The 50480-nt window shown below is 31.8% G+C and carries 46 protein-coding genes (1 of these 46 cut by a window edge); 28 read left to right on the top strand and 18 right to left on the bottom strand.

The features are described 5' to 3' along the window. Window positions 1–49: 49 nt before the first annotated feature. Entirely contained in the window at window positions 50–568 is a 519-nt protein-coding gene (locus ITB9_RS05030; protein WP_028291172.1) for a hypothetical protein, read from the bottom strand. Between the two features lie 232 nt (window positions 569–800). Between ITB9_RS05030 and ITB9_RS05025 the strand changes: the two genes are divergently transcribed. From ITB9_RS05025 to ITB9_RS04985, 9 genes are all read left to right on the top strand, one after another. After that, window positions 801–1601, top strand: a complete 801-nt coding sequence (locus ITB9_RS05025; protein WP_054851389.1) for a prolipoprotein diacylglyceryl transferase — start codon at window positions 801–803, stop codon at window positions 1599–1601. Window positions 1602–1605: 4 nt separating this feature from the next. Continuing rightward, the gene (locus ITB9_RS05020) at window positions 1606–2061 is read left to right on the top strand and encodes a hypothetical protein (RefSeq protein WP_036600411.1); all 456 of its coding nucleotides are present in this window, start codon (window positions 1606–1608) and stop codon (window positions 2059–2061) included. A gap of 10 nt (window positions 2062–2071) precedes the next feature. Further along, window positions 2072–2725 (top strand): hypothetical protein, encoded by a 654-nt coding sequence (locus ITB9_RS05015; protein WP_028606415.1) that lies wholly within the window; start codon window positions 2072–2074, stop codon window positions 2723–2725. A 5-nt stretch (window positions 2726–2730) separates the two neighbouring features. After that, window positions 2731–3180, top strand: a complete 450-nt coding sequence (locus ITB9_RS05010; protein ID WP_028291169.1) for a hypothetical protein — start codon at window positions 2731–2733, stop codon at window positions 3178–3180. A 52-nt stretch (window positions 3181–3232) separates the two neighbouring features. Next, the gene (locus tag ITB9_RS05005; RefSeq protein WP_054851388.1) at window positions 3233–3490 is read left to right on the top strand and encodes a hypothetical protein; all 258 of its coding nucleotides are present in this window, start codon (window positions 3233–3235) and stop codon (window positions 3488–3490) included. Beyond that, window positions 3491–4048 (top strand): hypothetical protein, encoded by a 558-nt coding sequence (locus ITB9_RS05000; RefSeq protein ID WP_028606413.1) that lies wholly within the window; start codon window positions 3491–3493, stop codon window positions 4046–4048. A gap of 43 nt (window positions 4049–4091) precedes the next feature. Beyond that, window positions 4092–6944: a histidine kinase gene (locus tag ITB9_RS04995; protein ID WP_148638372.1), complete on the top strand. Its 2853-nt coding sequence runs from the start codon at window positions 4092–4094 to the stop codon at window positions 6942–6944. After that, window positions 6944–7684 carry a LytTR family DNA-binding domain-containing protein gene (locus ITB9_RS04990; protein WP_028606412.1) on the top strand — a complete coding sequence of 247 codons (741 nt, stop codon included), beginning with the start codon at window positions 6944–6946 and terminating at the stop codon, window positions 7682–7684. Before ITB9_RS04995 ends, ITB9_RS04990 begins: the two co-directional genes overlap by 1 nt. A gap of 84 nt (window positions 7685–7768) precedes the next feature. Beyond that, the gene (locus ITB9_RS04985; RefSeq protein ID WP_054851386.1) at window positions 7769–9526 is read left to right on the top strand and encodes a carboxypeptidase regulatory-like domain-containing protein; all 1758 of its coding nucleotides are present in this window, start codon (window positions 7769–7771) and stop codon (window positions 9524–9526) included. Between the two features lie 65 nt (window positions 9527–9591). On the opposite strand, the gene ITB9_RS04980 is transcribed toward ITB9_RS04985, so the two are convergent. Continuing rightward, on the bottom strand, window positions 9592–11145 hold the full coding sequence (locus tag ITB9_RS04980; protein ID WP_054851385.1) for an FMN-binding glutamate synthase family protein: 1554 nt from the start codon (window positions 11143–11145) through the stop codon (window positions 9592–9594). A gap of 179 nt (window positions 11146–11324) precedes the next feature. Between ITB9_RS04980 and ITB9_RS04975 the strand changes: the two genes are divergently transcribed. The 3 genes from ITB9_RS04975 (at window position 11325) to ITB9_RS04965 (ending at window position 15953) form a co-directional block, all read left to right on the top strand. After that, window positions 11325–12896 (top strand): hypothetical protein, encoded by a 1572-nt coding sequence (locus ITB9_RS04975; protein ID WP_054851384.1) that lies wholly within the window; start codon window positions 11325–11327, stop codon window positions 12894–12896. Between the two features lie 79 nt (window positions 12897–12975). Next, window positions 12976–15315: an ATP-dependent helicase gene (locus ITB9_RS04970; protein WP_028606408.1), complete on the top strand. Its 2340-nt coding sequence runs from the start codon at window positions 12976–12978 to the stop codon at window positions 15313–15315. Between the two features lie 17 nt (window positions 15316–15332). Further along, complete coding sequence (locus tag ITB9_RS04965) at window positions 15333–15953, top strand: L-threonylcarbamoyladenylate synthase (RefSeq protein WP_054851383.1); 621 nt, start codon at window positions 15333–15335, stop codon at window positions 15951–15953. A gap of 75 nt (window positions 15954–16028) precedes the next feature. On the opposite strand, the gene ITB9_RS04960 is transcribed toward ITB9_RS04965, so the two are convergent. From ITB9_RS04960 to ITB9_RS04950, 3 genes are all read right to left on the bottom strand, one after another. Then, complete coding sequence (locus ITB9_RS04960; protein ID WP_028291160.1) at window positions 16029–16886, bottom strand: OmpA family protein; 858 nt, start codon at window positions 16884–16886, stop codon at window positions 16029–16031. A 93-nt stretch (window positions 16887–16979) separates the two neighbouring features. After that, complete coding sequence (locus tag ITB9_RS04955; RefSeq protein ID WP_054851382.1) at window positions 16980–17966, bottom strand: glycosyltransferase family 2 protein; 987 nt, start codon at window positions 17964–17966, stop codon at window positions 16980–16982. Beyond that, a complete protein-coding gene (locus ITB9_RS04950) occupies window positions 17963–18409 on the bottom strand; it encodes a type I restriction enzyme HsdR N-terminal domain-containing protein (protein ID WP_028291158.1) in 447 nt (148 codons plus the stop codon). Before ITB9_RS04950 ends, ITB9_RS04955 begins: the two co-directional genes overlap by 4 nt. Before the next feature lie 26 nt (window positions 18410–18435). On the opposite strand from ITB9_RS04950, the gene holA reads away from it, so the two are divergent. The 3 genes from holA (at window position 18436) to ITB9_RS04935 (ending at window position 20568) form a co-directional block, all read left to right on the top strand. Beyond that, on the top strand, window positions 18436–19440 hold the full coding sequence (gene holA / locus ITB9_RS04945; RefSeq protein ID WP_054851381.1) for a DNA polymerase III subunit delta: 1005 nt from the start codon (window positions 18436–18438) through the stop codon (window positions 19438–19440). Between the two features lie 36 nt (window positions 19441–19476). Further along, window positions 19477–19842, top strand: a complete 366-nt coding sequence (locus tag ITB9_RS04940) for a hypothetical protein (protein WP_054851380.1) — start codon at window positions 19477–19479, stop codon at window positions 19840–19842. Window positions 19843–20007: 165 nt separating this feature from the next. Continuing rightward, window positions 20008–20568: a type 1 glutamine amidotransferase domain-containing protein gene (locus tag ITB9_RS04935; RefSeq protein ID WP_054851379.1), complete on the top strand. Its 561-nt coding sequence runs from the start codon at window positions 20008–20010 to the stop codon at window positions 20566–20568. 54 nt (window positions 20569–20622) lie between these two features. Here the strand turns inward: ITB9_RS04935 and ITB9_RS04930 are convergent, their stop codons facing one another. The 8 genes from ITB9_RS04930 to uvrA form a co-directional block, all read right to left on the bottom strand. Then, on the bottom strand, window positions 20623–21093 hold the full coding sequence (locus ITB9_RS04930) for a hypothetical protein (protein ID WP_054851378.1): 471 nt from the start codon (window positions 21091–21093) through the stop codon (window positions 20623–20625). Between the two features lie 42 nt (window positions 21094–21135). Then, window positions 21136–21399 carry a DUF202 domain-containing protein gene (locus ITB9_RS04925; protein ID WP_028291153.1) on the bottom strand — a complete coding sequence of 88 codons (264 nt, stop codon included), beginning with the start codon at window positions 21397–21399 and terminating at the stop codon, window positions 21136–21138. A gap of 6 nt (window positions 21400–21405) precedes the next feature. After that, entirely contained in the window at window positions 21406–24159 is a 2754-nt protein-coding gene (locus ITB9_RS04920; RefSeq protein WP_054851377.1) for a T9SS type B sorting domain-containing protein, read from the bottom strand. A gap of 88 nt (window positions 24160–24247) precedes the next feature. Continuing rightward, a complete protein-coding gene (locus ITB9_RS04915; RefSeq protein WP_054851376.1) occupies window positions 24248–26659 on the bottom strand; it encodes a thiamine pyrophosphate-dependent enzyme in 2412 nt (803 codons plus the stop codon). A 155-nt stretch (window positions 26660–26814) separates the two neighbouring features. Continuing rightward, on the bottom strand, window positions 26815–29577 hold the full coding sequence (locus tag ITB9_RS04910; RefSeq protein ID WP_261975557.1) for a metalloprotease: 2763 nt from the start codon (window positions 29575–29577) through the stop codon (window positions 26815–26817). 65 nt (window positions 29578–29642) lie between these two features. Continuing rightward, entirely contained in the window at window positions 29643–30908 is a 1266-nt protein-coding gene (locus tag ITB9_RS04905; protein ID WP_148638370.1) for an endonuclease/exonuclease/phosphatase family protein, read from the bottom strand. A 12-nt stretch (window positions 30909–30920) separates the two neighbouring features. Then, window positions 30921–31610: a TIGR00730 family Rossman fold protein gene (locus ITB9_RS04900; RefSeq protein ID WP_028291148.1), complete on the bottom strand. Its 690-nt coding sequence runs from the start codon at window positions 31608–31610 to the stop codon at window positions 30921–30923. A gap of 12 nt (window positions 31611–31622) precedes the next feature. Then, window positions 31623–34454 carry an excinuclease ABC subunit UvrA gene (gene uvrA, locus ITB9_RS04895; protein ID WP_054851373.1) on the bottom strand — a complete coding sequence of 944 codons (2832 nt, stop codon included), beginning with the start codon at window positions 34452–34454 and terminating at the stop codon, window positions 31623–31625. A 130-nt stretch (window positions 34455–34584) separates the two neighbouring features. Between uvrA and ITB9_RS04890 the strand changes: the two genes are divergently transcribed. Continuing rightward, the gene (locus tag ITB9_RS04890) at window positions 34585–35109 is read left to right on the top strand and encodes a hypothetical protein (RefSeq protein WP_054851372.1); all 525 of its coding nucleotides are present in this window, start codon (window positions 34585–34587) and stop codon (window positions 35107–35109) included. A 38-nt stretch (window positions 35110–35147) separates the two neighbouring features. Here the strand turns inward: ITB9_RS04890 and ITB9_RS04885 are convergent, their stop codons facing one another. The 3 genes from ITB9_RS04885 to ITB9_RS04875 are packed head-to-tail and all read right to left on the bottom strand — an operon-like array spanning window position 35148 to window position 38182. Continuing rightward, complete coding sequence (locus tag ITB9_RS04885) at window positions 35148–35861, bottom strand: hypothetical protein (protein ID WP_028291145.1); 714 nt, start codon at window positions 35859–35861, stop codon at window positions 35148–35150. Between the two features lie 45 nt (window positions 35862–35906). Then, window positions 35907–37586: a gamma-glutamyltransferase gene (ggt, locus tag ITB9_RS04880; RefSeq protein ID WP_054851371.1), complete on the bottom strand. Its 1680-nt coding sequence runs from the start codon at window positions 37584–37586 to the stop codon at window positions 35907–35909. A 5-nt stretch (window positions 37587–37591) separates the two neighbouring features. Then, window positions 37592–38182 carry an ACP phosphodiesterase gene (locus ITB9_RS04875; RefSeq protein WP_054851370.1) on the bottom strand — a complete coding sequence of 197 codons (591 nt, stop codon included), beginning with the start codon at window positions 38180–38182 and terminating at the stop codon, window positions 37592–37594. Between the two features lie 41 nt (window positions 38183–38223). On the opposite strand from ITB9_RS04875, the gene ITB9_RS04870 reads away from it, so the two are divergent. From ITB9_RS04870 to ITB9_RS04860, 3 genes are read left to right on the top strand one after another with little or no spacing between them, the layout of a single operon-like run. After that, window positions 38224–39291 carry an acyltransferase gene (locus tag ITB9_RS04870; RefSeq protein WP_082396060.1) on the top strand — a complete coding sequence of 356 codons (1068 nt, stop codon included), beginning with the start codon at window positions 38224–38226 and terminating at the stop codon, window positions 39289–39291. Then, a complete protein-coding gene (glmM, locus tag ITB9_RS04865; protein ID WP_054851368.1) occupies window positions 39291–40679 on the top strand; it encodes a phosphoglucosamine mutase in 1389 nt (462 codons plus the stop codon). The genes ITB9_RS04870 and glmM overlap by 1 nt, the downstream gene beginning before the upstream one ends. Before the next feature lie 25 nt (window positions 40680–40704). Beyond that, window positions 40705–42204 carry an aminotransferase class V-fold PLP-dependent enzyme gene (locus ITB9_RS04860; protein ID WP_054851367.1) on the top strand — a complete coding sequence of 500 codons (1500 nt, stop codon included), beginning with the start codon at window positions 40705–40707 and terminating at the stop codon, window positions 42202–42204. Between the two features lie 70 nt (window positions 42205–42274). Here ITB9_RS04860 and ITB9_RS04855 read toward each other — a convergent pair whose 3' ends face one another. Then, entirely contained in the window at window positions 42275–43165 is an 891-nt protein-coding gene (locus ITB9_RS04855) for a lysophospholipid acyltransferase family protein (RefSeq protein WP_054851366.1), read from the bottom strand. Between the two features lie 63 nt (window positions 43166–43228). Between ITB9_RS04855 and ITB9_RS04850 the strand changes: the two genes are divergently transcribed. After that, the gene (locus ITB9_RS04850) at window positions 43229–43864 is read left to right on the top strand and encodes a rhomboid family intramembrane serine protease (RefSeq protein ID WP_028291138.1); all 636 of its coding nucleotides are present in this window, start codon (window positions 43229–43231) and stop codon (window positions 43862–43864) included. Here the strand turns inward: ITB9_RS04850 and ITB9_RS04845 are convergent. Further along, window positions 43861–44373, bottom strand: a complete 513-nt coding sequence (locus ITB9_RS04845; RefSeq protein ID WP_028606392.1) for a peroxiredoxin — start codon at window positions 44371–44373, stop codon at window positions 43861–43863. The genes ITB9_RS04850 and ITB9_RS04845 overlap by 4 nt on opposite strands. 65 nt (window positions 44374–44438) lie before the next feature. On the opposite strand from ITB9_RS04845, the gene mnmE reads away from it, so the two are divergent. The 8 genes from mnmE to ITB9_RS04805 form a co-directional block, all read left to right on the top strand. Further along, the gene (gene mnmE, locus ITB9_RS04840; protein WP_054851365.1) at window positions 44439–45830 is read left to right on the top strand and encodes a tRNA uridine-5-carboxymethylaminomethyl(34) synthesis GTPase MnmE; all 1392 of its coding nucleotides are present in this window, start codon (window positions 44439–44441) and stop codon (window positions 45828–45830) included. Window positions 45831–45957: 127 nt separating this feature from the next. Continuing rightward, window positions 45958–46413, top strand: a complete 456-nt coding sequence (locus tag ITB9_RS04835; RefSeq protein ID WP_261975556.1) for a helix-turn-helix domain-containing protein — start codon at window positions 45958–45960, stop codon at window positions 46411–46413. 7 nt (window positions 46414–46420) lie between these two features. Then, window positions 46421–47515: a site-specific integrase gene (locus ITB9_RS04830; protein ID WP_013622768.1), complete on the top strand. Its 1095-nt coding sequence runs from the start codon at window positions 46421–46423 to the stop codon at window positions 47513–47515. After that, complete coding sequence (locus ITB9_RS04825) at window positions 47515–48462, top strand: DUF6617 family protein (RefSeq protein ID WP_013622769.1); 948 nt, start codon at window positions 47515–47517, stop codon at window positions 48460–48462. The genes ITB9_RS04830 and ITB9_RS04825 overlap by 1 nt, the downstream gene beginning before the upstream one ends. Before the next feature lie 156 nt (window positions 48463–48618). Then, a complete protein-coding gene (locus ITB9_RS04820; protein ID WP_013622770.1) occupies window positions 48619–48921 on the top strand; it encodes a helix-turn-helix domain-containing protein in 303 nt (100 codons plus the stop codon). Beyond that, window positions 48918–49214, top strand: a complete 297-nt coding sequence (locus ITB9_RS04815; protein ID WP_013622771.1) for a helix-turn-helix domain-containing protein — start codon at window positions 48918–48920, stop codon at window positions 49212–49214. Before ITB9_RS04820 ends, ITB9_RS04815 begins: the two co-directional genes overlap by 4 nt. Beyond that, the gene (locus ITB9_RS15320) at window positions 49201–50109 is read left to right on the top strand and encodes a BT4734/BF3469 family protein (RefSeq protein WP_082396057.1); all 909 of its coding nucleotides are present in this window, start codon (window positions 49201–49203) and stop codon (window positions 50107–50109) included. Before ITB9_RS04815 ends, ITB9_RS15320 begins: the two co-directional genes overlap by 14 nt. Further along, window positions 50106–50480, top strand: partial view of a DUF3987 domain-containing protein gene (locus ITB9_RS04805; RefSeq protein ID WP_054851364.1) — the start only. Its footprint extends 1377 nt past the window's final position; 375 of the gene's 1752 nt are visible here — the first part of the coding sequence; the start codon lies at window positions 50106–50108; its stop codon lies beyond the right edge, outside the window. The genes ITB9_RS15320 and ITB9_RS04805 overlap by 4 nt, the downstream gene beginning before the upstream one ends.

Below are 50480 nucleotides of genomic sequence, written 5' to 3'. Positions count from 1 at the left end.
GAATAAGAATAACTACAATAACATATACATAAGTTTTTTTATAATATTATTACCAGATTTCTCCGACTTCTTTTTTTATGTAATGTAAACCAGCATTACTTGGTGCAGGTTTGTCAAGCATTTCGTTTAAAATAGCTTCTCTTAATTTTGAAGCAGAATCTATTTTATCACTCATTCCAGCTTTTCTTATTAATTGTATTGTTGCACTTTTAGAGGCATTTACAATAGTCCAGCAGTCGTTGCTTAAATATATTTGTTGTGATAGGTTGTGTTCAAATTCTTGCTCGATATTTTTAATAAGTAAATCTTCGTAACCTTGCTTGTCTGATGATATTGGAGCAACACGTAATAATAACTTGTTTGGAGAAATACGCTCTAAAAATAAAGCTATTCTTTCATAGGCTTGTAAGCGTATTGGTAATGACTCTTTACTTAATTCTTTAGTAATAGCGTATTTACGACGTTGTTCTTCGTTTTGCATGTGTTCTCTAAAAAAAAGATATGCAATTGCTCCTGTTACTAAAGCAGGTAATGTATACATTAAGAGGTTTAATAATTGTTCTTCCATGGTGTGATTAGTTTATATAACAAACTTAATGTGTTTTAAATTATTGTACAAGAAAACAGATAATTGAATCAACCTAGTTTTTAATAGATTGAAATCAACAGATTAAGTAATGTGAGTATTTTCTGTTGTTTTTGTAAGTTACTTTTGGATTGCTATTAATCTATAATTAAAACCGACAATAATGTTATAGTAAAATAAATTATTGTCGGTTTTTTTTACAACCTCAAACATTATGTTTCCAGAGTTATTTAAATTTTCAATCCCAGATTTTTTATCCAGCTTTATAGGTGCTAAGCAAATAACCATTTATAGTTACGCTACTTTAATTGCCTTAGGGACTTTGATTGCTGCTTTGTATACAAAATGGAGTGCTAAAAGGGAGTTAGGTATAACTAATTTACCAAATACGTTTTTCTATTTAATATTTATTGCTGGATTTGTTGGAGGTAAGCTGTTTTTTTACCTACAAGATCCAATGTTGTACATAAATAAACCTGATTTAATTTTAAGTAGTTTTAATGGTGGATATGTTTTTTATGGTTCTTTTATTATGATAATTCCGGTTATAATCTGGTACCTTAAAAAGTATAAAATTCCAGTATTGCCAATGTTAGATATATTGGCAGTTACAACGGTAATTGTACATGCAATAGGTAGGTTGGGTTGTTTTGCTGCTGGTTGTTGTTTTGGTGCTCCAACTGATAGTCATCTAGGAATGGTTTTTCCTACTACACATAATACAGCTGTGCATCCAACACAATTATATGAAGTATTGGTTTTGATGTCCATACTTTTAATTCTTCTTTATGTAAAAAACAGACAACAATTTAAAGGTCAAATATTTTTAATCTACTTAATGCTGTATGGTTTTGGTAGAGGTATATTAGAGTTGTTTAGAGGTGATGAAAGAGGCTATGTTATTGATGGAGTCTTATCTCACTCGCAATGTATAGGACTGTTTTTTATAGGTTTAGCAGGTTATTTTTATTTCAAATTTCATAAAAAAAGTAATACTAATTTAATTAAAGTTTAATACAATGAAAAAGAAAATTTTTAACACAATATCTCCAATAACATTATTGGTAGTCGCTTTGTTTTTAATAGGATCTGGTTGCCCTGCAGATGATGGTGTTCAAGATGAACCAGAAACATCAGCATGTGATTATGAAGGTTATGACGGTTTAGATACCACAAACAATACTACGACCTTAATACCTGAAGCAGAATTAACTACAGATTTTTTCAATACTTCTTCAAATGGTCCAGAAGTAGAAATTTATGAAACCAGTGATCCTGGTAACTTTTGGTTTGTAACCACAGTTGTAACGCTTAATGCTACTGGGACAGGTCAATTAAGTATTAATGGTAATATTCAAACTGTAAATGTAACGTGTTTAGCAACAGGTAATGCTGTTGGACAAGGCATGCAATTTATAGTAACAGCTTCTGGTCTTGATGCCGAGTTTTGTGTAGTAATAGACGAATTTCATTAATAAACCTCAAATGAAAACAATTTTTAAAACAGCATTCTTAATCGTATTAATCACTACTTTTTTTAGTTGTGATAATAATGACGATGCTCAAACCGATACAATAAATCCAACAGATGGATTTACACACAATAACATGTTTTTTGAAACTGCAAACGCCTATTTTGAAATTGATGAAGAAGACGATAATGCAGATGGTATGCCTGATAACTACAGCTTCTTTTTTACCAATGGACGTATGTTTGATAACGATGCTAACGTAAACGGATCTTCAGGAGACTTTTTATTGTCTTTAAATACCACTAATTGGGTGTTTTTAAATGTAGAGGTGTCAGACAATCCAAGTTTAGCTAATAATTCACCTTTACCTGGTAATACTTACATTGTTTCAAGTATTAATGATTCTGTAATTATAGAAAACGGTCAAATAGATCCATTAACACCAGCTTATATTCAAAACAACATTCAATTTGGAGAAGGTAATGAAAATGTCGGTATATTTAATTGGCCAGGTACACAAGGACCAACAATTACTATTAATGCTATTAATATTGATAATACTAATCCTACAGATAGTACAATTAATGCAGATTATACTTTTATGAATCAAAATGGTGATATCATTACAGGACATTATGAAGGAACCTTTGGAGTAATTTTAGACTAAAACAAATGAAAAATATATTTAAAATGTTAATGTTGTTTTGTGTGTGTATTGCATGTAATAATGATGACGATGTTAATAACGATGCAACCAACCAGACTCAATGTAATTATCAAGGATTTTCATATTTAGATGCCTCAAATAACGATCAGACTTTAATTGCAGAAGCCGAATTAAATACTCAGTTTTTTCCAAATGCAAGCAATGGACCTTATGGAGCTCCAGGAATAGAAATAGTGTCTAACACAAGTACACCATCCTTATTTTTTGTAACCAATGTTATTGCCTTAAACCAAACCGGAACAGGGTATTTAACTTTAGATAATGGTCAAGAACAAACAGTAACAGTGACTTGTCAACGTGCAGGAACAGCAGTTGGAGATGAAATAAGGTTAGATGTGGTTTATGGGAATATTGAAGTTGAATTTTGTGTCATTATTGATGAAGTCGTTTTATAAATTTGAAAATGAAAATATACCCTAATTATATAGTTTTTGCCTTGGTTTATTATTGTTTAATTGCAAAGACAATACAGTAAAAACTGAAACGACAGCCCAAACAACACAGTTAACAGAAGCTGAAAAAACAGAAATAGTAACCTACTATTTAATTAATGACAGAAAATTATCTGAAAACGATTTTCATGAGATTATTTTTTTGAATGATTTTGTAGATGGAGTCAAAGTGATTTTTTATGAAGGAAAAGATGCTTTTTTTGGATTTAAATTTTCAGAAGCATTAGAATATTATAACTCAAATAATAAATAAATGAAAACAATTATAAAAGTAATACTGCTATTAACAATCAGTATTACAGTTTTTAACTGTAGTGACGATGATGATGGATCTACAACGACAGGAAATACTAACGAGTATTTTAAATATACTATAGATGGCGTAGAGCGTATTTTTGATTATCAGGTTGAAGGACATCTAGAAACTGATACGTCTACTATAATTGATAGATTTGAAATTAATGCATCTGGACAACAGCCTAGTGGAGATTTAAGACGCGTAGGTATTAATTTTTCGTTTGATAGCTCTGGCGCATTCATGCCAAACACGGTTTATAATTGGGGAGTTGCATTAGATAACACACCAACCGAAAAGTTTTATTTTGGTGAAACCACTTCGACAAATTTGTTTTTATTGTCTTCAGATTTTAATGCACACCCAATTATAGCAACCGTGACATCAGTAATTCCAAATGCGGTAGGTGATTATTTAGAGTTTACTTTTGTTGGTAGTTATACAGACGATAATAATGTTTCGCACAGTATTTCAGGAGAATGCAGAGTTCAAAGAGATGCAAATCAAGATTTTTAAATTTTAATTCTATTACATTTGTATAGCAACTAAAATCATACTATTGAATTACAAAAAACTCCATATCACAATATATTTCGTTTTGATATGGAGTTTTTCGTTTGCACAACAGTTTCTTAATTATAGTACTAAAGACGGTTTGCCAAGTAATCATGTATATACTATAGTGCAAGATGCTAAAGGTTTTATGTGGTTTTTAACAGATAAAGGTATGGCAAGGTATAATGGTAAAACATTTAAAACCTTTACTACAAAAAATGGGTTGCCTATTAATGATGTTTGGGATGCCTTGCCAACACCAGATGGAAAAGTTTGGTATTTATCAAAAACACCTAAATTAGGATATATTCAAAATGATACAGTCATTTCATTTTCTAATCAAGCTAAAAATCAAATAATAAACCCTATTTACTCTTCTCAAGTAGGAGATTCTGTTTACCCAACAGAGCCTCATAAAATATTTTCATTACAAAATAATAAATGGGTCGCTTTATTAAATTCAACATATAAAACTCAGTCTAACGAGAGGATTACTATAAAACATGGCTTGGTTTCAAGTATAGTACTTAACAGGTCTGGACAATTAAAGCTGTACAATAAACAAGAGCAGAAGATAAATACAATTACAACAACAGGTATTTATGGTACAACAGGAACAAGGGGACAACTAAATGATAGTTTGTTTTTTTGGACAAACCAAAAAAGTTATTTCATTTTAAATTTAAACACCCATCATTTAAAACATGTGGATTTAAAACAAGCTATAGGTTTAAATACAGTAGATAATCTTAGGGTTAATGTTGTGGATAATCAAGTTCAGGTTTCTGGTAGTGGATTTGTCGCAAAATTAAATCAAGATTTAGAGATTGTTGATCCATATTTTTTTCCTAAAAATATAGACGCTCATTTTGGTTTTATAGACAAGCTAAATACAATATGGTTAGCTACATTTAATAACGGTATTTATAAATTACCTTACGTAAAACAAAAGGCTAAATACCATTTACTTAACCATAAAATTCAAAGTTTTAATTGTATTGATTCAAGCTTAATAGTAGGTGTCTATCAAAAAGGATTTTATAAGTTTAAGGATGGTATATTTCAGGAATTAATAAGTGATAACGACTATGTTTATGGAGCAAGTCATTTAAAATTAAATAATATTAATTTTTATGCCTTTAGAAATACTTTAATTAAAGAAAAAAAGGGTAAGAAAACAATTGTAAAAGTTGATGACTTACAATCCAATGATTTATTAGCAAATGAAGTAGGACGTAAATTTGTTTGTCATAATCATAAAATTTATAGTAATTTTTCTTTTGGTATTAACAGGATAAATGCAAGTTCTTTAAAAATAGAAAAAGAGTTTAAACAACGTGGAGTAAACGATTTGATTAGCTTTAAAAACCGCTTGCTAATAGCTACAAATAATGGCTTAAAGGAAGTCGTTAATGATACTTTAAAACCTGTAATATTCAGTAATATTGTATTTGATAAGCCTATTTTAAACATCAAATTAGTAGATAATAATAAGTTGCTGATTAATACAGATGGGTTTGGTGCCTATCTATCGGATTTAAAAATCATACAACCTTTAGCGTTAACCGATTATTTAATTGTTGAAGACGCTTTTATAGCGGATAATATAATATGGTTAGCAACAAATACAGGCGTCTTAAAGTTTAAAAAAGTAAAGGATAATTACCAATTTGAAAAACGATTTACAGTTAGTGATGGCTTACCTACAAACCATATTAAAAGGTTATATGTTGATCAAAATAATTTAATTTTGGGAACTAATAACGGAATAGCAATTTTACCAAAAAATCAAAAAAATGTTCCGCAATTATTGGATGTTTATATCGCTAATGCGACTTATAATTCTAAGGCGATTAATCAAAAAAAATCAGCATTTAAATACTCGAAAAATAATAGTATTAATATAACAGTTGATAACATAGATTTTTCTGACAATAATACAAACTTAACCTATCAATTTAAGTTGCAACCATCCCAAAAACAATGGGTGTCCTCTAATACAAATGTATTTAATTTTAATAATTTACAACCAGATGACTATGTGTTTTATGTAAAATCTGGGAGCATTAAAAAGCAACTAAAATTTACAATATTACCATTGTGGTGGCAACTACTTTGGGTTAAAATATTGCTTACTCTTTTGTCAATAGCTATAATAATTTTATCTGTTTGGAAGCTTAGTAAAAAGTCTCAAGAGAAAAAAAATAATAAGTTAATACAAGATAAAAAGTTATCAGAAATACAATTAAAGGCTTTACGCTCTCAAATGAATCCTCATTTTGTGTTTAACTCTTTATCAGCCATACAATATTATATCAATAACAATCAGATTGAAGCATCAGAAGCTTATTTGGTAAAGTTTTCAAAGTTAATTCGTCAGTTTTTTGAATTGTCAAAAGAAACAGATATTAGTCTGAAGGAAGAAGTCGGATTAATTACTAATTATCTAGATATTGAGAAATTGAGATTCAAAGATAAGTTTGATTATCAAATCAATATATCTGAAACTATTAAAGTAAATCAAGTTAATTTGCCAACAATGTTACTTCAGCCAATAGTTGAAAACGCAATAAATCATGGTATATTTAATAAGGTTGAAAAAGGGAAAGTGATCATTAATATTAACGAAGCTAAAAATCATGCTATTAAAATTGAAATTATAGACGATGGTGTAGGCTTTGTTAATACTATAAAAAAGACAAATCGTAAAATAAAATCTTCAAATGTATTACATGATAGATTACGATTTTTAAATAAAAGTGGTCAATGGAATGTAACTTATTCGGTTAAAGCATTACATCCAAATCATGAAGACAAAGGTAACGTGTCTACTTTTTTAATATCAAAAAACAACTAATGGATACAGTAAACGCTATTTTAATTGATGACGAAATCTCAAACCTTAAAGGGTTAGAGCAAAAACTAGGTAAATTATTTCCAGAAGTTGTTATTCAAAATACATTTCAACAACCAGAAGAAGCGATTACAGCGTTAAAAAATAACCAACCTGATTTAGTGTTTTTAGATATAGAAATGCCAAGATTAAACGGATTTGAAGTGTTATCTCAATTAAAAGACATTAATTTTCAGGTCATATTTGTAACTGCTTACAGTGAGTACGCAATTGAAGCTTTTAAGCAAAACGCTATTGACTACGTATTAAAGCCAATAGATAATGATGATCTTAAAATAGCGGTTAATAAAGCTTTAGATGTTATAAAAACCAAATCTGATCTAGCTAATAAGCATAAATTAGTTAATCTATTAACTCAAACTATTTCTAATAGCAATAAAATTATTGTTCCAACTGCAAAAGGCATGTCTTTTATACCTCAGGCAGAGGTAATGCATTTAGAAGGTTATGATGGGTATACTAAAATTCATTTATCAACAAAAAAAACAATTATAAGTAGTTACAATTTAGGGCGTTTTGAAAAACTGTTATGTAATAAGTTTTTCAAATGTCATAAATCTCACATAATTAATCTTGAAAAAGTTAGACATTTTGAAAATGAAGGTTATTTAATTCTTGAGGATAACCAACGGATTCCTATATCTAGAGCTAATAAAAAGGCTTTTTTAGAATTATTTAAATAATTTTTAAAAAATAGGGTAACAAAATTTAGTCATAGTGTATATAAGGTTGAATTAATAATAAATCAATAATTAAAACAATACATTATGAAAACTTTAAACCAACATTTTAAATTTATGCTTAGTACAATACTTGTGCTAAGTCTATTATTTACGTCTTGTAATCCAAACGAGTCTGTTGATATGCCAGAGACTCCAGAAAACAACCCAACCTCAAGTCAATTAGATTTAGGCTCTAATATCCAAAGAGATTTTATGGGACGCATAGTGGATCAATCCTCAATACCATTAGATAATGTTTCTATTACAATAGGAAATAAAACAGCAACAACTGATAATAACGGAATGTTTAAAATATCTGATGTTCAAGTCAAGCAACGACAAGCCTTTATTTTAGCTGAAAAACCAGGTTTTTTAAACGGAATGCGATCTGTAGTGCCTACACAAGGTACAAACATGATTAACATTATGATGATTACTGAAAACTTAGCAGGTACAGTAACTTCAGGTGTAACTAGTGAAGTTAGTTTACCAAACGGAACAAAAGTAGGTTTTGACGGAAGTTTTAAAGATCAAAACGGAAATGCTTATTCTGGAAATGTAGATGTGTATATGTATCACTTAGATCCAGCAAATCCAGATAATAATATATTAATGCCAGGAAGTTTACAAGCAGTAAATCAAGATGGTGATGAGCGTGTGTTAGAATCTTACGGTATGTTAAATGTTGAATTAAAAGGGGATTCTGGTCAAAAATTAAATATTGCAGATGGACATATAGCAACTATTGAAATGCCAATGGATCCAGCTCAATCTGGTGTTGCGCCTTCAGTAATTCCATTATGGCATTTTGATGAGGTAAATGGATATTGGGTTGAAGATGGAGAAGCAACTTTAGTTTCAGGTAAGTATATTGGGGAAGTTTCACATTTTTCTTGGTGGAATTGTGATGCGCAATTTCCAACAGTTGATTTATGTATGACAGTTGTTGATGCTTCTAACATACCATTATCCAATGTTAAAGTAGAATTATGGAGAAGTGGTCAAACGTATCCTAGAATTGGTTTTTCTAACGGAAATGGAGAAATATGTGGGCTTATTCCAGCAAATGAAACGTTGACTCTAAAAGCAATTGATCAATGTGGAATTGAAGTGTATAATACAACCATTGGACCATTTAATTCAGATACTAATTATGGAGATGTTGTAATGTCTTCTGTTAACTATTCTGCTGTAACAGGAAACTTAGTAGATTGTTCAAGTCAACCTGTAACAAATGGATATGTAACAGTACATTATGGTCAAGAATACGCTTCAGTAGAAGTTGTAAATGGTAGTTTTACTTTAAATATGATAGAATGTGCTTCAATTACAGAATTTACTTTAGAAGGTGTTAATTATGATACATTTCAAACGACTACACCTTTACCATTTAATTTTACTACTCCAAATGTCGGAAATATAATAGCTTGTGATACAGTTACAGAATATATATCAGTACAAATTGATAATGATCCAGTAGATTATTACTTGTTAAATTTAACAGCGCAAGAAGGCGATAATGGGACGTCTATGTATATAAGTACGCAAAACTCAACAGGTAGTTTTGTTGTATATGGTAACACGACAACACTAGGTACATATACTAGTTCTGGGTCACAAGCATTTTATGTTGAAACTGGAATAAATATGGATTTTGGACAGCCCAATACATTACAGTTTACATTAAGTAATTATGGAGCAGTTAATGATTATATTGATATGAATATATCAGGTACATTTACAGATAATGATGGTGTTTTAAGAAACCTTTCAGCATCAATACATGTATTAAGAGATATGTAATATTAGTATTTAATTTTATAAAAAAAAGAGGTTTCAAATATTTGGAACCTCTTTTTTTTATAACTCTATTTCACACCACCTAAATGGTTACAATCTTTTAAACTTTGTATGCCTTCAAAAGGGACATGTGTTTTATGGTATTGGTAAGTGTTACTTAATTCTTTAGATAAGTTGTGGTCATCAACATTAACTTCAATATCATTCATTGTAAATTGACAAGGATGTTCATAACCAGCAGCATGAGTGATTTCTAAAAATTCCTTTTTAAAAGACTTAAAATATTGTGCTAATCGTTCAGATTTTAATGGGACATCAATACCACGTTGTAACCATTTACTTTGTGTAGCAACACCACTTGGGCAAGTGTTGTTATGACAGACTTGTGCCTGGATACAACCAATACTCATCATAGCTTCTCTAGCAACATTTATACAATCTGCTCCCATTGCAAAAGCCATAGCTGCTTTAGCAGGAAAGCCTAATTTACCACTTCCTATAAAAACAATACGCTCGCTTAATCCTTTACTCTGAAACAATTTGTATAAATCACCAAAACCATATACCCAAGGTAAAGAGACATGGTCAGCAAAACTTGGAGGAGCAGCACCTGTACCACCTTCACCACCATCAACAGTGATAAAATCTGGACCTTTACCAGTCGCTTTCATAATGTCTGCAAGTTCTTCCCATTGTTCTAATTTACCAATAGCAGCTTTAATCCCAACAGGTAAGCCAGTAGCATTTGCAATACGTTCAATAAAATCTACTAGTTCTGGCACATTGCTAAACGCTTTGTGGTTAGGAGGAGATAGGACGTCTTTACCAACTTCAACACCTCTTATTTTTGCTATTTGAGGTGTTATTTTTGCACCTGGTAACACACCACCTTTTCCTGGTTTTGCACCTTGAGATAATTTTACTTCAATAGCTCTTACAAAAGGATTGTCTTCCACTAATTTTATCATTTTTTCCATAGAAAATCCTCCATCCTCAGCACGTACTCCAAAGTAACCTGTACCAAAATGAAATACAACATCTCCACCATTACTGTGATAAGGAGACAATCCACCTTCACCAGTGTTGTGGTAAGCATCTGCTATTTTTACTCCTTTGTTTAAAGATTCTACTGCTTTCGCAGAAAGCGAGCCAAAACTCATGGCAGACACATTAATAACAGAAGCAGGTCTGTAGGGTTTACGACGTTTATTATATTCACCCATAACTTTAGCACAAGGTAAAAAGCTTTTGTCTTTAGCATGTGGATGATGGTCTTCAACCTTGTAAGGCATCATGGCATTATTAATAAAAATGTGTTGATGCGCAAAAATATCTCTATCAGTTCCAAAACCTTCGTAATTGTTTTCTTTTTTAGCAGAAGCATAAATCCAACCACGTTCAATTCTATTAAACGGTAATTCTTCTCTGTTGTTTGCAACTAAATATTGTCTTAATTCAGGACCAATTTTTTCTAGCATATATCTAAAATGTCCAACAACAGGAAAGTTATGACTTATAGTATGTTTTTTCTGTAAAATGTCTCTAATAGCAATTATTACTAAAGCAATCACAATCCAAAGCCACCAAGATATTGATGACAAAACGTTTAAAATAGTCTCCATATATTTATGTAAAGGTTTTTCTCAAAAATAAGCAATCTGTGTAATAACAGTAACTATTTAATTTATTAATAACGGTTTTAAATAAAAAAGGGAAGTGGTCTAAATTCTGCTTTTAGCTATTAATGTTAAGATATTTTTAAAAAGTTGTCCTTGACAATCTAAGGGTTATCTTTATAAGTATGGAACAGAAAAAGAAAAAACGCATCGTTATCATATCAATAATTTTAACATTGATTGTGTTATTGTTTTTTATTACTAAAGCAATCATTAAAAATAAATTAGAACAATACCTTTCCAATTTACCAGAACAAATAGAGTTAAAATATGAAGACCTTTCAATTGGATTATTATCAGGAGATGTTGTTTTAGATGGGTTTAAAGTTAATCTAAAAGGGCAAACGACTGGTCAATCTAATGGATTTGTACAGTCCAAAAAAATGTCTTTAAAGGGATTTAGTTATTGGGATTACATGGTAAATAAAACGATAAATGTTTCAAGTATTATTGCTAATCAACCTGAAGTAACATACTATTATAATCCGTTAGCTAGTACATCTAAAGGTAGCCAAGCTATGTTTGATGATATTAAACAAAAGGTTACTGTAGATGATTTTAAAATAAAAAACGCAAAAATTGAGGTCTTCGATTTAGAAAAAGATTCAGTATTACTAAAAACTAAAAACCTTAATTTTAGTCTATCAGATTTTATATTTAATGGAAAGCAGACAAGTAATACCAAAACCCCTTTTCAATTTAAAAATGTAGCATTAAAAATTAATGATTTAGAGTATCAGGTTAACAATTTTGAAACACTTTCTTTTAATGAATTAATATTTGACACTAACACAACAGCGATTTCAGATTTAAAACTGAAAACAAAACTCTCAAAAGAAAATTTATCCAATCAACTGCAAACCGAACGTGATCATTTTGATTTACATATACCTAAGATAAAAATAGAAAATCAAGATTTTGATTTTAAAGGCGCAAAGTTGCTAGCATTTTCTAGTAAAAACATGACAGTATCAGACTTAAACCTAACCATTTTTAGAGATAAATTAGTAGCAGATGACTTAACTAACAAAGCTATGTACAGTAAAATGTTAAGGGATTTGGATATTCAGTTGGACTTAAAAGCAATTCAAATTATTAATGGATCTATAACCTACCAAGAAAAAGTTAAAAAAGACACACAAGCAGGTACTTTAGATTTTAAAAATTTTAATGCAAAATTGACAAATGTTAGCAATACTTATCATGATAGTCAAACAACAATAAATATAGATTGCATTTTCATGGAAAACACTCCGTTGCAAGTCAACTGGTCCTTTAATGTTAATAATTTACAAGACCATTTTACATTTAAAGCAGATATAGGTAATCTTAAAGCGGAAGCTTTGAACCAATTTATGACACCTAACTTAAATTTAAAATTAGAAGGAGATCTAAAACAAACATTGTTTACAATTGATGGTAATGCAGTTACATCAAATGTAGATTTAAAAACAAAATATAATCAATTTGATATTATAATTTTAAAAGAGAATGGAAACGAAAAAAATAAACTCTTATCTGGTATTATAAACCTTTTTGTGTCTAAAGACAGTAAGGGTCAGAGTGATAACTTCAGGAAGAGTGACACTAAGCAAGTTACAAGAGATAACACAAAATCCGTTTTTAACTTTATTTGGAAAAATACACAATCAGGCTTAATCTCTGCTATGGCAGGAGATGGTACAAAAGAAAACTAATTGTTTATAATTATTAATAAATACAAGGTGTTAAAACGGTTACATTACTTATTTTTGTAACCTTTAAAAAACAAGCCATTTGGAAAAGTATCTAAGTCAGTTAAACGAAGCACAATACGCGCCTACAGTTCAAAAAGATGGACCTATGATTATTATCGCAGGTGCAGGTTCTGGTAAAACACGTGTGCTTACCTATAGGATTGCCTATTTAATGAATCAGGGTGTGGATTCTTTTAATATTTTAGCATTAACCTTTACCAATAAGGCAGCTAAAGAAATGAAAGGAAGGATTGCCGAAATAGTTGGTGCTAGCGAAGCTAAAAACCTTTGGATGGGAACCTTTCACTCCGTTTTTGCTAAAATCCTTCGTTTTGAAGGACACCATTTAGGTTACCCAAGTAATTTCACTATTTATGATACCCAAGATTCTCAAAAATTAATGGGATCTATTATAAGAGAAATGGGCTTGGATAAAGACTTGTATAAAACAAAACAAGTATACAGCAGGATTTCATCTTACAAAAACAGCTTGATAACCGTTAAGGCATATTTTAGTAATCCAGAGCTTATGGAAGCAGACGTTATGGCTAGACGTCCAAAAATGGGTGAAATTTATAAAACTTATGTGGATCGCTGTTTTAAAGCAGGAGCAATGGATTTTGACGATTTACTGTTACGTACTAATGAGCTGTTAACACGTTTTCCTCAAGTTTTAGCACAATATCAAGATAAGTTTAGATACATTTTGGTGGATGAGTACCAAGATACCAACCACAGTCAATATTTAATTGTACGTGCTTTAGCAGACCGTTTTCAAAACATATGTGTAGTAGGTGATGATGCGCAAAGTATTTATGCCTTTAGAGGTGCAAATATTAGTAACATCCTTAATTTTCAGAAGGATTATGACGATGTAAAAATGTATCGTTTAGAGCAAAATTACCGTTCAACAAAAAATATAGTTGGTGCAGCCAACTCAGTAATAGAGCATAACCAAACTAAACTTGAAAAAGTAGTTTGGACAGCCAATGACGAGGGACCAAAAGTGCAAGTACATCGTAGTTTAACAGATGGTGATGAAGGACGTTTTGTAGCCAGTACCATTTGGGAAACTAAAATGAATGATCACGTACCTAATAGTGACTTTGCTATTTTGTATCGTACCAATTCACAATCTCGTGCAATGGAGGACGCGTTAAGAAAACGTGATATTCCGTATCGTATTTATGGAGGTACATCGTTTTACCAACGTAAAGAAATTAAAGACGTTATCGCTTACTTGCGTTTAATACTTAATTCTTCTGATGAAGAAGCTTTAAAACGTGTTATAAATTATCCAGCTCGTGGTATTGGACAAACTACAATAGATAGATTGATTGTAGCAGCTAATAGCTCTGGTAAAACCATTTATAGCCTTTTAAAAGATATTGATAGCGTAGATATTAATATTAATAACGGAACCAAAAACAAATTAAAAGATTTTGTAACGCTTATTGAGAGTTACCAAGTAATGAATCAAACCGCTAATGCTTTTGATTTAGCAGAGCACGTTACCAAAACTAGTGGTTTAATTAAAGAATTTAATAAAGACGGAACACCAGAAGGTATTTTAAGACTTGAAAACGTTGAAGAACTTTTAAATGGTATTAAAGATTTTGTTGAAGGACAGCTAGAAATAGCAGACTCTAACGACAATTTAGCCGAATTCCTAGAAGATGTAGCATTAGCAACAGATTTAGATGGAGATAAAGGAGATCCTGACCACGTCGCATTAATGACCATTCACTCTTCTAAAGGATTAGAGTTTAGTCATGTATTTGTTGTTGGTTTAGAGGAAGATTTATTTCCTAGTGCTATGAGTATGAATACACGTAGTGAACTAGAAGAAGAACGTCGTTTATTTTATGTAGCACTAACAAGAGCAGAGAAAAAAGCATATTTAACCTATGCATTATCAAGATACCGTTGGGGAAAATTAGTAGATTCTGAACCTAGTCGTTTTATTGAAGAAATTGACGATCAGTTTTTAGATATTATTACTCCAATTGAAGAAAGGCGTATTAATCCAATGTTATCGGCAGATATTTTTGGAGATACACCACCAAACAAAATTAGATTTAAAAAAGCAGTACAACCTAAATTACAAAAGAAAGTGGCCAAAAAGAAAGAACCAGTAAACTTCGAAATCAGTGCACCAAAAAAATTAAAAAAAGCATCAGAGGTGATTCCTCATGAAGATGCTAACTCATTTGGAGGAGAGCTTACTGTAGGGAACAGAGTAAAACACCTAAAGTTTGGGAGAGGTGAAGTATTAAAAATTGAAGGAAAAGGAGGAGATGTAAAAGCCGAAATTGATTTTGAATTTGGAGGTAAAAAGAAACTATTATTACGTTTTGCAAAATTACAGCTTATAGGATAGATTTATACACACATGTTATGGCAGACTTTATCAGAATTTACGAAGAAAACCCAAATCCAAAGGAAATTAAAAAAGTAGTAGACACCTTAAAAAAAGGAGGTCTTATTATTTATCCTACAGATACGGTTTATGGTTTAGGTTGTGATATTACTAATACTAAAGCATTAGAACGTATTGCAAGAATTAAAGGGGTTAAATTAGAGAAGGCTAATTTTTCGTTTATATGTCATGACTTAAGCAACCTTTCAGATTATGTTAAACAAATTGATAGTAGCACTTTTAAAATTTTAAAACGTGCTTTACCTGGACCTTACACATTTATTTTACCAGGTTCTAAAACATTACCAGCAGCTTTTAAAAAGAAAAAAGAAGTCGGTATACGTGTACCTGATAACGCTATCGCATTGGATATAGTTAAAGCATTAGGTAATCCAATTATATCAACGTCTATTAGAGATGAAGATACTATTTTAGAGTATACTACAGATCCTGAGTTAATATTAGAAAAGTGGGACAATCTAGTAGACCTAGTAATCGATGGAGGTTATGGAGATAATCTAGCCTCGACAATTATAGATTTATCAGGTGATGAACCAGAAATTATAAGAGAAGGAAAAGGAAGTTTAGAGATTTTCTAAATTCATTTTATTATTTACATATAAAAAAAGCTCAACCATTTGGTTGAGCTTTTTAAGTTGTATAACGTTATTAAATTATTCTTTTGATAACGCTTTCATTTCAGTTTCAATCATTTCATAAAACTGATCAATTTTTGGTAAGATGTAAATCTTAGTTCTTCTGTTAATAGCTCTGTTTGTAGGAGAGTCATTAGCTACTAATGGTAAGTGATCACCACGTCCAGCTGCAATTAATTGTTGAGGTTTAACACCTAAGTCTTGTAACGCTCTAACAATAGCAGTACTACGTTTAACACTTAAGTCCCAGTTGTCCACTAAAACACCACCTCTGTTGTATGGTACGTTGTCTGTGTGACCTTCAACCATTGCTTCAAAGTTTGGTTTACTGTTAATTACAGTAGCAACCTTAGCTAAAATTTCGTTGGCTCTAGTAGTGATGTTGTAACTACCACTTTTAAATAATAATTTATCTGATAACGAAATAAATACAACGCTTTTTTCAACGTTAATCTCTATATCTTCATCATTTAAACCAACTTCTTTTTTAAGACTAGTTACTAAAGCTAAAGTAACGCTGTCTTTTTTAGTTAAAGCATCTTGTAATCTTGATATTTTTAAATCTTTTTCTTTTAAACTTTCTAAAGATTTTTCAAGATTAGCAGCTCCTTTTGTAGTTAAAACAGTCATGTCTTTACTGCTTTCTATTAAAGCTTGATTGTTAGCTTTCATATCTGCTAAACGTGCTTGAAGCTCTTTTAATCGTGCTGCAGATGCAGCTTCGTCAGCTAAACAAGAGTTTAGTTTTACAGTTGCTGTGTTTAATAAATCCTGTGTTTCTTTTTGTTTTGCTTCTAATGCAGCAAATTCTTTTTTAGATACACAAGAGCTTAATAATAAAAGTGCACTTGCACTTAGTAATAGGATTCTTTTCATAATATTTAAATGATAAATTAAATTTATACAGTATCAAATGTATAAATAATTAAAATGTTAAAATTAGGTTTAACAAAATTTTTACTAAAAGATTTAAAATTGACTAAACTTTTGTTTCTTACTAATAAAGTAAGACCATACAACGGATTTCTGATTAAAATATTTTGCTTTCTGTGTGTTATTTTTTCGCCAGCTTAAAAGTGCACCTAAGTGTTTGTAATAACTAAAATGTGCTTTTAGTATGGCAAAGATATGTTTAGGTTTCCATTCGGTTAAAAATTTTAAGGCAGCAATACCATCTAAAATTAATCTTGTTAAGACTAAAATAAACAAATTACCTTCAGCATTTTTGGTAAGGGTAAATAGACTATTTCTAAAATTTAAATAGGTTTTTTTTGGATGAGATGCATCTAAGGTTGCACCTCCAACGTGATACACTAATGACTCACCTACATACTTAGTTGTGTAGTTTTTATTAAAAGCTCTCCAACACAAATCTATTTCTTCCATATGTGCAAAAAACGATTGATCAAAGCCTTTTAATGCTTCAAACGTTGATTTTCTTATAAAAAAACAAGCTCCTGAAGCCCAAAAAATAGTAGTGTTTGGGTATTGGTTGTGATGGTCTTCAATGGTATTAAAAATTCGACCTCTACAGTATGGATATCCATATTTATCAATAAAACCTCCTGCAGCACCAGCGTATTCAAATTTAGTTTTGTTTTTAAAATCTAAAATTTTAGGTTGGATGATTGCTGTTTCAGATTCGTTTTTAAACGTATTAATAATAGGTGTTAACCAATTAGGAGTAACTTCAATGTCACTATTTAATAAACAATAAATATCTTCTTTAACATGTTTTAAAGCATCATTGTAACCCTTTGCGTAACCACCATTTGTAGTGTTTTGGATTATTTTTATATCAGGAAAATTAGCTTTTACATAAGCTAAAGAGTCATCCGTAGAGGCATTGTCTGCGACATATATAACAGCTTCTTTTGAGTATTTGACTACAGAAGGTAAAAATTGTTCTAACAATTTAATTCCGTTCCAATTTAATATTACAACTGCTATTTTCATTTTGTATATTCTGGGATGTCTTTTAAAAAATGATACTGTTCTGCATCAAAATCCATGTTACAATAATAATGATTAATACCGTTGGTAACCATTAAGTAGGTTGCGTTAAGTACCAAGTTATAACGTGCTATTTGGTCAAAAGTATCTTGTTTAATTATAATTTTTGGTGCTTTACACTCCACAATTAAATGAATGCTTCCGTCTGTATTAAAAACTACAATATCATAGCGTTTTTTTAAATCATTGACTTTAAGCTCTTTTTCTACATTAATTAAAGAGATAGGATATTTTTTTACTTCAATTAAATAATGCACACAGTGTTGTCTAACCCATTCTTCAGGTTGTAGAATCACAAATTTTTTACGAATAACATCAAAAATAGAAACTTTATTTTCGCTATTTTTGAATCGAAACGAATATGTAGGGAAATTTAATTTTTGCACTACACAAAATTGGTGATTTTTTTTTAATGGACGAAGTCAAAAAGCTAGTAACTGATATAAAAAATAAGCAACTAAAACCTATTTATTTATTAATGGGTGAAGAGGCTTATTATATTGATAAAATTTCTGATTTTATTGAAGACACTGTTTTAACAGAGGAGGAGCGTGGCTTTAACCAAATGGTTTTATATGGTCGGGACATTACTGTGGATGACATTGTAAGTAATGCTAAGCGTTTTCCTATGATGGCAGAACGTCAAGTGGTCATTGTTAAAGAAGCTCAAGATTTAGCCAGAACCATCGACCAATTAGCTGGTTATGCTAAAAATCCGCAGCCTACAACTGTTTTGGTTATATGTTATAAGTATAAAAAAGTTGATAAACGAAAAGCGGTTTATAAAGAAATAAAAAAATCTGGATATGTTTATGAAAGCAAAAAGTTGTACGAAAATCAGGTTCCTGATTGGATAAGACGTGTACTTTCACCTAAAGGGTATTCTATTACTCCTAAAGCCTCACAAATGTTAGTTGAGTTTTTAGGGACTGATTTAAGTAAATTAAGTAACGAGTTAGAAAAACTTCAAATAGTTTTACCAAAAGACACACAGATTACTCCAGATCATATCGAGCAGAATATTGGAATAAGTAAAGATTATAACAACTTTGAGTTACGTAAAGCTATTGGTGCAAAAAATACTGCTCAAGCGTTTAAAATAATTAATTATTTTGCCGAAAACCCTAAAGCCAATCCTATGGTGTTAACAGTGTCTTTACTGTTTAGTTTTTTTTCTCAATTGTTACAACTTCACGGAATGACAGATCGTAATCCACGTGCTGTAGCTTCTGCATTACGCGTAAACCCTTATTTTGTAAACGAATATTTAGAAGCAGCAAGACAATATCCAATGCGAAAAGTCAGCCAAGTTATAGCTGTTTTAAGAGAGTTTGATGGTAAAAGTAAAGGTGTAGACAGTAATGCTGTGCCACAAGGTGACTTGTTAAAAGAAATGCTTTTTAAAATCATGAGCTAATTTGGCCTTGTCTTATATAGTAGTAAAATTGATATCATGAAATTAATAACCTATTTTTTAGTCTTAACAATATTAATGTCTTGTAAAACCACTCAAGTTTTACCAGATCCATTAGAAGCAGGTTGGAACGGAAAAAAAGTGTGTGAGGTTTTAAATGAAACTAAAAAACAACGTATTCTAAAATGTACATTTCCACCAAATGTTGGCCACCAAAAACATTTTCATAAACCACATTTTGGATACACTTTAGCAGGAAGTACTTTTAAAATGATAGATCAAAAAGGAGAAAGAGTAGTGCCTGTACCAACAGGAGTTTCTTGGTCTAAAGATGTGTTGACTGAGCATGAAGTGCTAAACGTAGGAGATAGTACTGCTGTTTTTTTAATTATAGAACCTAAATAGTTAAATCTTTTAACGTATCGCTAGTACTTTTAACACTACCATTATAAGTGTTAACATTTCCTATTAAATCCAAGTTAAACAGCGTGTTAGATTCTTGTATGATCAATGTTTGTAGTAATTTAGATGTGAATCGAATTATTAACAACAAAAACCAAAAAAAAGAAAATGGAAAACTTAGAGAGAAAGAAAGTTGCAATTTTAGCAACAAATGGATTTGAAGAAAGTGAATTAAAAGAACCAATGAATGCTTTAAAAGAAGCAGGAGCAGACGTACATATTGTCTCTGAACAATCAGGGAAAATTAAATCCTGGAACGACGGAAACTGGAGTACAGAATATGACGTTGATAAAACCATAGACCAAGTATCACAAAGTGATTATAATGCATTAGTATTACCTGGAGGAGTCATTAATCCAGATATTTTAAGACGAAACGATGACGCTATTAGACTAATCAAGTCATTTTTTGAAAATAAAAAACCAGTAGCAGCAATTTGTCATGCACCTTGGTTATTAGCAGAAGCAGGAGTGTTACAAGGACGTAAAGTAACATCGTTTAACTCTATTAAAAGAGACTTAGTAAATGCTGGAGCCATGTGGGAAAATAGTGAAGTTGTTGTAGATGAAGGTTTAGTTACTAGTCGTAATCCAAATGATTTGCCAGCCTTTAATAAAAAATTAATTGAAGAAGTTTATGAAGGTAAGCACGAAATGCAAACTGCATAGATTTTTTGATTTTTCATAATAAAAAAAGCCAACTTTGGCTTTTTTTTGTAATAATTACATGTCTTCTAACTCAGAAGTATAATCGTATTGTAAGTCTTCATGAAGCGCTAAAACTTTTTTAGTGATGGCTTCAATATTTCTATCATAAATATTGGTCAAGGTAGTGTTTCTAGATATGGAAGGTTTCATTGCTTTAAGCTTCTTACAAAAATAGAGTAGTAGCTCAACTTCAGTTTCTTTATTAAGCGAGTATCTGATATATTTTTTTGTGTTTCTTAAAATTTTTCGAACACTTTTTTTTATGTAAAAAAAGCTGTCTGTATTAATCAATTCAAACTGTTCATCAATTTCAGCTTTAACAGTATTTATATAACCAGCTTCGCTATCTGCTTCAAATAACAAATAAGTTAATAGTTCTTTGTTTTCTTTTTTAAACCTAGATAGTCTTAGGCAAAGTTGTGCTAATTCTTCGTTAGATTTATGTTTTAATTCCTTACGTATTGTAACTACAGATACTGCTTTCATTTATGTTATTATTTTTTCCGCTTGACGGAATCAATATCAAATTTAAACTTTATAATGTTTTTTGATCGTGCGTTTTACTGTAAATAATCTTAGGATTCCGATTAGCAATATTACAGGAGCAATACCAATAAGAATTATTCCATAGGTTTTTAAGTCTGCTAGAAGATCTAATTTTAAAATGGTTATTCCTGTTCCTAAAATAACTAAAAAAGTTCTGAAATAAGCTAAAAAAGTACGTTCGTTAGCAAGTTTAGTTCGCTCTATAGCTAGCCAGTCTCTTGTGGTAAGATTTGAATTGTTACTCATTAATTATTAAAGTCTTAATGTAAAATGACCACTGTAAATAGTGCCATCTGGTAACTGTAATTTGTACCAATAATCATTTTGAGGCATGGTTTTGTTATTGTACGTTCCATCCCACCCATTTGATTCCGTTGGATTGAAATTAGCAATTTTCTTGCCATACCTGTCGTAAATATATAGATTTAAGTTAGGGTATTCATCCTCATTAATACCAATAATATTCCAAAATTCATGATGGTTATCGTTATTTGGAGTGAAATATTTAGGAAAACCAATAACTTTTATGGTTTGAGATGTTATCTCGCAAAGGTTGATATCTCTTACGTAGACAGTGTGATTACCTGGAGATAAATTGGTAAAAATATTTGATGATTGATAATTGTTATTGTCTAAAGCAAATTCAAAATTTTCATGAGAATTGCTTAATACAATAGTAGCGGAGTAATTATCTACCGTAACGGATTGAATTTGTGGTGATGGTGTTTGCAGTACTTCAATTTGTATGGTTTTACCACAATCTAAATTTGGATCTGTAATAGTTAAATTATAGGTTCCTGGGTTACTAACTTGAAAGGATTCAGTATTCATTCCATTCTCCCATGAATAATTGTAATTCTGTATTTGAATTGAGTTTAAACCTGAATTAATTGTAATCGGAAATTCGTTTTGACAAATTTGGTAATACTGATTTTCAATATAGGGAAACGGATTAACCATCAAGTCTAATTGTCCATATCCAAAACAGACATTGTCATTTTCAATTGCTATATATATGGTTCTGTTATCGGAGTTGTATAAAGTTGTCAAACTGTTGCTCCCAATAGCAGCTTCAGCTTCGGATAAATAAAAATTTACAGAAACTTGACCTGTTAACGTTAAACTATTTATAATTTGTTGTCGGATAGTTTCTAAATTAAAATCGGCATGACCTGTATAATTTAAATCACACGCATTTAATTGATATTCACCTAAATTTATAGCTTGTGTTGTTTTTAATTTTACATAAGCAATATTGAAGCAAGATGTATTTGGACTTGTTATTTTTGCTACAATAATTTCATCATTATATTGATTTAAATAATAATCCGGATTAATTGAATTAGTATTATCGATGTCATTTTGTGCTAATTCTAATGTGTGATAATAATAAACACTGAAGTTTTGTGTTGGATCTATGACTAGGTAGTCATTGGCATTACTTAAATTAAATACAGTGATACCATCTGATGGATTGTCATCCCAAGAATCACATTCTATAAGGTCATAGGTAGTTTGAATGACTTCTGGAGGTGATACAATTTTAACTTGTTTATATAATGGTTGATAATCAACACCGTTGATAGACATGTTTAGAGTAACAGTATAATTTCCTGCATTTGCATAGGTATGATAGGCTTCTACATCTGTTGAAGTTGTTCCATCACCAAAATCCCATAAAACACTATCATAGGGATCTTCAGAAGTTATATAAAAATATGTGTTATCATTTAAGCAAATATTTTCGTAATTAAAGGAGTATTTGAATATAGATTGAATAAAAGGAGGTAAACCTATTTCTGTATCTCTACCTTCTAGATAAAATGTATTATGTGTGTAGTTACAACTAGAACTTAATTGATTTGGATTATTAATTACAGATAGATAAGCTTTAGAACCTAATAATACATATCCAGCACGATAAATTTTTCCATCAATAGCTAATTGTAAAGCACCTGCAACATTAGATGAGGTGTTGATATTGGTTTTAGAGCCCATTATGTTATTAGCTTCAGTGTTAAATTGAAAAAGACTACTATTAATAAATGTATCTTCACTATCAAAGTTTGATGTGGTAACGTATAGGAGTTTAGAGTCTGGAGAAAATTCGACACCATAAGGATAGGTATCTTCTAATATGGTTTTTTCATTACTAACCAATCCAGTAGTATTATCAAAATCATACAATAATACTTTTCCAGAAGATTTAGTACCTTCATCAACAGACCCAGATGTCGTAGAGCTATGCGCTATAGCGATTTGTTTACCATCAGGGGATACTTTAAGGTAACCTATTGCAGTAATATTAGCGCCATCGTTATTGAACCTTGGAAAAATATTTTGAGGAACCGTTGATGTTTCAGGTGTTTCAATAACACCAGATGATGTAACTTTAAAAGCGTGAAATTTATTTATAAATTGAGTAATTACCCAAATGTCTATACCATTACTATGGGTTACAGCAGTTAGTTTTTCTGAGTTTTTATATTCATTTTGTACAGCGTCATTACTATTGTATGTAACTAAATGAATATTCTTGTTTTCAACAATAAGATCCCCTAAGCCATTATCTAATTGCATATTGACTTCAGAATAATTAAGCCCTTCAATAGGATCATTAGGTGATAAAAAATAGTTAGGTTTATCTGTTGTGAAAATATAATAAGAATCGTTAGATCCAGGTTTGGGTATTATGATTGCAGATTCGGTACTAGAACTATCTCCTTTTAAATCTGTACCATTAGGCATGATATCATGGTTTCTGTTCCAAACGGTTTTTCCATCAGTGTAAAACAGTAATTCTCCGTTAGCGTTAGATATTGTCGCACAACCTTCCTTTGTAATTAGTGCTCCATCTGTTAATGCAACAGGTTGACCTGAATTAAAACTAACACCTGCAAAATTTCCAAAATACCAGTTGGCAGACTCACTTTGGGCAAATAAGCTACAATTATAAATTAGTAATATTACTAGAAGTCCTTTTGAAATTGATGAATAGCGTTTCATGTAATTAAAAAGTTAAACCTAAAGATATAAAAAAAGCCCATCTAATTATTTAGATGAGCTTAATATTATTTTAAATTAACTTATGTGATTATCTTAATTTAGGATAAGTACTAGGGCTAGCCTCATGCATGACGTCGTAAATAGCCTCAAATACGTCCTCAACAGATGGTTTAGAGAAATAGTCTCCATCTGTACCGTATGCTGGTCTGTGTGGTTTTGCTGCTAATGTTTTTGGCTGACTATCTAAAAATTTAAAAGCCTCTTGCTTGTTTAAAACTTGATCTAAAATATAAGCCGAAGCTCCACCAGGTACATCTTCATCAATAACCATTAATCGGTTAGTTTTTTGTACACTTTTGACAATATCATGATTTAAATCAAATGGTAATAATGATTGTACATCAATAATTTCGGCATTAATGCCAACTTCCGCTAATTCTTTAGCAGCTTGCTGAACAATTCTTAACGTTGAACCGTATGATACTAAAGTAATATCTTCTCCTTCTTTTACAGTTTCAACAACTCCAATAGGTGTTTTAAATTTACCAATATTAGATGGTAATTTTTCTTTTAAACGGTAACCATTTAAACATTCTACGACTAAAGCAGGCTCGTCACTTTGTAATAAAGTGTTATAAAAACCAGCAGCTTTGGTCATGTCTCTTGGTACTAAAACGTGAATACCTCTTACTAAATTTAATACGCCTCCCATTTGTGAACCAGAGTGCCAAATACCTTCTAGTCTATGACCACGAGTACGAATAATTAAAGGTGCTTTTTGACGTCCTTTTGTACGATATCTTAGCGTTGCCAAGTCATCACTAATAATTTGTAAAGCATACATGATGTAGTCTAAATACTGGATTTCAGCAATTGGACGTAAACCACGCATTGCCATACCAATTCCTTGTCCTAAAATAGTAGCTTCTCTAATACCTGCATCAGCAACACGAAGTTCGCCGTATTTTTCTTGTAAACCTTCTAAACCTTGGTTTACATCTCCAATGTTTCCTGCATCTTCACCAAATACTAAAGTTTCAGGATAGTTGTTGAATATATAATCAAAGTTTTCTCTTAAAACCACACGTCCATCTACAGTTTCATTATCATCAGTGTAGGTTGGTTTAACTTCTTTTACATGTATAGCTGCGCTTTCAGAATCGTTATATAAATCCGAACTATATAAAGGTTGTACTTTTTCAAAAAAGGCATCAATCCAATCTAATAATTGTTGTTTTTCTGAAGTGTTTTCAGAAATAACATAACGTAATGCTTTTCTTGCTGCTTGTACAGCGTCTTTTCTGTTAGGTTCTTTAGAGTCTTCTAATTCGTTTACTATTTTTTCAATAAAAACTTTGTTAGGACTTGAATTTGCAACGGTTTGTAAAAGCGAAACAATTTCATTTTTTTCAGCTAAAGCTGGTTCTAAATAATTAGACCAAGCAGCTTTTTTTGCATCTCTAACTTGTTTTTTTATGTTTTTTTCTATGGTTTGTAATTCTTCGTCAGTAGCAATATTATTGTCTATTAACCAAGTTCTCATTTTTACATTACAATCATTTTCAGCTTCCCAATTTAAACGCGCTTTATCTTTATAACGTTCGTGTGATCCTGAAGTCGAGTGACCTTGAGGTTGTGTTAACTCGTTAACATGAATTAAGACAGGTACGTGCTCTTCTCTAGCTATTTTTGAAGCTTCTTCATAAGTTGCAATTAAGTTGGCATAATCCCAACCTTTAACACGAAGTATCTCGTAACCATTAGCATTTTTATCACGTTGGAATCCTTTTAAGATTTCAGAAATATTTTCTTTTGTAGTTTGGTGTCTAGCGTGTACTGAAATTCCGTATTCATCATCCCAAACACTTATTACCATTGGTACTTGTAAAACACCAGCAGCATTGATGGTTTCAAAAAACAGACCTTCACTAGTACTGGCATTACCTATGGTTCCCCAAGCGACTTCATTTCCTTCAACAGAAAAATTTGTTGTATCAATACCTTTTACATTTCTGTAAATTTTTGAAGCTTGAGCTAATCCCAATAACCTTGGCATTTGTCCAGCAGTAGGAGAGATGTCAGAACTTGAGTTTTTTTGTTGTGTTAAATTATTCCAGTTACCATTAGCGTCTAAACTATGTGTGGCAAAGTGACCTCCCATTTGGCGACCTGCAGACATAGGTTCTTGACTTAAATCTGTATTGGCATATAAACCAGCAAAAAATTGTTGGATTGTTAATTGTCCAATAGCCATCATAAACGTTTGATCACGATAGTAACCAGATCTAAAGTCTCCGTTTTTAAAGGCTTTAGCCATAGCAAGTTGTGGCACTTCTTTACCGTCTCCAAAAATACCAAATTTAGCTTTTCCTGTTAAGACCTCTCGACGTCCAAGTAAACTACATTCTCTACTGGTTACAGCAACTTTATAGTCGTTAAGTACTTCGGTTTTAAAATCGTCAAAAGATAGGTCTTTATTAGTGTTAGCTTCTGTTTGCATATATAAGGGTGTTATTTGATAACAAATTTACTGAATATTTGTGGGTTTTGCAATATCAAAAATGCTTAAAAAAATAAGAATTATTTAAAAAACAGCTTGATTAAGCTAATAATCTGTAAAAAAACAGGGTTATATTTAATTCTGTTAAGAATTTATTAATACCAACGACGTGTAAATAGCCCTAAAAGTGTTTTAGGAGACAATGTGACTATAAACCTAATCTTTTCGTCGTAATTAGGTTGTCCAATCTCCCAACCTAAATTAGAATATATAGGGAAGTATAGCTCAAAATAATCTTCCACTAAATTTAATCTAATACCAGAATCGTAAACAAACTTAGGTTTAAAATTATGGCTTTTTATAATTCCTGCATCACCATACAACATTATGTACCTCCAAAGGGTTGTACTGGTATTAGCAGTTGTCATCCATTGGTTTGCAAAAGGTTGTCTTAATTTAGATTTAAATCCACCTTCGGCAATTATAATTTGTTGACTCAGTATTCCTGTTTGTTCACTTCGACCTAAATAATTATAATCAAATAAATAGTCTGTAGGTCTGTCTAAAGCAAAGCTAAAAAAGTCGGAATCTTGATAGGTGTCATTATATAAAAATACACCAGAAAATAGTCTTAAATTAAATTGTTTATTACGCTCGTTTAAATGTCTAAATTCTAATGTTGCAGATAACTTACCAAAGTTTTTAGCTAATTGTAAGTCCGTAAATAATGACGCATAATCTTTTAAATTGTTATCTACAATACCAAATTTGGTGTTAAACACTGAATATTTTGGTTCTCCATTAGTTTCAAATTCTCCCGTTGGATCAACCTCTCTATTTATATTGATGTATCTAAAAGATAGAAATTCACGCTTATTATCTCTCAGATTTTTATGGTCTCTAAAATTAAAATCTATAAAAGGTGTAAAAGAGGTGTAACTTAAATTTGGAGCATAATTATAATAGTTACCAGATAAACCGTAGCGTGTGCGATAGTTATCAGAATCTTCAGGACGTGCATTATATATCAAGGAAGCACTACCGACAATTTGCTTACTTTTAAATCCAAATTTGGGACTAATTTTATATAGAAAGCGCTTACTTAATAACGTTTTGTTGTATAATTTTAATCCAGGTGATAAACCATCATAAAAGTTATACTCAAATTCTGGCATAAAAAAGACTTGACTGAAATTAGGGTCTTCAATATCTTTAAATAATCTAAATTGAAGCGGTTTATTGGTTAAGAAAAAGCCATTTAGTTTTTTATAGTTGTTACGTTGGTTAAATTCCGGAATGGTATAATCACAATTAAGTGCTAACTGGTCAACATCATTATTTGCAATGGTTATTTTTTTTGTACCATCAAAACCTTCAATCCATTGTTTAGTGGTTATGCTATCATTTTTTAAAGTGAATAAAGAAATAGGCATTGCATTATTACGTATGTTTTTTAAAGTAATGGTAATAGAATCTTCAGTTTTTTTGACCTTTTTTATTTTGAAATCTATTTTCTTACTAGTCTTTACATAATCATTAAAAAACCATTCAATATTCTTATCGGTTTTTGAAGTTATTAAAGTTTCAAAATCCTTAGGTGTCGTGCGTTTAAGCTTAGTTTGTTTAACAAACTCACTTATGGTTTGGTCTACGATAGAATCTCCAACATAATCATCCAAATATTTTAAACCAACAGCAGCTTTATATTTATTAGAAATATTTTTGTTGAATTTTAACAACGAATCTTTAGCCATACCAATAGGCTGGTCAATATTTGTACGTGCCATGTGCATGTATAAAAACGAATATTGGTCGTTAAAATTTAAGTCTGACGCATGAAACGCTCTGACACCCCAAACTTTGGCTAGTTTTCCTAGAATTTTTTGATTTGGATAATAGTCTTCTACATATTTAATTAAGTAATACACCTGAATACCATCCAACAACCATTGTTCTTCTCTTGGATTTATTAAAAAAGTGTTTTCTAGATATACTTTTAAAGCTGTTTTAAGTATTTTAAGTTCATATTGAAAACTATCTTCAAATGGTCTAATAAAATCTGGTAATAAATTTAAACCATAGATTGGATCTTTTTTATAGTCAATCCAAGTTAGTAATAGTTTTTTGTGAGGATATTGACCTAGGTTTTTGGTTATAAATTGTGCGACTTTGTCAGATAAAATGGCAACATCAGTAACTGGTAAATCTTCGGTGTCTAAATTAGATTCAATACTAAAAAAATCAGTTTCAACTGTATTAAAATCGTTTGTTGTTACTAACGAGAATTTTGTGTTTGTTCTGTCCTTTCCGCTAAAAATAGATGTAGTTCTATTTTCAATAGTAGTGTTTTCAACTAAATCTAATTCTGTTATTGGTTTAAAGTTATTTGGGTAATTAACTTTTAGTGTAATATCAGAAGGATTTACATAAAGGTCATCCAAGTCTTTGTTACTGTAATAATGCCAAGTTCCGTCAAATACAGCAGGAGTTATGTACCAAAAGCGTAGGTTGTATTGACCATCACCTGTAAGACCATAACGCGTAAATTTATTATTTTGGACTTGTACAATGTAGTTTAATGATAAATCATAGGTTTCATTTGGTGCTAAAGGATTTTTTAACGCAACTTTTATAACATCTGGATGCTGCTTTAATCTTTGATGATAAACCTCTTGACCTTCTTGTTTTATAGCTGTTATAGCAGTAAAACCTCTGTCTTCATTATTAGCAAAATGGAATGTGGTTTTAAATTCATCTGCAAACCGATCTGCTAAAGGAGTCGTTTTAGAAGAGTAACTATGGCTCCAATCATTAAGATAAATGGTGTCTAATGTTTGATTTGTAGTGTTTTTGTATTTTATGTTTTGAGTAATTTTAATACTATGTTTTGTGGTATCAAAATTAGCATCAATAGTCATGCTATTTTGGCTTAAAGCCGAAAGACTTAAAAGTAAAAAACAAATTAATAAATAATGATTTAGCTTCAATGTATTTTTACAAACTTTAAGGGTTTAACAGCAATATTATCTAATGAAATATAATATATTCCTTGTGATAAATACGAAATATCTGTCAAAATAGTTTTGTTAGAAGACACAATAGTTTTTATTACTTGGCCTAAACTGTTGTAAATCTGAATCTTGTGTTTTTTAATTTGTGTGTTATTTATTTTTAAAGCTAATGTATTAGCAATAAGGTTGGAGCCAATAATTTCAAAAACGACAGGATTTTCAGTAAACTTGGTTAGATTTAAAAAATTCTGGTTGGTTTCAAAGTTTAAGGTTACAGGAAGGTGATCACTAAAATTATGAAGTGACTCTCTAATAGTATTAGAAAATAATGTCCCAGAACAATCATCGCTATTAATAGCGCTATTCCAACAATCTGAATTATTGTTATTACCAAAAACCTGATAGCTATTGGGTTGTACTTGTAAACCTGTGTTGTTACTTAATGAGGTACTTGTCATTATAAAATCAAACCTATCATCAAACCCTCCAGTTGTTCCGCCTAAACCCGTTACTGTTCTTGTAGATTGAGTAAATACATCTACATAATTACTATTATTATGCCAGCTTCCCATGCGGTTTGCAGGATCTGTAAAAGTAATCGTGTTGGCAGGATTAATAAATTCTTGAAAAGCAGGTTCTGAATTGGTATACACATTAAAATCTCCAGCTAGTATAAAATAATCATCATCAGAAAAGCCATCTAAATAAGTGGTTAAGTCTTGAGCCATTTGCAAGCGTAATTGCTGGTTGTTTGTTCCGCTAGAAGCTTTTAAATGACAAACTATTACATTAAGAGTAATTGGGTTTGTGTTTTGGTTTACTGTATTTAATGTTAAAGTGTAATGGTTAAAATCTCTGTAAATGGTAGTGATTACAGTTTGGTTATCTAAAGTAAATTTTGAGCTGTCAAAATAGATTAGATTTTGTAAGTCGTTTTGGTCGCTAATTGTGTCATCGCTTGTATTTAAAACAAAATTAGCCATTTGGTAGTCTGGATTAATGCTTTGTTGCATCATGTTTAAAATAGAATTTGCGCCAGACTCATTATTAAGTTCGCAAACCATAAATATATCAGGTTGATAGTCTGATAAAATAATTTCTAGTTCTGATAATCTTGTAGTAGAGGGTTGTTGAAGTGGGAAGTTTAATAGATTATAAAACATAGTTTTAAAGGTGTCTTGCCCGAAGACACCAGTAAAACTTAGTAATGTGATAATGAAAAAAAGAGACTTTTTCATTGTTTTATATGTTTAGAAATTAGGGCTTAATCCATAATCTTTGTAAAAACTGTCTAAAATATCTACAACCTCTTCAGCTGTATCCACTAAATGTATTAAATCTAAATCACCTTCGCTAATATTAGCAAACTTATCTAGTAAAGTAGACTTTACCCAATCCATTAATCCTGACCAAAAATCGGTTCCAACTAATATAATTGGAAATTTCTCTATTTTATTAGTTTGTATTAAGGTTATGGCTTCAAATAATTCGTCCAATGTCCCAAAACCACCTGGCATTACTACAAAACCTTGACTGTATTTTACAAACATTACTTTTCTAACAAAAAAGTAGTCAAAATCTAAGCTTTTATCAGAATCAATATATGGATTATCATGCTGTTCAAACGGTAATTCGATATTTAATCCAACCGAAGTACCTCCTGCTAAATGTGCGCCTTTATTACCTGCTTCCATAATACCAGGTCCACCACCTGTAATAACACCATAGCCAGCATCTACAATTTTAGAGGCTACATTTTCGGCTAGTTTATAGTATTTATGATCTGGTTTTGTACGTGCAGAACCAAAAATAGACACAGATGGTCCTATGGCACTCATTTTTTCAAATCCATTAACAAATTCTCCCATGATTTTAAAAATCGCCCAAGAATCGTTTGTTTTTTTCTCGTTCCAACCTTTTGGATGTTGTTCTTTTCTCATTTACTTTTAATATTATTTTAATTCTTTTTTTAAAAATTTAGCTGTGTAGCTTTTTTTATGTTTTGCAACTTTTTCTGGTGTTCCTTCTACAATGACTTGACCACCACCTTTTCCGCCTTCATAACCAATATCAATAATATGATCTACGGTTTTAATAACGTCTAAATTATGTTCGATAATTAATACGGTATTCCCTTTATCTGCTAATTTATTAAGCACAATCATCAATACTCTAATATCTTCAAAATGAAGTCCTGTAGTAGGTTCGTCTAAGATATAAAAAGTATTCCCAGTATCGCGTTTGCTTAACTCGGTAGCCAATTTAATACGCTGTGCTTCACCACCAGACAGTGTTGTACTTTGTTGTCCTAAGGTAATGTATCCTAAGCCAACATCTTTAATAGTTTTAAGTTTTTTATGGATTTTAGGGATGTTTTCAAAAAAGTCAACTCCTTCGTTTATAGTCATATCTAAAACATCACTAATACTTTTTCCTTTATATCTAATTTCAAGTGTTTCGCGATTAAAACGTTTTCCTTGACAAGTTTCACACTCGACGTATACATCAGGTAAAAAATTCATTTCAATAACACGTAAACCTCCACCTTTACAGGTTTCACAACGTCCACCAGCAACATTAAAACTAAAACGACCTGGTTTATAACCACGTATCATGGCTTCTGGTATTTTAGCAAAAAGACTACGGATTTCGTCAAAAGTTTTGGTATAAGTAGCAGGATTACTTCTTGGTGTACGACCAATTGGTGATTGATTAATATCAATAACTTTATCTATGTGCTCTAAACCTTTAATGCTTTTGTAAGGCATTGGTTTTTTAACACCATTAAAGTAATGCGCATTTAAAATAGGGTATAAGGTTTCGTTAATTAGGGTAGATTTACCACTACCAGAAACACCAGTAACTCCTATCATTTTTCCTAATGGAAATTTAACCGATACATTTTTTAAGTTATTACCAGTACAGCCTTTAAGCTCTAAAACATGACCATTACCTTCACGACGTTTTTCAGGGATTTCAATTTCTTGTTTTCCGTTTAGGTACTGTGCAGTTAATGTTTTTTCTTTTAATAATTGTTTTGGTGTTCCTTGACTTATAATTTCTCCACCATGTTTACCAGCTCTTGGACCTATGTCTATCACGTGATCTGCACGTTCTATCATGTCTTTATCGTGCTCTACAACAATAACAGAGTTTCCAATGTCACGTAAAGACACTAAGCTGTTTATTAGTTTTTCGTTATCACGTTGGTGTAAACCAATACTAGGTTCGTCAAGGATGTATAAAACACCAACCAACTGAGACCCAATTTGAGTGGCTAATCTAATACGTTGAGCTTCTCCACCAGATAAAGATTTTGAGCTTCGGTTTAAAGATAAATAATCCAACCCAACATCTAATAAAAACTGAAGTCTGGCATTGATTTCCTTTATAATTTCTTCAGCAATTTTAATTTGCTTATTGGATAAAAATTCTGGTAATTGTTTAAACCAAATCGCTAAATCACTAATGTCTTGATTGGCTAATTCGGCTATATTTTTACCGTTAACTTTAAAGTATAACGATTCTTTTTTAAGTCTTGCACCTTCACAAACAGGACAAGTCACTTTGTCCATGTAATCTTTAGCCCAACGTTTTAAAGACGTTGACTCTGCATTTTTATATTGACTTTCAATAAAATTGGCAACCCCTTCAAAATCTATTTTATAGTCTCTAGTAATACCTAGGGTTTTACTTTCAACAGAGAATTTTTCATTACCACCAAACATAATGATTTGCTTGGCTTCTTTTGGTATGGATTTATAAGGATCACTTAATTTAAAATTATAACGTTCGGCAATCGTTTCAAACTGTTTAAAAATCCAACTCTTTTTTTCAGGACCATGAGGTGCTAATGCACCTGCTTTAATGGATAAAGTGTCGTCAGGTATAATTTTATTTTCGTTAACTTGGTATAATGTTCCGATACCATTACAATTATCACAAGCTCCTTTTGGCGAGTTAAATGAAAAATTATTAGGTTCTGGATTTGGGTAAGAAATACCAGAACTTGGACACATCAAATTACGACTAAAATAGCGTGCCTCTTGCGTGTCTTGATCAATAATCATTAACACATCATCACCATGGTACATGGCAGTGTTAATGGTTTCGGTTAAGCGTTTGTCATTATCAACACCATCATCAATTTTTAATCTGTCAATTACAATTTCAATATCATGTGTCTTGTAACGATCTAGTTTCATGCCTTTCACTAAATCCTTAATTTCACCATCGGTTCGTACTTTCACAAAGCCCTGTTTGGCAATTTGCTCAAATAACTCGCGATAATGTCCTTTTCTAGATCTAATTACAGGTGCTAATATATTTATGCGCTTACCTTTATAGCTTTCGGTAATTAATTGTTTGATTTGGTCGTCACTATAACTTACCATTTTATCTCCAGTATTATAGCTGTAGGCATCACTACCTCTGGCATATAAAAGACGCAAAAAGTCATAAATTTCGGTAATAGTACCAACTGTAGATCTTGGAGATTTGCTAGTCGTTTTTTGCTCAATAGCAATAACAGGAGATAGACCATCAATTTTGTCTACATCAGGACGTTCTAATCCACCTAAAAATTGTCTTGCGTAAGCCGAAAACGTTTCGATATAACGACGTTGTCCTTCGGCATAAATGGTGTCAAATGCTAATGACGACTTACCACTACCTGATAAACCAGTAATAACCACTAGTTTTTCACGCGGAATGGTAACATCAATATTTTTAAGGTTATGTGCTCTAGCACCTTTAACCTCAATGTTTTCTTCAAAATTTTTCATAGCATTTTTAAGCTTTATCCAGAGATAGACAAGATAGCAAAGATACGCATTTTGTAATTCTTTTTAAAAATGATGTTTGTTAGGATTTTATTAATTATTGTTATTTTTGAAAGGACTAAACATCATAAAAATGGAAATATTAGGAATAGGGTCTAGAATTAATCACCCAGAACATGGTAAAGGCGTTGTCACAAACATAGATAGCAAACACTATTGGGTGACTTTTATTGAAAATGGTATAGAAACCATTGCTTTAGATGATACTTTTGAGATTATTGAAACGACTAAAAACGAAGTAGATACGGTTAGTTTTTTTGATATTGAAAGTAGCCTAGTTAGCATTTTGAAATCCTATAGCGATGTCTCGGAAATTGTACCAATTGGAGACAAGTGGAAAGGCGGAATGTTAGAATTAAAACCAGCAGATAGCAATTTAAAAAGTAAAGAGATTAAAATAGACGATTTTTTTAAGAAAATAACCATGGTCAGAGACAGGCTTAGAGTTATGGAACAAAAGGTTAACTCTAGTAATTTAGAGGCACAAGAAAAAGTAGATTTACAACAGTATATTACACGTATCTACGGAAGCTTAACCACATTTAATGTGTTGTTTAAGTCTAAAGAACAGCATTTTGTAGGCCAAAAAGGAAAGTGAAAATTAGACAACTAAAACACCAGTAAATAACGTTTTGTTTATTTGCTGGTTTTAATATTGTCCAATTCGATTCCTAAAAACAACAATTTATGGTGTGTTGGTAATTGTGCTCCTGTATTTGTTGTTTTCCAGCTATCCCATGACGCTTCCAAACCACCAATAGGTAGTATGTCAACCCACATTTTAAATGTAGTAGGTTTATAATCTTGATCTAAAATCCATAAATAAGAATCTCCTGGTGTACTTCCGCCTTGATTATAAGTGACTAATAAGGCGTCTTTACCATTGTGCTTAACAATACTGCGTGATACACCATTATCTAATACTTTATAAGGTGCAACCAACCAAAACGAATCATTATTAAAGTAATCTGTTGCAGTTTTGATAAGGTCTGCATTGTTGGAGTCTTCCACTTTAAGCTTATCTATGTAAACCTCACTTGTATTTGGATTGTTTAGATTTAAAATGACTTTGTAGTTTTTCCAACTCACTTCGCAAGTGTTTTCTTTTTTGTTCCACTTGTAATGATGTCTGTTTTTAAAAGTCCATTCTAATACATTTGTAGCATCATATGCTGCCGAGTTTAACGCTATCAACATTTTATGAGCTAATATTTCTGCTTTTTCAGGTTGTGAACCTACAGGTAACTCTTCGTTGTATTTAAAATATAAAAATCCAAAAAATAGAAGACTTGGTAGCGTGAAAAATATAATTACTCCAGCGACTATTTTTAATATTTTTTTTGGTTTCATAAATTTAAGCGATTTTTTTTGTAAAAATAGTATTAAAAAATGGGTTTAAAACCCAAAAGCGGTGTCATCACCACGTTTATCTGCCCCAGCTTCTAATTGTCCATTGTCTAACACTAAAATACCATCTACTTTCCCAATCACATCAGCATTTTCTTCGTTTATAATGTATCCTTTTGCTTTTAATTGTTGGATTAATTGTTGAGAAAACGAGTCAGGTTCCATTCTTATAGTATCTGGTAACCATTGGTGATGGAATCTTGGTGCATCTACAGCGTCTTGCATAGTCATGTCATATTCATGTACATTTAAAATGGTTTGCATCACAGAGGTGATTATTGTGGATCCACCAGGCGTACCCAAAGTCATATACAATTGATCGTTTTTTTCAACAATAGTTGGTGCCATAGAGCTTAGCATGCGTTTTTCTGGTAAAATGGCATTAGCTTCCGCTCCAATTAATCCATACACATTTGGTACACCAGGTTTACTAGAAAAATCATCCATTTCGTTGTTAAAAAAGAACCCTAATTCTTGACTATATAATTTAGATCCGTAGCCAGAGTTTAATGTTGTTGTTACTGCAATAGCATTTCCAAATTGATCAACAATAGAGTAGTGGGTAGTTTCATCACTTTCAATAATTTGTACTTTACCATGAGATACTGTTGTTGATGCGGTCGCTGCATCAAAACTAAAATTAGACATTCTACTTTTAATATAACTTTCACTAAGTAATTGGTCTTGTGGTACGGTTACAAAATCAGGATCACCTAGGTAATAACTTCTGTCAGCGTAAGCACGACGCTCAGCTTCAGTTATAACTTGAATGGCTTTAAGCGAGTTGTGTCCAAATTCATCTAAATTATAATCTTCAATTTGTAACATGATTTGACCTAAACAAATTCCTCCACTTGAAGGCGGAGACATAGATATAATATTTAGGTTATCATACTCAAAAGTTACAGGTTGCCTCCATTGGGCTTCATAGCTTGCTAGGTCGTCAATGGTAATAATACCTCCATTCTTTTGAATAAAATCTGCTATTTTTTTAGCTGTTTCCCCTTTATAAAATTCATCACGTCCATTTAACATTATCGCTTTAAGTGTTTTAGCAAGTTTAGGTTGTTTTATGGTGTCTTTAGCCTTCCATGCTTTACTAAATAAAATAGGTGTTTTGTTTACTTCTAAAAAAGCTAGGCGTTTGTCGTCTAATACTGCTTGGTCTTTTGTTGTTAGTACATAGCCTTTGTTAGCTAAGTCTATTACAGGTTGCATGATGGTTTCCATTGGAAGCGATCCAAATTTATCATGTACTTCAAATAGGCCAGCTATTGTACCAGGTATTCCAACTGCTAAACCGCCTTTAGTGCTTAAACCTGGTATGACATTGCCTAAACTGTCTAAATACATGTCTTTGGTGGCTAGCTTAGAGGCTTTTTCACGATAGTCTAAAGCACCAATACTTCCGTCTTCTAGGCGGTACACCATAAAACCACCACCACCAATATTACCTGCATAAGGATAGCAAACAGCCAAAGCAAGGTCTGTAGCAATCATGGCATCAAATACATTTCCGCCTTGTTTTAAAATAGCTGATCCAATTTTAGACGCTTCTGCTTTAGCAGAAACCACCATAGCCTGATTTGTTATTAATCCGCGTTTATTATTGTTTTTACAACTAAATACTAAGCTTGAAAATAGGATTGCGATTAGTAGTTTTTTCATAGATATCAGGATTGTAATTGGGCTAAGGTTTTGTTTGAAAATGCGATTAATTCGTCAAAAAAACTAGTAAATTCCGCTTCAAATTCGTTGTAAAATTCTTCTAGTTCGTTTATGGCTAAATTCATTTTGGATCTGTTTTTAGTACGTTTATTCATACCTTCCAAAACTTTTCCAATACCTTCAATTGACGCATAACTAAGTAGCCAATTATCGGCTAACATATGAGGCATCATTTTTTGAATGCGTTGTGGTAAAATTTCAAAGTTGTCCTCTAAGGTGAGATAGAAATCATCAATGTAATTTGCTAACGGAATATCAGAATATTTTGACCAGTTTTTAGCTAAATAATGATCATATAATATGTCTACAATCACACCAGAGTAATGTCCGTAATTCTTGTGAAGTCGCTTGGTGCTTTTCCTTACCGTAGGATGTGCATCTGTGAAAGTGTCTATTTGAAGATGTAATTGTATCCCTATTTGGATTTGGTCATCAAAATCATCATATTTGTTACCCCTGATACCATCAGCAATAAAATTGCCAATGGTTATTTTTTTGTTATCTCCCGAAAGATATATATGTGCAAGAAAATTCATCTTATAAATATATATAAATTTAGTCTGTAAACTTTTAAAATTTGAAGCGATTACCCAATTTAGATGTCTTACGTTTTGTACTTGTCAGTATAGTAGTGTTTTTTCATTTGCCTCAATTATGTAAAAACCAAGGGCTTCCGTACTTTATTGATGCGCCTATTTTTAATCGTGGTATTGAAGCGGTTTATTTGTTTTTTGTATTAAGTGGCTTTTTAATCATCAAAATAATTTACGATAATAAACAAGAAGGAACATTTTCTATAAAAAAGTTTTATACCAGACGCGTATTAAGAATTTTTCCACTGTATTATTTAATCATGATTTTTGGGTATATTTTCTATTGGTTAGTTTTACCTAAATTAGGGATGGCTTATCATAATAATTACGCGTTAACAGACAGTATTGTATTAACAACTTTTTTTATGCCTAATATTAGTGCTAAATTGTTTATGCCTGGCGGAATTCTAGAAGTATTATGGTCTATAGGTATTGAAGAACAGTTTTATATTTTAGTAGCTCCATTGTTGTTTTTTGTAAATAAAAATAGAGTCTTGCAGCTATTAATAGTGTTAACTATTGGTTATTTTATAGTATTCCATTTGGACATTTTTAGTTATTTTAAAAAGTACAATATGGTGTTTTTCTTTATGTTTTTTGGTGGTATAGTTGCTATTTTAGAAGATAAAAAGAAATTAGAGTTTTTAAAATATACAGCTCTAATACCTATTACAATTTTTACATTAACCGTATTGTATTTTACAACTACCGCTTTACATGTTATTGAAGGGGTTTGGTTTAACCTGGTATCCATGGTTTTATTTGGATTATTTGTTCACACTTTAGCTTATAATAACAGAGGCATACAAATAAAAAATAAAGCTCTAAATTATTTGGGGCAGATATCTTACGGATTATATATGTACAATGTTATTGCATTATACGTTGTAGTTTACTTATTTTTGGAATTGCAAAAAACAATAAAGATTAACGCTGTTTTAATAATCTTACTAATGTATTTGTTGACCTTTGCATTAACTGTAATAATAGCCCATTTTTCGTATAAATATTTTGAAGGCTATTTTTTAAAACTTAAAAACAAATTTAGATAATGACACTTATAAAATCTATATCAGGAATTAGAGGAACCATAGGAGGAACCGTAGGCGAAAACCTGACGCCTATTGATGCTGTAAAATTTGCCTCTGCTTACGGGACGTGGTTAAAACAACAACGCAACAAAACCGATTATAAAGTGGTGGTTGGACGTGATGCACGTTTATCTGGAGATATGATCCAAAACTTAGTCATGAATACTTTGGTTGGTTTAGGTATTCATGTAATAGATTTAAACCTGTCTACAACACCAACAGTAGAGATTGCGGTACCAATGGAACATGCTGATGGAGGGATTATACTAACTGCAAGTCATAACCCTAAACAATGGAACGCACTAAAATTGCTTAATGCTAAAGGTGAATTTTTAGATGGAGCCGAAGGACAAAAAATATTAGAAATAGCTGAGTCTGATAGCATGACTTTTGCAGAGGTTGATGATTTAGGAAAAATCACCAAGAACGATGCTTATATAGATATCCATATAGATGAAGTTTTAGAGCTTGAATACGTTAACCAAAAAGCTATTGAAGCAGCTAATTTTAAAGTCGTAGTCGATGGTGTTAATAGTACGGGAGGAATTGCAATTCCTTTATTATTAGAGCGTTTAGGTGTAGAGGCTGTTAAGTTGTATTGCGATCCAACAGGTCATTTTCCGCATAATCCAGAGCCTTTAAAAGAGCATTTAGGGGATTTGTCTAACGAAGTTAAAAAACATAATGCCGATTTTGGTATTGTTGTAGATCCTGACGTCGATCGTTTAGCGTTTATGGATGAAAACGGAGACATGTTTGGTGAAGAATATACACTTGTTGCTTGTGCAGACTGGGTATTAAGTCAAAATCCAGGAAATACAGTCAGTAACATGAGCTCGACAAGAGCACTACGTGATGTCACTGAAAAACATGGTGGAACTTATGAAGCGTCTGCAGTTGGAGAGGTAAACGTCGTTACTTTAATGAAAAAAAATAACGCGGTTATTGGAGGAGAAGGTAATGGAGGTATCATTTATCCAGACTCTCATTATGGTCGTGATGCTTTAGTAGGTGTGGCTTTATTTTTAAGCCTACTTGCCGAAAGACAATTAAGTGTTAGTGCGTTACGTAAAACGTACACGAGCTATTTTATGAGTAAAAAGAAAATACAATTAACACCAAGCTTAGATGTTGATGCTATTTTAAAAGCTATGGAAGACAACTATAGCAACGAAAATCTTACCACTATTGATGGGGTTAAAATAGATTTTGCTGAAAGTTGGGCACATTTACGTAAAAGTAATACCGAGCCAATTATTAGAATTTATACCGAAGCTAAAAGCCAAACCGAAGCAGATAGCTTAGCAGATAAAATCATTGCAGAAATCAAACAAATCGCAAATATTTAGTATATTAATTGTAAATCATTGGGTTATGCATCATACAAACACACAAAGAACAACAACTTCTAAATTAGAAACCTATTTCTCTCAGTTTAGGCAACATATTGTTGGTGTAGATCAAGAGTTTGAATCGCCTTACGGAAATCAAAAAATGGTGTACACAGATTGGACTGCTTCAGGACGTTTGTACAGACCCATTGAAGATAAATTATTACATCAGTTTGGTCCTTTTGTAGCTAATACACATACCGAAACGACTGTGTCAGGTACAGCCATGACTAATGCCTATCACAAAGCAAGACAAATAATAAAAGGTCACGTTAATGCTAATGCAGACGATGTATTGATTGTTGCAGGTAATGGTATGACTAGTGTGGTTAATAAGTTTCAACGTATTTTAGGAATTAAAATACCAGAAAACATACAAAAATATACCACAATTCCAGAGGCTATAAGGCCTGTAGTGTTTGTGTCTCATATGGAGCATCATTCTAACCATACCTCATGGTTAGAGACTATTGCAAAAGTAGAAGTTATTCCTGCTGGTGAGGATGGTTTATTTAGTTTAGAAAATTTAGAAATTCTTTTAGAAAAACATAAAGAGTGTCCTTTAAAAATAGCATCTGTTATTGGCGGAAGTAATGTTACAGGCATCCAGACGCCTTACCATCAAATTGCAAAATTAATGCATAACAATGGAGGTGTCTGTTTTGTAGACTTTGCCTGTTCGGCACCTTATGTAGATATAAACATGCATCCAGACCATCCAGACGAAGCTTTAGATGCGGTTTTCTTTTCGCCTCATAAGTTTTTAGGAGGACCCGGAACCTCAGGTGTTTTAGTATTTAATAAAAAGTTGTACAAAAACATGATACCAGATTGTCCTGGAGGTGGTACAGTCAGTTGGACTAATCCTTGGGGAGAACATAAGTATATAGATAATATTGAAGATCGTGAAGATGGTGGTACACCAGGTTTTTTACAAACCATAAAAACAGCCTTATCCATTAAATTAAAAGAGCAAATGGGTGTCAAAAACATGCTAGATCGTGAGCATGAGTTATTGCATCAAATATTTACAAATTTAGATGGTGTTAATAACCTGCATATTTTAGCAGGAGATCATAAAGACCGTTTAGGTGTGGTCTCCTTTTATATAGATAATTTACATTTTAATTTAGGGGTCAAATTACTTAACGATAAGTTTGGTATCCAAACTCGTGGTGGATGCAGTTGTGCAGGGACTTATGGACATTATTTATTACACGTAGATCAGCAACAGTCGCATGATTTGGTTAACGAGATTTCTTTGGGTGATTTAATCCGTAAACCAGGTTGGATCCGTTTATCTGTTCATCCAACAACGACTTGTAATGAGGTCGATTATGTTTGCGAAAGCTTAATTGCTTTAGCTGAAAATCATGAAGAATGGGCTAAGGATTATGAGTATAACAAAGCAAACAACGAGTTTATACACAAAAGCTTTATTCCTAAAAATGATGTTAGAGTCAGTGATTGGTTTGAGTTATAAAATACAATGCCTTTTTAACTTTTAAATACATAAAAAAGCCCTTTATACTATTTAATAAAGGGCTTTTGTTTTACTTAAAATCTTCAGGAGATTTATCACGATGTTTCCAACGTTTATGAGTCCATAAGTAATACTGAGGCGCTTCTTCAATTTGTTGTTCAACCAATTTAAAAAAGGCATCAGTAATCTCGTAATCTTTATAATCGTTTGGATGTTCTGCTATGGTTTTAAACGTGGTTTCATAAAACCCTCTTTTTACTCGTTTTACAGCAAAAAACACCACAGACATGTCTAGTCTTTTAGCTAGCAATTCGGCGCCTGTATGAGCTGGGACGTGTATACCCATAAAATCTAACCAATGGTGTGCTTTCCAAGGTTTAGGGCTCTGGTCAGACACAAACCCATTGATCGTTAATTCGCCTTTGTTTTTAGCCTCTTGTAAGGTGTCAAAGGTATCTTTAGTGGTAATTAAATACGAGTTGTATTTGGCTCTGATGCGTTTGACTAATTTGTCAAAATATTTATTCTCTAACCTTTTGTATACCGCATACCCTTTGCTACGTACATGATTTTGTAAAATAAAAATCCACTCCCAACTTCCATAATGTGCGCACATTAGCACAATGCTTCGGTTGTTATTTTCATGTTTATGGATTTCTTCAATATTAGGAAACGTCATGCGCTTCATCATTTGTTTTTCACTAATGGTTAAAGACTTAATAGCTTCAACCACCATATCACATAAATGATGGTAGAATTTTTTTCGGATACTTACAATTTCATCTTCAGATTTATTAGGGAAAACAAGATGCAAATTCTCTTTAACAGTTTTTTTTCTGTATCCAATAATATGGTAGATTAAAAAATACAATCCATCAGAAAAAGCATACAATAGCCTAAACGGAAGTATTGATATTAACCATAAAAGGGGATAAATTAAAATATAGGCTAAAAATTGCATGAATACTTATTAATTTTGCTATTGCAAATATATGTTATATTTGACTTAAACTTAATCTAGACCATGGGTAATTTTAATATTATAACAATTATAATCATCGCAGCAAATGTGATTATCTCTTACAAGGGATTTGAAGATCGTGTGTTTTTTGAAAAGTATAAATTTAACGTTGGCGCGATAAAAAGAGGCGAGCAATTTAGGGTGTTTAGTTCTGGTTTTTTACATGTTAATCCGCAGCACTTATTATTTAACATGATAACGTTATACTTTTTTGCATGGTTAGTTATTGCAAGGGTAGGCGAGACTAAATTTATTGTCATTTACCTAGTCAGCTTGGTAGCAGGTAGTTTGCTATCGTTGGTTTTTAATAAAGATAATTACCATTATAGTGCAGTTGGAGCCAGTGGTGCAGTAATGGGTATTATTTACTCGGCTATATTATTTGACCCTTGGATGCAAATTAACTTTATAATTCCAGGTTGGGTGTTTGGTATTGGGTATTTGTTATATTCCATTTACGGTATGAAAAAACAAATTGGTAACATTGGTCACGACGCACATTTTGGAGGTGCAGTTGGTGGTTATGTAACGACTTTAATAATAGCACCTTGGTTATTAAAAACAGATTTAACCATGGTATTGGTATTAGCCATACCCATTGTTGTACTGTATGTCATGCAAAAAACAGGGAAGATTTAGTGGTCTAAAATCTCAGCAACCTTTTTTTCTAAAGCTTTACCACGTAAGTTTTTAGCAATAATTTTACCTTCACCATCTAAAATATATGTTGCAGGTATGGCACGTACACCATAAGTAGCTGCAATAGGCTCTTGCCAACCTTGTAGGTTAGATAAATGTTTCCAAGTCAATTTATCTTGTGCTATAGCATTTATCCAACGTTGTTTATGACCTTGTTTGTCTAAAGAGATACCTACTATTTCTAAACCTTTACTGTGGTACTTGTTATACATTTTAACCACGTTTGGATTTTCTCGTCTACATGGTCCGCACCAACTAGCCCAAAAATCTAAAATAACTAGCTTACCTTTAATATCTTTTAAAGACAGGTCTTTACCTTCTGGTGTTTTTGCAGTAAAAGTAGGCGCATAATCCCCAATTTTAGTACCATAAACCATCGGTTTTTTTTGCTCTTGTACACAAGACAACGTAAAAGTAGCAACCAATACAAGTAAAATATAATGTTTCATGAGTGTAAGTGTTTCTAGCAAATATAAAATATAATAATTGATTTATTTATGTCTATTTTTGCAATATGATTTATAACGACACCATTGTAGCCTTAGCCACCGCTTCTGGAGCAGGAGCAGTAGCCATTATTAGATTGTCCGGAAAAGATGCTATAGCCATTGCTGATAGTTGTTTTAAATCCGTTACAAAACATAAAAGCCTTACAAATCAAAAGACGCATACCATCCACTTAGGTCATATTATGGATGACAAACGTACTATTGATCAAGTCTTAGTGTCGGTATTTAAAAACCCAAATTCTTACACAGGTGAAGATGTGGTAGAGGTGTCTTGTCATGGCTCGGTGTATATTCAGCAAGAAATTATACAATTATTTTTAAGACAAGGTTGTCGCATGGCAAATGCAGGCGAGTTTACCTTGCGTTCGTTTTTAAACGGGAAGCTAGATTTAAGTCAAGCCGAAGCAGTTGCCGATTTAATTTCCAGTGACAACGAGGCTTCACACCAAATTGCTATGCAACAAATGCGTGGTGGCTTTTCTAGCGAGATTGCTAAGCTTAGAGCCGAATTAATGAATTTTGCTTCGCTAATAGAATTAGAATTAGATTTTGCAGAAGAGGACGTCGAGTTTGCAGACCGTAAACAATTTAAGGATCTAGTCGAAAAAATCACTTTTGTTTTAAAACGATTAATAGACAGTTTTGCTGTAGGTAATGTGATTAAAAACGGAATTCCGGTAGCCATCGTAGGGGAACCTAACGTTGGTAAATCTACATTGTTAAATGCATTGTTAAACGAAGAACGCGCTATTGTTAGTGACATTGCAGGAACCACACGTGATACCATTGAAGACGAGTTAGTCATTGAAGGGATTGGGTTTAGATTTATAGATACTGCAGGAATTAGAGAAACTAAAGATGTGGTTGAAAGCATAGGAATAAAAAAAACCTTCGAGAAAATGGAGCAAGCACAAGTAGTAGTGCTTCTTTTTTCTGCTGAAGAGTTTAATACCGAAAGTCAACGTCTAACTATTGAAATAGAAAAGATTAAAAACAAGTTTCCGTTAAAGCCCTTAGTGATTATTGCTAATAAAATTGATACCTTAACTCCTACAGAGGTAGACGCCTTAAAGGTTCAGTTTGATGGTGTACATGTATTATCGGCTAAAACAGGTCAAGGCGTAGAGGAATTAAAAAATAAACTTATAGGATTTGTTAATACAGGAGCTTTGCGTAATAACGAAACGATTGTTACCAACACCAGACATTACGACTCGTTACTAAAAGCCTTTGAAGAGATCCAAAAAGTAAAAGCAGGTCTAGAAATGGGCTTGTCAGGAGACCTTATGGCTATAGATATTAGACAAGCCTTGTATCATTTTGGTGAAATTACTGGAGAGATTACAAGCGATGATTTACTAGGTAATATTTTTGCTAACTTCTGTATTGGGAAGTAACTTACTTTCTTTTATTTGTTAATCCCTTGTTATTATTGACTTTATAGTAATTTATCTTCTTTAATTTGTTGCTTATTTGCTCTTTTTTGATTAAATTTGTTGTATATCTGTTGCCTGAAATATAGAATTGTTGCCCATTTCTGTTGGCGAAGATATTGGCGAAATGATGCACCATAACGCACCACGTTGCACCATTACGCTACATAAAGCACCATTTATGAGCAGTAATTTATTCATTCCTAAAACTTGTAAGCATTGCGGTAATGCATTTACAGCACGTACAACAGTTACTAAATACTGTGGCGATACTTGTGCAAAAAGAGCTTATAAAGCACGCAAACGTCAAGAAAAAATTCAAGCTACTCTTACTGAAGATATGCAACAGCAAAAACAAGTTGTTGAAGTTCGCAATCCTAATGCTGTAAATAACAAAGATTTTTTAAGCGTAACAGAAGCCTCACAACTGATTGGCGTGAGTAGATGGACCATTCAAAGAATGATTCAACAAGGACGTTTAAAAGCAGTTCCTTTTGGTAGAAAGCGTATTGTGGCCAGATGGCAAATAGAAAACCTTTTTAATTAATTCCATTATGAAAGTAACATTAAGACAACGCAAGAAGAACGACAAAATAAGTCTGTATTTAGATTACTATCATAAAGGCAAACGTAAAACAGAATACTTACGCTTATACCTTACACCTAATCCTAAAACCAAAACTGAAAGAGAGGTTAATAAGAAAACCAAACAATTGGCTGAAACTATATGTGCACAGCGACAAATAGAAATTCAAAATGGTATTTATGGCTTTCAAGATATTGAAAAGCTAAAAGGTAGTTTTATTACTTATATCACAGCTTTAGCAGAAAAGAAAAATACAAGCTCTGGCAATTATGGTAATTGGAATAGTATGCTAAAACATTTAAAAAAGTTTTGTCCAACAGATGTTAGTTTTCAAGATATAGACAAATCGTTTGTTGAGCGTTTCAAAGAGTATTTAGATAAAGAAGCAATAGGTAGAGCAGGTAAGCAATTGTCTCAAAATTCAAAATATTCGTATTATGGTAAATTTTCAGCGGCATTAAAACAGGCGGTCAAGGATGGAATTTTAAAAGTAAATCCTGCAAATGGTGTAGAGTATTTTAAACAAGGAGAACCTCAACGAGAATTTTTAACGCTTGATGAATTACAAAAAGCAGTTAATACAGAATGTGAACTGCCTATCTTAAAGAATGCTTTTATTTTTTCAGCTTTAACCGGATTACGTTGGTCAGATATTGAAAAACTGATATGGTCAGAAATCCAGCACTCAAAAGAAATGGGATATTATATCCGATTTAGACAAAAGAAAACTAAAGGTGTCGAAACCTTACCAATATCAGACCAAGCAAGAAATCTATTAGGAGAAAAAGGTAATCCAGACGATAAAGTATTTGATGGCTTACATTATAGTGCCTGGTCTAATTTAAAATTACAACAATGGATGATGAAGGCAGGTATTACTAAAACTATTACGTTTCATTGTGCGCGTCATACCTACGCTACCTTACAATTAACTTTGGGTACAGACATATATACTGTATCAAAATTATTAGGTCATAAAGAGTTACGAACTACACAGATATATGCCAAAGTAATTGACGATAAAAAGAAAGAAGCTGCTAACCGTATTCAACTGGATTTATAATGAAAGGAAGTATATTTTCAAGTTTGGTTTCTATAACCAATGGCTTACATAGAGATAATAGACAGGAAAAGGATTTTAAATACTTATTGTCTGATTTTAAATTGAACCAAAAAGCTAATAACGCAGTTTTTAAAGTAAACTTTAAAAAGCCTTTAAATGCGAAAAAAGAATACTATCAAAAGCTAATAATTAATGAAACAGAAAATACAGTAGCATCATTTGTAAAGGAATTTCCGAAAAATGCAACTACACCAGAAAATAAATACAGCTATACCATTCTACTTAATAAATTTGATAAGTACTTAAATGACATTGCAACTTATATCAATAAAAGAGGTATAACAACAGATTTAAATAATGATGACAATTATATCATAAACTACTTAAAAGTATCTGTAATAAGGTTGTATGCTGAACTACAAGAGCAATACGGACAATTTTCGGAAAATACAAAATTCTCAATTTCTGAAATTGCAGAAAAATACTTTAATGATGAAACTTTTGATGTTAGCTTAATAGAAAAGAACACCACTAAAAAAGTTGCTACCAAAAAAACATCAAAAACGAAAGCAACACCCAAGACTTCTTTTGGATATAAAAGTAATGACACTTCAACTTTGCTAACTGTACTTAAACAAGTAAATCTAAAAATCGATTTGTTAGATAACCGCACAACTGTTGAACATTTGCACCAATTGTTATTAGCAAAAGATTTTGCAAATACAGAATCGCAAATTTATCTTCAATGCGAAACTACACAGTTTAGTTACCTTGTAACAAAACTTAAACCATTTTTTAATGGTTTCAATCCTACCTCAATAGAACGTTCTGGAAAATTTATTACTAAAACAGGTACGCTATTAAAGGCGAATAATCTTCACAAAAACAAAATTCACAACCCAAAAGAAAAGGAAGAAATAGATAAAATCATCCAACAACTGCAATAAAAAACAGTAAGAATAGTAAGAAACCTTACTGTTGTCTTACCCTTGTTTTACACTCTTACTAAAATCGGGAAGCCAATTTTCAACCTTTGTCCTGTTCTTGAAAACCAAGAATGACATTTGGCCAGATGTCCTCATTTATTTAAAACAAAATAAACGATGGACACAAATATCATCGAAAAGTTAGACCGCATTGAAAAACTCTTATTAGAGCAACAAACAATGCAAAAGCAAGTATTAAACTTTAATGAAACTTGCAAGTATTTAGAATTATCCCAATCGCACTTGTATAAACTCACAAGTACGGGAACCATTCCACATTATAAACCGAATGGTAAAAAGATTTATTTCCAAAGAGAAGAGTTAGACCATTGGTTACTGCGTAACCGTATGAACTCAAGAGACGAAATCGAACAGCAAGCTGCCGATTACCTTATTAAGAAAGGAGCGGTGAAGTTATGACTGAAATAATCGATTTACTCTTAACGCTCTCTCAAGAAATAAAGGACATTAAAGCACGTATCGAATTGTTACGACAATCGAGAGCAGAAGTATTAAAAGATACGTGGATAGACAATCAAGATGTATTGCAGACCTTACATATAAGTAAGCGAACGCTACAAACTTTAAGAACCAATGGCACTTTGCCTTACAGCAAAGTAAAAGGTAAATTTTACTATAAAGTTGCTGACATAGAGCAATTGCTTCAAGACAACTACTACAACCATAATTTCAAGCAAGATGGAAATAAGTAGAGAAGCAATTTTAGACAAAACACATTATGGTTTAAAAATCTATGCCTATGTGTTGAGACAGTATTATCCTAATCAAACAGTCCTTTCTGTAAAAGGAAGGGACTGTGGGATAACTCGAAACCCTTTTAATGGTGGTAAAGAAACCTTGCGGATTCATATTGATGGTATTATAGCAACACATCGAGATACAGAATTAGAAGCCTTTAAAGGTGATGTATTCGATTTTGCACAATATCATTTTAGAATAACCGATGAAGAAGATTTGTACCAGAAGATAAATCAAGAGCTACATCTAAATTTAGAAGTCAAGGAAAAAGACGAATTGGAATGGCTTAATGAACCAGACGATAGGTGGTATGCCAACTGTAGCTTTTTTAAAGCACCTGTTCGCAATGTGTTTCCTTCGGAAACCTTGCGATTACATCAAGTATTTGCATTAATCACAAGTAATAAATACAAAAAGATTACTGAAGAATTAAGAGCAATTACCAATGTAAAAGAAGCACGTAAATTCAAAGCGAATCGCTTTGATTACGTAACACTTTCAGGAACATTTGAAAAACGAAGCGATAACAATTTGCTAAAGCATTCTAATTTATTAACCATTGATTTTGACCATTTAGAGAATCTACAAGAGTTAAGAACACAGCTCTTAAATGATGAATATTTTGAAACCGAAATGCTATTCATATCACCATCTGGCGATGGCCTAAAATGGATTATTAGAATAGATATTTCAGAAGTAACACATTCAGAATATTTCACAGCAGTAGCAAATTACATTAAACACAATTATAACATTGAGGTTGACCAGTCAGGTAAAGACGTTTCCAGAGCGTGTTTTTTACCATATGACCCAACAGCCTTTTTACATAAAAGACATCAAGCATTATGACTAAAATATTTAACCCAAAAGATTGGTTAGAAGTTCCTAAAGAGCCAACAAAACCAAAAAGCAACACAGCAACAACTAATGTTGTTGCTGTTGCTGATAACGACATTGAATCCTACATTTCAGCAATCGAGCAATCAGGTACAGACATAACAGGAAGTTATGCCACTTGGAGAGATTTAGGCTTTGCTTTAGCAGAAGAATATGGAGAAATAGGTAGAGATTATTTCCACCGTATGAGTAAAAATTATGCAGGTTACGATGCTAAAGAGTGTGATGCACAATTCGATAAATGCTCAAACGCAAAAGGACACGGAATTACAATTGCTACCTTTTATCACTATGCACATCAGTCAGGTATCAAACCGACTAAA

Origin of the sequence: Olleya sp. ITB9, from assembly GCF_001315805.1 — a bacterium.
GTDB lineage: Bacteria > Bacteroidota > Bacteroidia > Flavobacteriales > Flavobacteriaceae > Olleya > Olleya sediminilitoris.
The sequence above is the reverse complement of the archived record's forward strand: the minus strand, read 5'-3'. Positions and strand labels throughout refer to the sequence as shown.

Coding starts and splice junctions, on each gene's coding strand:
- ITB9_RS05030 (WP_028291172.1), bottom strand. CDS start 568: ATGGAAGAACAATTATTAAACCTCTTAATGTATACATTACCTGCTTTA.
- ITB9_RS05025 (WP_054851389.1), top strand. CDS start 801: ATGTTTCCAGAGTTATTTAAATTTTCAATCCCAGATTTTTTATCCAGC.
- ITB9_RS05020 (WP_036600411.1), top strand. CDS start 1,606: ATGAAAAAGAAAATTTTTAACACAATATCTCCAATAACATTATTGGTA.
- ITB9_RS05015 (WP_028606415.1), top strand. CDS start 2,072: ATGAAAACAATTTTTAAAACAGCATTCTTAATCGTATTAATCACTACT.
- ITB9_RS05010 (WP_028291169.1), top strand. CDS start 2,731: ATGAAAAATATATTTAAAATGTTAATGTTGTTTTGTGTGTGTATTGCA.
- ITB9_RS05000 (WP_028606413.1), top strand. CDS start 3,491: ATGAAAACAATTATAAAAGTAATACTGCTATTAACAATCAGTATTACA.
- ITB9_RS04990 (WP_028606412.1), top strand. CDS start 6,944: ATGGATACAGTAAACGCTATTTTAATTGATGACGAAATCTCAAACCTT.
- ITB9_RS04985 (WP_054851386.1), top strand. CDS start 7,769: ATGAAAACTTTAAACCAACATTTTAAATTTATGCTTAGTACAATACTT.
- ITB9_RS04980 (WP_054851385.1), bottom strand. CDS start 11,145: ATGGAGACTATTTTAAACGTTTTGTCATCAATATCTTGGTGGCTTTGG.
- ITB9_RS04975 (WP_054851384.1), top strand. CDS start 11,325: ATGGAACAGAAAAAGAAAAAACGCATCGTTATCATATCAATAATTTTA.
- ITB9_RS04965 (WP_054851383.1), top strand. CDS start 15,333: ATGGCAGACTTTATCAGAATTTACGAAGAAAACCCAAATCCAAAGGAA.
- ITB9_RS04960 (WP_028291160.1), bottom strand. CDS start 16,886: ATGAAAAGAATCCTATTACTAAGTGCAAGTGCACTTTTATTATTAAGC.
- ITB9_RS04955 (WP_054851382.1), bottom strand. CDS start 17,966: ATGAAAATAGCAGTTGTAATATTAAATTGGAACGGAATTAAATTGTTA.
- holA (WP_054851381.1), top strand. CDS start 18,436: ATGGACGAAGTCAAAAAGCTAGTAACTGATATAAAAAATAAGCAACTA.
- ITB9_RS04940 (WP_054851380.1), top strand. CDS start 19,477: ATGAAATTAATAACCTATTTTTTAGTCTTAACAATATTAATGTCTTGT.
- ITB9_RS04935 (WP_054851379.1), top strand. CDS start 20,008: ATGGAAAACTTAGAGAGAAAGAAAGTTGCAATTTTAGCAACAAATGGA.
- ITB9_RS04930 (WP_054851378.1), bottom strand. CDS start 21,093: ATGAAAGCAGTATCTGTAGTTACAATACGTAAGGAATTAAAACATAAA.
- ITB9_RS04925 (WP_028291153.1), bottom strand. CDS start 21,399: ATGAGTAACAATTCAAATCTTACCACAAGAGACTGGCTAGCTATAGAG.
- ITB9_RS04920 (WP_054851377.1), bottom strand. CDS start 24,159: ATGAAACGCTATTCATCAATTTCAAAAGGACTTCTAGTAATATTACTA.
- ITB9_RS04915 (WP_054851376.1), bottom strand. CDS start 26,659: ATGCAAACAGAAGCTAACACTAATAAAGACCTATCTTTTGACGATTTT.
- ITB9_RS04910 (WP_261975557.1), bottom strand. CDS start 29,577: ATGACTATTGATGCTAATTTTGATACCACAAAACATAGTATTAAAATT.
- ITB9_RS04905 (WP_148638370.1), bottom strand. CDS start 30,908: ATGAAAAAGTCTCTTTTTTTCATTATCACATTACTAAGTTTTACTGGT.
- ITB9_RS04900 (WP_028291148.1), bottom strand. CDS start 31,610: ATGAGAAAAGAACAACATCCAAAAGGTTGGAACGAGAAAAAAACAAAC.
- uvrA (WP_054851373.1), bottom strand. CDS start 34,454: ATGAAAAATTTTGAAGAAAACATTGAGGTTAAAGGTGCTAGAGCACAT.
- ITB9_RS04890 (WP_054851372.1), top strand. CDS start 34,585: ATGGAAATATTAGGAATAGGGTCTAGAATTAATCACCCAGAACATGGT.
- ITB9_RS04885 (WP_028291145.1), bottom strand. CDS start 35,861: ATGAAACCAAAAAAAATATTAAAAATAGTCGCTGGAGTAATTATATTT.
- ggt (WP_054851371.1), bottom strand. CDS start 37,586: ATGAAAAAACTACTAATCGCAATCCTATTTTCAAGCTTAGTATTTAGT.
- ITB9_RS04875 (WP_054851370.1), bottom strand. CDS start 38,182: ATGAATTTTCTTGCACATATATATCTTTCGGGAGATAACAAAAAAATA.
- glmM (WP_054851368.1), top strand. CDS start 39,291: ATGACACTTATAAAATCTATATCAGGAATTAGAGGAACCATAGGAGGA.
- ITB9_RS04860 (WP_054851367.1), top strand. CDS start 40,705: ATGCATCATACAAACACACAAAGAACAACAACTTCTAAATTAGAAACC.
- ITB9_RS04855 (WP_054851366.1), bottom strand. CDS start 43,165: ATGCAATTTTTAGCCTATATTTTAATTTATCCCCTTTTATGGTTAATA.
- ITB9_RS04850 (WP_028291138.1), top strand. CDS start 43,229: ATGGGTAATTTTAATATTATAACAATTATAATCATCGCAGCAAATGTG.
- ITB9_RS04845 (WP_028606392.1), bottom strand. CDS start 44,373: ATGAAACATTATATTTTACTTGTATTGGTTGCTACTTTTACGTTGTCT.
- mnmE (WP_054851365.1), top strand. CDS start 44,439: ATGATTTATAACGACACCATTGTAGCCTTAGCCACCGCTTCTGGAGCA.
- ITB9_RS04830 (WP_013622768.1), top strand. CDS start 46,421: ATGAAAGTAACATTAAGACAACGCAAGAAGAACGACAAAATAAGTCTG.
- ITB9_RS04825 (WP_013622769.1), top strand. CDS start 47,515: ATGAAAGGAAGTATATTTTCAAGTTTGGTTTCTATAACCAATGGCTTA.
- ITB9_RS04820 (WP_013622770.1), top strand. CDS start 48,619: ATGGACACAAATATCATCGAAAAGTTAGACCGCATTGAAAAACTCTTA.
- ITB9_RS04815 (WP_013622771.1), top strand. CDS start 48,918: ATGACTGAAATAATCGATTTACTCTTAACGCTCTCTCAAGAAATAAAG.
- ITB9_RS15320 (WP_082396057.1), top strand. CDS start 49,201: ATGGAAATAAGTAGAGAAGCAATTTTAGACAAAACACATTATGGTTTA.